This window comes from Nostoc sp. FACHB-280 (genome assembly GCF_014697615.1).
GTDB lineage: Bacteria > Cyanobacteriota > Cyanobacteriia > Cyanobacteriales > Nostocaceae > Nostoc_B.
On record NZ_JACJSD010000014.1, the window covers coordinates 57,672 to 115,342 of the forward strand.

The following is a 57,671-nucleotide window of genomic DNA, read 5'->3' on the forward strand; positions in this document are numbered from 1 at the left end:
TTGCTGCTGAAGCTGGCGCTCGTCAAACTTACGAAGAGTTAATTAAGTTAGCACCAGATCAAGGTACGAAAAATACTTTGGTGCATCTATTAACTAGAGAAATTTCGCATACCCAGATGTTTATGAAAGCATTAGATTCTCTGGGTAAATTGACAGATCCATTCTTCGGTAATATTCAGCCTGATGAAACAGTGAATATTTACTACAATCTGTCTACTAATGGTAATGGTCACGATGAGCGCGGCCCTTGGAATTCTGAACCTGCTTTCAAATACGTTGCTAATCCTTTAGAAAGCAAAACTAACTAAAGTTTTTGTCTTCCTAATTCTGTGTCAACCCTCAATAATCATGACTTAAGTCAGTGGGAGTTTCTTCCCTGACTTATTTTGTTGCCTTTTTTTAATTCAAAACTCAGCACTGTTCTAGGGAGATTTATCAGTGATTGTTAAACCCACACAAAATGGTTGGGAAGTAATTTATCATCGCGCCCATGCTTTACTTGCAGCACAGTTAGCAGGACAGTGGCGGCGGAAAAATGCACCCCCCAGATTATACGAAACATTAGCTGCAATTTCTCATCACGATGACTTAGAAAAAGAGTGGGAAGAAGATAACCTGACGGAAGCTGGCGCACCAAGGGATTTCATGTTGAATACAGACATTGATGTGGAGAAGTTAGCCAATCTAGTGAAGAATGCTCACTATCGTGGACGTTGGGTCACTCTTTTAATTTCTAAGCACATGTGTCGAATCAATGAGTCTCAACGAGGTAAGTCGCCAGAATTAGACAAGTTTTTAGACGAACAAGTACAAAACCAAAAACATTGGTGTAAAGAGTTAGGGATTGCCAAAGATGAGGCGGATGCAGCTTACGCATTTATGCAGTGGTGCGATCGCCTATCTCTAATTCTCTGTCAGCAAGAACTACCTGCGGATGAACGCTTCTTAGAAATTAGCAAAGGGCCTGATGGTCAACGTTATGACATTATGCAACGCAGTGACTCTTTAGTCACAGTCGAACCTTGGCCGTTTGAAGACGAAAAATTTACTGTCAATGTCGAAGCTTGTGAATTATCCCAAGTCAAGTTTGCTACTCCCGCTAAACTGATTCAAGCCCTCCAACAAGCTCCCATTAAAGTACTAGAGTGGACTTTTGTAGCTAGTACAACAGGGCAAAAGTAAAAAGTGAGCCAGTGCGGTGGACGGGTTCCCCGGCATAAAGCAACTGGCGAACTCGCAAGAGGAAAAAGAAAGAATAGTGATACCACAAGCCTTTTAGCAATTCCAGATTTTCACTAAGTTTCGTCTTCGCTCAACTACCGCATAATCATCGAAAAATACAAATGAAAAAGCGTCCGGGAGTGTTGCCGTGTTTCCACCCCAGACGCTCTTTCTTTTCAACTTGCTCCTCACACACAAATATAAAATAGCATTTGTTTTTTGAATTAGTAAATCTGTTGTGTGACAGTTTTACCAATTGCACAAAGTATGCTAAAATATACAGCCCAAATAAAAAGCACCTGATGGTGTTGCCGTGTTTCCACCCCAGGCGCTTTTTATTTTCAACTTGCTCCTCACACACAACTAGAAGTTATCACTTGTTTTTGGAAATGACAAGTATATTATGTAACACTTTATTAAGTCTTTAAATCACCCGTGATTTACGGCAGTGATACACATACAACTTAAATATTTAGATAAGATATAACTCAGGATGGTTGCCTACCAGCAATAAAAATTTTATGTCTTAGACACAGGTGACTTCCAAGGATTAATCGCAGTATGTCAAAAATCCAGCGCTTCTATTTGCAGCGTTACTTTGTTTCTGTGTTTTCCGTGTTAATGGCGCTGCTACTAGGCTTAACGCTGGATAACTTTTTAAAATTGGAAGTCTCGCCAATTTTTTTTGTTGCTGTAGTCTTTAGTAGTTGGTATGGGGGATTAGTTTCTGGCTTATGGGCAACTTTGTTGGCGGTTGTAGTCAATAACTACTTTTTCATTTCGCCCATCTATTCTCTACTACCCAAAACCGGGGCTGATGTAATACAGCTAGTTGTTTTTGGGTTCACAGCACTATTCATTAGTTCTTTAAATTCAGAGTTATATATTGCCAAGCAGAAATCTGAGTCTAAGTTGGCCAAGTTGAAAGTGAACTATCGCCGTCTGTTGGAAACAGCTTATGAAGGGATTTGGATATTTGATCAAGATGGAAAAACAGAATCTGTCAATTCCCAACTAGCTGCAATGCTTGGTTATCGTGTAGAGCAGATGAGCGATCGCGCCATTTTTGATTTTTTAGCACATGATGCTCAAAGCGAAATTCGGCAATGGCTAGAACAAAATCAGCAACAGCACCAGGAAACAAAACGACAATTTGAACTCTGCTTACGCCGCCAAGACGCATCGGAACTTTGGGTAATTGCTTCTCTTAGCTCAATTTTAGATGAGCAAGGCAAATTCTCTGGTATGGTTGCAATGCTCACTGATATTACCGAGCGCAAGCATTCCGAGGCGATTTTAGCGCAAGAACAGGCCAAGCGCGATCGCGAAGGTCAACTGTTGCGTGCCATGCTCGATATTTTACCTGTAGGAGTAGTGATTGCTGATGCTCAAGGCAAATTTATCGAAGTTAATCCAGCTATCAAAATGATTTGGGGAGAAAATGCCCCTTTTTTAGATGACCCCAGTCAATATCATGAATATAAAGGATGGTGGGCAGATACCGGTAAACCAATTGCTGCCCACGAATGGACACTAGCTAGAGTTTTAACTACAGGTGAAACAGTCATTGGCGAAGAAATTGATATTGAAAGTTTTGATGGTAAACGCAAAACCATCCTTAATTCTGCTATTCCTATCCGCGATGAAACTGGAGCAATTATTCATGCTGTTGCTGTGAATGTTGATATTACCGAACGCAAGCATTCCGAAGCGAAATTGCGCCAAAGTGAAGCATTTGCCAAAGCCAGGGCTGAAGAACTAGAAACCATTATGGAAACTGTACCAGCCGCAGTTTGGATTGCTCAAGATCCCCAATGTCATCACATGACAGTTAACCGCAGTGCGTATAAATTAATGCGCCTAGAACCAGGCTCTATTATGACAGCAACTCCGGTTAGTGGAGAATACCCTTTTCCCTTTAAAATTCAACAAAATGGGCAAGATGTCCCCCTTAAAGAACTACCAATGCAGCAAGCTGCTTTAACAGGTGAGGAGACAGAGGGAGAATTTGAGTTTGTTTTTAGTGAAGATGATGTGCAATTTATTTATGGCAAAGCAGCACCATTGCGTGATTCTGCGGGTAAGATTAGGGGTGTCGTCGGAGCCTTTTTAGATATAACTGAGCGCAAGCTTCAAGAAGAAGCATTAAGGCAAAAGCAAGAATGGTTAGATTTAGCCCAAACAGTTGGTAAAATTGGCAGCTTTGAATGGCATATCCCCACTAACGTTAATATTTGGTCAAAAGAATTAGAAGTAATTTACGGTTTACAGCCTGGTGAATTTGGTGGAACCTATGAAGATTGGAAAAAATGGGTTCATCCTGACGATTTAGCCACAACCCATGCAGATATAGTTAATTCTTTAAAAACAGGCCAGTTTTTCACCGACTTTCGGGTAGTGTGGCGGGATGGCAGTATTCATTGGCTTCATGCTAGAGCCAAAGTTTATTACGATCGCGAAGGTAAACCCTTACGGATGGTAGGAGTTAATGTTGATATTAGCGATCGCAAACAAGCCGAAGAAGCACTCAAACAAAGTGAATCTCGCTTACGGCAGCTATTAGAATCAAGCATTATCGGGATTATTGAAGCCGAACCAGATAAAATTACCTTTGCCAACGATGCCTTTTTACAAATGCTTGGTTATACCCAAGAAGATTTATTAGCGGGGAAACTGCGTTGGCAAAACATGACACCGCCAGAATATAGAGAACTAGATAAAGCCAAAGTAGAAGAAGTCTTTGTTTCTGGTGTTTGTACTCCGTTTGAGAAAGAATATATCCGTAAAGATGGCACGCGTGTGCCGATTTTATTGGGTGCGACTTTATTAACACGCAGTCCATTTAGATGGGTTTGCTTTGTACTTGACCTAAGCAAACGTAAACAAGCCGAAGCAGCCTTGCAACAAAGCGAATTGATGTTTGGCACACTGGCGGACACAATGGCGCAAATGTTTTGGATTACCCAACCAGATGGCTACCATGAGTATTTTAATCAACGTTGGTATGACTACACAGGCACAACCTTAGAACAAACCCAAGGTGAAGGCTGGTTAAATATTTTACATCCTGATGATGTGCAGAGTACTATCAATTGCTGGCTAGATTGCTTGCAGACTGGGAAAAAGTATGAGATTGAATATCGTATGCGTCGCGCTGCGGATGGCGAATATCGCTGGCATTTAGGATTAGCATTTCCATTGAGAAATCAAGACGGACAGATTATCAAATGGTTTGGTTCATGTACTGATATTCATGAACAAAAAATAATGGTGGAAGAACGGGCGCAAGCATTAGAACGAGAACGTGCAGCCAGAATAGAACTAGAAACAGCCAACCGGATGAAAGATGACTTTTTAGCAATTGTCTCCCATGAATTGCGATCGCCACTGAATCCGATTCTCGGTTGGGCAAAACTGCTCAAAAGTCGCAGATTAGATGCAGCTAAGACAAACCAAGCCTTAGACACCATCGAGCGCAATGCTAAATTACAAGCAAGATTAATTGATGATTTACTAGATGTTTCGCGGATTCTGCGCGGGAAGCTAAGTTTGAATATCTGCACAGTTGACTTAGTAAGCTGCTTAGAAGCCGCACTAGATACTGTGCGTTTAGCCGCCGAAAGCAAATTAATTCAGCTACAAACAGATTTTGCCGTGAGTGCGCTACAAGTAGCAGGTGATCCCAACCGCCTACAACAAATTATTTGGAACCTACTCACCAATGCCGTGAAGTTTACACCAGAAGGCGGCAGAGTGGAAGTCCGACTAGAAATAGTGGGTAATTCTGCCCAAATTCAAGTTACAGATACAGGTAAAGGTATTAGTGCAGAGTTTCTCCCATTCGTGTTTGACCGCTTCCGCCAAGCCGATGAGGTTACAACGCGGAAATTTGGTGGACTAGGATTAGGATTAGCCATTGTGCGCCATCTTGTCGAACTCCACGGTGGTACTGTGCAAGTCACAAGTCCCGGAGAAAACCTAGGCGCAACCTTTACCGTGCAGTTACCGTTAATTGTGACCACCACTGAAACATTGCCCAACTATCCTTTAATTGAAAATGCCCCAAATCTTCAAGGTGTGCAGATAGTTATTGTAGATGATGATGTTGATACTTTGAATTTACTCACTTTTATTTTGGAACAGTATGGTGCGACAGTCCAAGCGGTAAACTCAGCCCTAGCAGCAATACAAGCGATCGCTCAAACACAACCAGATTTACTGTTGAGTGATATTGGTATGCCAACAATGGATGGCTACATGCTAATTGAACAGGTAAGAAAGACTACTCCTGCCAGTATATTACCTGCGATCGCTTTAACTGCTTTTGCCGGCGAAGTAAATTCCCAAAAAATCATCTCCGCAGGCTTTCAGCGACATCTCACCAAACCCATCGAACCAGCAGAATTAGCAGCAGTCATAGCCAGCTTGATTTATAGTAGGTGATAGGTTGTAGGTTACAGGTTACAGAAAGGTAGGTTGGGTTGCGCTATCGCTCCACCCAACATTTGCCAGTTTTAATTTTAGCTTTGCTATACTCAGCACTTGATTCAATCTTCGTTGAGCCAACGTAAAATATTAGCTTTACTATCTACTAAACCTTTGTAAACAAGTGACTCTGGTGACATAGATTCAATTGCAGCACTTAACTTACCCCGTAACAGCGAATCTTGTGTCAGCACAGCGCAATCTCTAAAATAAGTACGAATAGTAAACAATGCTGCTTGATACTGTGGTAGTCCCCAAATAACTTGTCGTTCAATTCGCAAATAAAGCTGGGGATGCTGAGGATCAAAGTTTCTACCTTGCCACTGATTAACTAATACACTAGGTGGTGGTTCAGGATGATGATTTAGGCGCATATCGGTACTCAAACCCCAAGCAAAGCGCACCGTTGGTTGACGGTTAATCATAGTATGAACGATCGCATCTGCACGGTGATTAATTTTTTCCATATCCGCCACAGGTATATGTATGGTGGCAAAATCTTGACCAATTTTTTCTGCGGCTGACCAATGGTTGGGGTAACACAAGTGAACTGCACTTAGCCAATTACCACCATCTTTAGCACTGCAAATAACTGTAAAATCTTCTTGTACTTGGGCGGCTAAAGCATCCAGGCTAGAAGCGTAAGCTGGAACCTGTGACCTACCTTCAACTTTTTGTAACTGCCAGTCTGCATCTAAATAAAGTATTTCTTGGGTGAGTTGGCTATAAAATCTCCAGCTATTGGCGCTTAATCGTTCATAGCTAAAGTATTGGGGATGTTCTTGAGTGAGGCGCTCAATAATTAAACGAGCGATCGCACCTGCCACAGCCTTAGAATAATTGTAAGTCTGGTAATATTTACTTAACCGTTCTGCACGAGCTAAAAGTTTAGCCTGACGGTAATCACTAAAATTATTATCAATTTGAAATACTTGCTTATCAGCTTGACCATTACCAAAACAGGAACCAAGCAACATCATTCCTGGCTTGACTTCATAGCGTCCATTCATCAGAGGGAAGTAGCAAGCCGGACTATTTACAGCTACGACTTTCTGCATTTCCACAAGCCACTGATTTCAAAAAGTGCTGTTTATTCTTGATGGTTACATAAAATCAGGGTAAATACTAAAAAGCGTCCGGGAGTGTTGCCGTGTTTCCACCCCAGACGCTCTTTAATTTCAACTTGCTCCTCACACAACTAGAGAATAACACTACCCTTAAATAAGAGCAAGTGTTATGAGTGACACTTTTATAACTGCACTATCTGGATTGAGTTAGCACCCAAGATTTTTGGTTGTATCTGGGTGTAACATTACACCCTTGCACCCTTAAACCCTTACACCCATTCTCAACAATATTTATGCGTCAGTCCCAATTAATGTAAAAAGTGCCGTACTCCTGTCAAAACCATTACTAAACCCAGTTCATTAGCAGCTTTGATGGAATCTTGGTCGCGTAAACTACCTCCTGGTTGGACAATGGCAGTAATGCCTGCGGCGGCGGCGGCTCTGATAGTATCATCAAAGGGGAAAAATCCGTCACTGGCGAGAGTTGCGCCTTTAGCTTTTTCACCAGCTTGTTCGAGAGCGATTTTAGCAGAACCAACGCGATTCATTTGCCCTGCACCAACACCAAGGGTAGTGCGATCGCTTGTGAGTACAATGGCATTAGATTTAACATGTTTGCAGACTTTCCATGCAAACAGCAATTCGGCTAACTGGTCAGGTGTGGGTTGCAGTTCCGTCACCACTTGCCATTTACTTGTGTCAGCCACAATATCATCGGCTGCTTGTACTAAGAAACCGCCAGCAATTTGTTTAACTAAAGTTTTCGGGCCACTACTCAAATCTGCTAATGTCAAAACCCGCACATTGGTTTTCTTCGAGAGTATTTTTTGTGCTTCTGCGTCACAGTCAGGCGCAACCACACATTCTAAGAAAGTTTTAGTTAACTCGCTGGCTGTTGCTGCATCAATGGGACGGTTTAAAGCCACAATTCCCCCAAAGGCGGAAGTCGAATCAGCATTAAAAGCTTTTTGATAAGCTTCAACAATAGTATCGCCCAAAGCCGTACCGCAAGGATTGGTATGTTTAATAATGGTTGCGGCTGGTGTGTCGGTAAACTCAGCAATAATTCGCCGCGCTGCTTCTAAATCAACTAAGTTATTGTAGCTGAGTTCCTTACCTTGGAGTTTTTTAGCAGATGCCCATCCTGTGGGTGTAGTTCCAGTTTGATACCAAGCCGCACTTTGATGGGGGTTCTCGCCGTAACGCAGAGATTGTAATTCTGTACCACTGAGGGTGTGTTGTGGTGTACCTGCAAGATAAGATGCGATCGCCTGATCATAACTCGCCGTATGTAAAAATCCTTTCAAAGCTGCTTTTTGGCGAAATTCTAAGGAAGCTTCCCCGTTATTTTGCCGTAATTCTTGCAGATATTCATCATACTGCGGCGGCTCACATAATACAGTCAAATTAGCAAAATTCTTGGATGAAGCCCGCAACATCGCCGGGCCACCAATATCAATTTGTTCCACAGCTTCGGCTAATGTCACCCCTGGTTTAGCAATAGTCTCCTCAAAGGGATAAAGATTGACTACCACCAAATCAATTGGGCGAATTTGGTTATTTTCTAAATCTGTAATATCTTGGGGAACGTCCCGCCGTGCCAAAATTCCGCCATGAATGCGCGGATGCAGCGTTTTTACCCGTCCACCCAAAATTTCTGGCGAACCAGTGTAATCAGAAACCTTTGTTACTGGTATTCCTGCATCCTTGAGGGCTTTAGCTGTTCCCCCACTGCTGATAATATCAAATGCAAATTCTTCTACCAAGCTACGGGCTAGGTCAATTAAACCAGTTTTGTTAGATACACTCAGCAGTGCTAGACGCGCCATGTCTCAATTCCTCAGATGCGAAAGACCCCAATTTTTGCATAACCCTTGGTTCACTTCAAGATCATAAAAAAATAAGTCCATCTCTATTGACTGTGAAAATTCTTGGTTTTGAGCCTACGTAGCTAGGCTTCGTTTGTTTAGCCGCGATTTTAATCTTCTACTGCAAGCTAGATAAATCCTATCGAAATGAGGAGGTCATAATCAAGTTTAATCGGTCATTCTAGAAATAAATCTAAAAACAACATCAGATGTAAAAAGCTATGACTATCTCCTTGAACCACACTATAGTTCCTGCTCATGATAAACAAGCCTCTGCCCAGTTCTTTGCTGATATTTTTGGTTTAAAAGTTGAACCTGCTGGTCATTTTGCGGCGGTGCGAGTTAATGACACATTAACATTTGATTTTGATGACAGAAACTCTTTTGAATCTCATCATTATGCTTTTCATGTTAGTGATGAGGAATTTGACACTATCTTTGCGAGAGTCAAACAAGCTGGTCTGGAGTATACCAGTGACCCAATGCACCAGCACAAAGGCGAAATTAATCATCGCCAAGGTGGGCGTGGTTTTTATTTCTACGACCCCAATGGTCATAACCTAGAACTATTAACTCGTAATTGAAGAAGGCAGGAGTTGAAAGGCAGGAGGCAGAAGGGAAAAGTAATAAACAAGCATATAATTAGTCTGCAAAAGTAGCCTTTGTTTACATAGCACTAGACTTCCATTCTGAGGGGTTTACAACACTTTTGAAGTAAGTGAAGTACACCATGAGTAATAAGTAAATTTTTAACTCATTACCCATTACTCATTATTCATTACTTACTGGGCTTTTTTCCCTAAAGCGATCGCCATCGAACCAGCTACTACTAACACTGCACCAATAATACCAGTGAGGGTGATATTTTCTGCGGGAATTAAGCCAGGTGTGAATATTACTACTAATTCAACAGTAATTAAAGTCACAATTGGCGCTAAAGTCAACACAGCACTAACACGGGATGCTTCCCAATGTTCTAATGATTCGGCAAAGGCACCATAAGCAATTAAAGTATTTAAAGCACAAAAAATTAACATTCCCAACTGTAAATTATTGAGTTTTAAAAGATGGTCTGGTTTAGCCAATGGTGTAAATAATAAAGCCGCACCACCATAAATCATCATCATAATATTGGGTGAAGATAATGATTGTAATAACTGCTTTTGTGCTAAAGCGTAAATAGCCCAAACTGCTGCACCTAAAATGACCAAACCACTACCAAAAATATATGTGCTGTGTGCGGTAATTAAATTAGTGATTTGGTCGCGGAAAAATATTATATAACCACAAATTAATACACTCACCCCTAGCCATTGGCTGAGTGTATAACGTTCGTGAAAAATCACTAACCCACCCAAGCCTAATAACAAAGTCGCTAATTGAATTAATACTTCTGCGTTGGCTGGAGATGTTAACGCCAAACCCTGCATAAAAAAGAAGTAATTAGCCCCTAACATAATTGTAGCGATCGCTAACAACTTCCAACTAGCAGCAGGTAATTGACGTAACTTTGGTAACTCGCCACGCATTGCCAAATATATATTTAGTAATATAAACGACACTAAAAACCGAAACCAAATCACCGTATAGACATCAAGTGCTTGCAATGTTACCGCCAGGGCAATTGGTAAAATTCCCCATAGAAAAACAGTCAGTAGAGATAATGCCAGGCCTAAACGCCAGCGTCCAGAGTTTTGATGTAATGACATGCAGTTATGGTATCAAATCTTCACCCGTTCATGCAGATTAAGTGATGACATACCAGCAGAAGTATTTTTATACACCAGTCCAGTAAATCCTATTAATTTTCTGTAATATTTTTAGCTTGGAAAAGTTAGTAAAATCCTATACATTTAAAATCAAGCTAGTAGCTTTTGTGGAAAATATGATGTTTTGTAGTAACAAAAAACATGGAAATTATTCCTTTGCTCATATCGGTAATATTCATTACCAGCTTAATTGTGTACTTTCTACGTACTTCTCAGAGTAGATGGCAAAACCAAAAGAAAATTGAACTTTTGCCATCTCCACGAGTGAGATCGAGGTTTTATAAAGGGATGATCATTGCGGCGATCGCTATGTTTGCCATTATCGCCGGAAACACAGTCTCAGCACAAGTTGCACGACCCCTAGCTTCCCTCAAAACAGTCCAAGTTCCAGAACCTGATAACCTCACAGACTTTGTGAAAAATAAAGTCGCCGCCATCAAGTTAGGTAAAGCACTGTTTTGGGATATGCAAGTAGGTAGTGACGGCGTGACTGCATGTGCAAGTTGTCACTTCCATGCAGGTGCTGACAATAGATCCAAAAATCAGATTGCGCCTGGACTATTAAGACTTAACACCGATCAAACAGAAAATCCAGATCCAGTATTTGATGTTGGTGGCGCACCCAACTATCAACTCCAGCCAGAAGATTTTCCTTTCCAGACGAATGATATCGTTTCTTCTCAAGGTGTCTTCAATAGCGAGTTTGTCGATGTGATACCTGGTAATGCCCAAGATCAAGTAAACCTCATACCAGATCCCATATTTAACGTCGAAGGTACAAATGTGCGTCGCGTTGAACCGCGTAACACGCCCACTGTAATTGATTCCGTGTTTAACTTCCGCAACTTCTGGGACGGTAGAGCGCAGGAAATTTTCAACGGAGTTAACCAGTTTGGCTTGAGAGACCCCAACGCTTATGTAGTGAAAGCCACTACTCCCAGTCATCTAGAATTTGTGAAAGTTAGCCTTAACCATGCTTCTTTAGCTTCCCAAGCCGTCGGCCCACCAATCAGTTCTTTTGAAATGTCAGCTAATGGCCGCACCTTTGAAGAAATTGGTGATAAGTTTGGGTCAGTTAATCAAAAAACTCACCGTTTTCGCAGAGGTAAGAAACTACCCAGAAAACTAGGGAAAAAGTTGCTTCCCTTAAGACCGTTAGGTAAACAGCTAGTCCATCCCCAAGATAGTGTCTTAGGACAAGATAGTCGATCGCCCCGAACTGGACTGCAAGCTTTTAGCTATCAACAACTAATTGCTCAAGCATTTAAACCTGAATGGTGGGCATCTAATCGGATGATCCAAGTCAATTCTGACGGTAGCCGAACTTTTGTCAATAAGCCAGACCGTTCCTTACAAACCAATGAGTACACGCTCATGGAGTACAACTTCCCATTATTTTTTGGACTGGCGATCCAACTGTACGAATCTACACTCATTGCTGACGATACACCACTTGACCGCTTTTTAGAAGGAAATACCAGTGCGTTAAGCGCCCAGCAGCAAAGCGGAAAACTCCTGTTTGAAGGTAAAGCTCAATGCACTATTTGTCATAATGGGGCAGAACTTACCAGAGCTTCCGTTAGTGCTGTAGAGCAACAACGTATTGGCATACTCACCATCCCCAACTTTCCCCGAATTATCTTTGACAATGGTTTCTTCAACATTGGTGTAAGACCGACACTCGAAGATGTGGGTGTTGGTAGTAAAGATCCCTTTGGTAATCCACTGTCAGAATCACGATTATCTTTGTTAGGGACTTTTACACAAGTGTTGGGTTCGGAAGCGAATACTACTGTGACTACCAGTGATTTAGTACTAGCAGATGGTAGTTTCAAGACACCAGGACTCCGCAACATTGAACTTACCGCGCCTTACTTCCACAATGGTGGTTACTTGACTCTGCAACAACTTGTGGAATTTTACAATCGTGGCGGAGACTTTCGTCGGCAAAGCGCCCTCGCTCAGTTAAATCTCACAGAAGCAGAAAAAGCCGACTTAGTGGCCTTTCTCCAAGCCCTCACTGATGAGCGAGTTCGCTATGATCAAGCTCCCTTCGACCACCCACAATTGTTCGTTCCCAATGGTCATCCGGGTGATTCTATCGCTGTCACCAACGATGGTACAGGTAAAGCTACAGATAGCTTCCTAGAAATTCCAGCTGTTGGTAAGTTTGGTGGTAATGGTACACCCAACTTCTTAGCAAATCAGTAGATTAGCTAAGTAACGTTAACAGTTCATCTTTCTGCTACCCCTGTTTTTTTACAGGGGTTTTTTTGAAAAAGCACAACAATTTGCATAGGTTTTTAATATTTACCAATCTACATCTTAAAAAATGGATTAATTTTTTATTATTGAGTTTAATTTCCAGAGTCCCAAGATACAAGTATAAAGTAGTATGTATAGCTTATTGACGAAAGTACTGAGTTGAGGCTAAATTTCAGGCAGTAATAATTTATTTTTAGGTTTAACAGTTATTATTTATCAGGAAATTTATATTTTTGAAAATTATTCGCAAAAATTGTGTAATTTCTACCAGTATCTTGAATTTGCTGATGACACAATCATACTTACTATTGATTCGCTAAGGAATTTTTAGGAAAAATCCTCTACAACTAGATAATACTCCAAAAAACTGAAGCCAAAAGTCTGTCTGTAAATCTCAGATAACTCTAGGTCTTTTTAGGTTGCTTTTACTGATGGCAGCCAAAAATTTCATTTGTCAAAATTAAAAATTAACTCGTAAATCTTATCAGGGCCGTAACTAAATGAATAAAGTAACTTTTTATGTAATTTTGCTGCACGGATTCTTGTTCGGGATAGCAACTGCCAGTGCTGAGTCGCCACGTAGTCACAAAGACACAAAAGCTGTAAGTGTTAACCAGATTGCAGAAGTTACGCCTACCAAAAATAGCACAAATCCCACCTGGAAAAAACTACCGTCACCGCAAGTTTGGATAATTAATCAAGATAAAAAAGTTGAAAGTCAGCCATTTACTTGGGTAGTTAACAATCTCAAACAAGCAGATAAACAACCATTTTTAGAAGTTGGGAAATCAAGCAATCAGCCAGAAAAAAAGCCGACTTCTCCAGCAAAACCCGCAACTAAAGACGATTTAGAAGACTTTGATGAAGTAGTTAAAGATACAGAAAAAAAGGAAGGATTATTCACACTCTATCGCAGTACTAAAAAGAATAAAATTTATCTGGAAATTAAACCAGAACAGTTAAATAATAATTTCTTAGCCACCGCCACACTTGAGTCGGGAATTGGGGAACGTGGTATTTACAGTGGTATACCTTTGCAAGATTTTTTATTTTATTGGCAGAGAGTAGATGACAAATTACACTTTGTGGTGCGTAATGTTAATTTTCGCACACGAGAAGGAGATCCCCAAGCGCGATCGCTTGCCCGTTCGTTTAGCGATTCGACTCTTTACATGCTACCCATCAAAAGCATTCATCCCCAACGCAAAACTATCCTTGTTGACCTCAGTGATTTGCTACTTTCCGACTTAGCGGGATTATCTGCCAGTTTGGGTATAACCGTCACCACAGACCAATCTTACTTCGGTAATGCCAAAGCCTTTCCCAACAACATCGAAATTGAGTCGGTATTAAATTTTTCTAGTGGTGCGACTAGCAGTCGAGATAATCAAAAGCTGAGTTTTGCTTCCCTCGCTGATGACCGTGGCTTTACCTTGCGTGTCCACTACAGCCTCTCACAATTACCTAATAATAATTACCGCCCCCGTTTAGCAGATGAACGAGTTGGTTATTTCATCACCGCTTACCAAGATTTAACTAAAGATAGTGGTGATCCCTTTGTACGTTATATTAATCGCTGGAATTTAGAAAAAGCCGACCCCACAGCCGCGATTTCCCGTCCTAAAAAACCGATTGTTTTCTGGATTGATAATGCCGTTCCTTTAGAATACCGTGATGCCATTAAAGAAGGCATCTTAATGTGGAATAAAGCCTTCCTCAAAGCCGGATTTAAAGATGCGATTGAAGCCAAACAAATGCCAGATAACGCCACTTGGGATCCGGCAGATATTCGCTACAACACAATTCGCTGGATAAACACCGTTGATGGTTATTTTGCAATGGGGCCATCCCGTGTTAACCCCCTAACCGGAGAAATTTTAGATGCAGACATTTTAGTTGATGCGAGTTTTGTCCGGGCATTGAAAAGTGAATATCGCAAAATTGTCCAACCGAACCAAAACCAAAATCGCACATCTTTATCAACTTGGATGCAAAATCGCTTTCTTTGCGGTGGCGACAATTCCCAGCCCCAAGAAAATGGCTTACTCCGCAATTTATCGAAACTCGCTGGGGAATATGATTTGTGTTATGGCATGGAAGCTGCGAATCAATTTGCCTTTGGTTCTTTGGCAATGACGCTGTTAAAAGATGGGACACCTAGCCAAGAGCAACAAAAAGAATATATCAATCAATATCTACGGTTAATTATTGCCCACGAAGTTGGTCATACACTGGGTTTGCGCCATAACTTTCGCGGTAGTACCCTGCTACCACCCCAGGAGATGAACAATAAAGATGTCACCCACCGTAAAGGTTTGACATCTTCGGTAATGGATTACATTCCCCCCAATATTGCACCCCAAGGCACAAAACAGGGGGATTATTTTCCCAGCGCGGTGGGTGCTTATGATGAATGGGCAATTCAATATGGTTATATCTCCACTAGGGCTAGTACTCCCATTGCCGAAAAACCATTGTTGCAGGAAATTGCCAACCAATCCTCTAAACCAGAGTTGAGTTATTCCACAGACGAGGATGTTTATGACCTCGACCCCACTGCCGATGCTTGGGACAATAGTAACAATGTGCTTGTTTATGCCCAATGGCAGTTAGATAACTCGCGGGTGATGTGGGAACGTCTCAACCGGGGTTATCCGACGGCTGGGGAAAGCTACAGCGATGTCAGCGAACGCTTTAGTACAGTGTTGGGCAATTATTTTCAGCAAATTTATTATGTGAGTAAATATATTGGCGGACAATCTTTTTACCGCATCAAAGGTGCTGATGTGGATTCCAGTAAACTGAGTGGACAAAATCGTTTACCATTTCAACCAGTCCCCGTAGAAGAACAACGGCAAGCTTTAAAAACCCTACAAAAGTATGTGTTTGCCGAAGATGCCTTAAAATTTTCCCCAGATTTATTGAATAAATTAGCACCTTCCCGGTGGCGGCATTGGGGCAGCTATCCCCGCGTCGGACGTTTAGATTATCCGATTCATGAGTTGGTTTTATTCTTGCAGAGTGCGGTTTTGCGCGATTTACTTTCAAGCGATCGCCTCTACCGTCTCAAGGATTTGGAACTCAAAGCCCAATCAGGGCAAGCACTGACATTACCAGAGTTATTTGATACGCTCCAGTCAGGAATTTGGACAGAAGTCATCAACCCCCAAAAATCTGCTTTGCAAATCTCCAGTATGCGACGAGGTTTGCAGAGAGAATACTTGGATATTTTAATTGCTATGGTGTTGCGGAAAGATAATGTCCCCGAAGATGCGCGGACTTTAGCTTGGTACAAACTCAAGCAATTAGATGAAAAACTCGCTCAAGTAAGTTCCCAAGATGAATATAGCAAAGCTCATATTCTTGAAACACGCGATCGCATTACTAAAGCCTTGAATGCACCATTGCAAGGAAATTAAACAAAGACTTGGTTACAAAGGTTATTTGTTGAGACTGGGTGTAGGGGTTTAGGGTACAGGGGTGTAAGGATTTTAAAGCACCTACCTACACCCCTGCACCCTTATACCCTTACACCCTTAATCAAGGAACATTCTTTCACCAGAAACGATATGATATGTCATTTCTCCATGAAATAGTACAGACTGGAAGATAAATTCCAGTACAGACAACAATCTATGACAATTGCGGTCTCAACCAAGTACAACTTCCTGCCTCGCTTTTACAAACTGGCAAGCATTGGTATGCTATCCAACATGATGGTTCCCCTAGCCGGTTTGGTGGATATTGCCTTTTTGGGACACTTGGCAGATATCCGTCACTTGGCGGGAGTGATTTTAGCAACAATTATTTTTGACTACCTTTACCGGGTGTTGAAATTCCTGCGTTCTAGTGTCAATGCGTTGACTGCACAAGCTGTTGGACTCGATGACCACAAAGCCGTACTCTTGGCAGGGATACGTAGTGGCTTAATTGCTTTGGGAATTGGCTTATTAATTCTGTTGTTACAATACCCCTTACAAAAAATTGGCTTTACGATTCTCAGTGGTTCCCCAGAAATTGAAATTGCTGGGGCTGATTATTTCCAAGCCAGAATTTGGGGAGCGCCAGCCGTATTGCTGAATTTTGTCTTAATTGGCTGGTTTATGGGACAAGAAAAGAATAGCGTCGTCCTAGTTATGTCTGTAATTGGTAATGGCTCGAATGTGGTGCTGGACTATTTGATGATTTCCCTTTGGGGTTGGGAAAGTATGGGGGCTGGACTAGCCACAGCCATTAGTCAATATCTAGCATTATTAACTGGTTTGATATATGCCTGCTTTACTATTCCCTGGCAAACCTTACCCGCAGCTTTCCAAGAAGTGTTTGATTGGGTGGCTCTCAAAGATACGGTGGCGCTGAAGAGTAATATTCTCATCCGCTTTATTGTGCTGATTTCCACTTATGCCATCTTCACCAACTTGAGTGCAGCGATGGGAACGGAAATCTTAGCCGAGAATGGTTTGCTCTTACAAATTGCTTTATTAAGTCAGTTCACAGTCCAAGGTGTGGGAATGACAACTCAAACCCTGACTGGTAACTTTTATAGCAAAGGTGCCAAAGAACAAATGACTGCATTGCTGACTGTCTCTGTATTGACCAGTTTAGTGATTGCTTTGGGTTTTGCTGTTGTTTCAGTGCTGTTTCCCGATACAGTCTTTGGGCTATTAACTAATCACGCCGAAGTCAACAAACATATCAGTAATTATACAATTTGGTTACTGCCATTGTTGGGATTAACCGCCATTGCCTTTATGTTAGAAGGTTATTTTATTGGTTTAAAAGAAGGTGCAACCTTACGCAATGCAGTCTTAATTGCTTTTAGTTGTGGCTTTGTGCCTGTAGCGATCGCAGCTTGGTATATTCACAATAACTCCTTACTGTGGATGTCGCTAGTAGCTTATATGGCAATTAATCTGACAGTCTTAGCAGTCCAAATACCCCGGACACTCGGTAGCCCAACTCTCGAAAATCAACAACCCCTACCATCTAGTTAATTGCAACTCACCTCATATTGAAAGCAAAAATCCCCAAACCTCTATTGTTATAATCATTGCGTCGGCAGTGAATTACTGACATGACTTTACCTCTGATTACCCAAGATATGATTGCACTCGCTCCCGGAGATGAGTTAATTTTGCGATATCGCACTTGGGATGATTACGAAAATCTCCTGAGCCGTCGTCAAAATAAAGCTGGGCTAAAAATCAGATATAGCAGTGCTACTCAAGAAATTAGAATTATGTCGCCTTTACCTGGGCATGGTAAGAATGTTGATATTTTGGCAGACTTGGTAAAGGCTTTACTCCGTTATCAAGGTCAAGACTGGGAAGCATTTACACCAATCACTCTGAAGTTGACAAATCAACAAGGAGTAGAACCAGACTATTGTTTTTATCTTCAAAATCGTCAGCGAATATTGGGTAAAGAGCGTCTCGACTTGGAAATTGACCCTCCTCCCGATTTACTCATTGAAGTTGATTTGACTTCAACCACAACACCAGAAGCCTATCAAGCAATTGCCCCTAGTGAACTTTGGATTTATCGTCGCAGTAATTTGCTAATTTATCACTTTGATAAACAGCAGTATCAGGAAAGTCAAACAAGTTATCACTTTCCTGATTTTGATGTGAAAAAGCTGATACCGAAGTATGTTGAGCGAGGTTGGCAAGTTGGTTCCAGTGTGGCGGTGCGAGAGTTTGAGGCATTTTTGCAAAGTTAGTTGGTAAATTCACGCATCTGCCATCACCAATCCCACTAATATTAAAAACAATTCTTACTTTTGCCTTTTGCCTTTGGACTTTTGCCATAAATCATGACTCCAGTAGATATTCTCATTCTTTCTAATGGCCCTGGAGAAGTCACAACCTGGGTGCGTCCAGTTGTCAAAGCATTACGCCAACAACTAGGAAATGACCGTTCTTTAGTCAGAATTTCTGTAGTCTTATCACCTTGTCCTAATGCTAGTGGAAAAGAAGCAGCGATCGCACTATCCTACCCAGAAGTTGATCGAGTTCAAGCAGTAGAACATTTTTGGCAATTTTTACTCTGGGGAAAAACCTCTGAAAATTGGGACTGGAGAAGTCGCGGCGTTGTAGTTTTTCTGGGTGGAGATCAAATCTTCCCTATTATCATCGGCAAAAAACTCGGATATCGCACCGTAGTTTACGCCGAATGGGAAGCCCGTTGGCATAATTTAATCGACCGCTTCGGTGTGATGAAACCCCAAGTCGCCCAAAAAGTCTCCCCTAAATACGCCCATAAATTCACTGTTGTCGGCGACTTAATGCTAGAAGCCCAAAACTCCCCACTCCCTACTCCCCACTCCCCACTCCCCACTCATCACTCAGCACTTATAGGTATTCTCCCTGGTTCAAAAGCAGCAAAACTTACCCAAGGAATCCCATTAACTTTAGCCATTGCTGAGTACATCAACGCCAAACAGCCTCAAACCAAGTTTATTATTCCGGTCGCACCAACTTTAGATTTACAAACTTTAGCCAGCTTTGCCGATCCCCAAAAAAATCATTTTGTCGAAACTTTTAAATTTTCTGGTGGTTCCTTAGTGAGTTCAGAACAAAACAATGAGTACCCACTACTAAAAACCAACCAAGGATTAAACGTCGAACTACACCAAGAAAACCCCGCATATAACATCTTGTCGCAATGTAGTATTTGCTTAACTACTATTGGCGCAAACACAGCCGAACTTGGTTCTCTAGGCGTACCAATGATTGTATTATTGCCGACTCAACAGCTTGATGCTATGCGTTCTTGGGATGGTTTACCAGGATTATTAGCGAATTTGCCAGGACTAGGTACAACATTTGCCAAATTAATTAACTGGCTATTTCTGCGACACAAGGGTTTATTAGCCTGGCCAAATATCTGGGCGCAGTCGGAAATAGTTCCAGAATTAGTGGGTCAACTCCAGGCGCAAGAAGTTGGCGAAATGGTCTTAGACTTGTTAACCCATCCCGAAAAGTTAGAGGAGATGCGTACAAAGCTGAGACAGGTTCGCGGCGAAAGTGGCGCAGCCGAAAAAATCGCTCAAATTGTCTGCGAGGAAATTCGGTAAAAATTAAAGACCAACAGATACTAAATCATCTGGTAAAGTTGGGTCATTAAGAGCATCGCGGAAGTATTTTCCAGATAGTCCAACTGCTGCAAAAATCGGTGTACCAGCCTTCAGGTCAAAAATATACGCAGTGTACTTTGTTGAACGACGAGGATGTGAAGGAAAGGTAGAACCACTAAGGTCAAAGTTTCCTTTGACTACTACTAACATCATTGGTGGTTCTTCTTCCTTAAAGTCAAAATCTCCGAAACCAGTAGCAGGAATTTCAGCAGCTTTGATTGGACGGTTAAAGATTGCTTCAGGGGTGCCACTTATAATCTTGAATTGACAAGAATGAGCAAGGGTATAGTTAACGGCAGCTTGTCTAATCTCCTGATCTGAAGCTGAAATTAGCGGACGTTTTTGAAATATATTCAACCGATTATTTTCTTCAGAAAAGAATTTTTTGAGTATTTCTGGGGGAATATTACTACGTTGATTTTGAATTAAACAACGATCTGATAAAGCAGCTACAGATGGTATGGCACAAAAACTCACTAACAATAATGTCAAGCTCAATAAAGTTTTTTTCATAATTTTATTTTTAAGAAATTGCTTGCCTCCATATTTTAATCAAGTAACGCAATATCTGGCATTAACCAGGTCTTAATGTACATACATAATTCTTACTCAGCCGAGAAGCTCACAGAGAAAAGAATTTCTCTGTGAGCTTCCTTAATCTGAAGACTGACCATCTCGTCGCCCTAGTTCATAAATCCCAGAACCAATACAAGCCAGTATCCCGATACTAATTGCCCAACTGCGACCTAAACTGATTTCTACGCCCCAGTTACATAAAGTGCCTATACCTAAAAACGGCACAATGCTAAATAGTGAGGCGTAAAAAGCGTTTTGGGATTCTCTGGCTTTGCGAGTTTTTTCAAATTCTGTCTGACTAGTGTACAGCGATCGCTCGGCAAAATTAAACCAACGATTTAACTGCTCAATTACCCATTCACTACAGGGGAAAAAACCTAAGTACAACGCTAAAGACCACAGACTAGCGCCAGCGATCGCAACGGTATCAATTTCAAACGAGAAAGGCAATATATCAGTCAACATGGCTTGGGTGCGTCCTGCAAATGGTCATCTTGGCCTTTTTTCAAGCTCCATCGACCTATTCAGCAATTTTAAGCATAAATGCTTGCACGATTTCAACTATCTAGAGCAGAAACTCCCCCTTCACCGCACAAGGAAAACTCACAACCTTTATCTACCGTGTCTCCCTTGTCTACCTTGTCTCTCTGAAATTCCTGATTCTTTAGTATTACTTACGTATATACATAAGTATGGCTATAGTTGCCATAACTGCAAACTCTGATTGTTGATGATACTGCAACTAAGCACATAGTGTGAAAATTATATTTATCAATTAAAAAATCTGCAAAATAATGACTTATGGTTAATCTTTAATTGCAAAATCTGATAACATAAACGGGGAAATAAAAATGCTGACATCCTTAATACATAAGCAATGTTAGGAAATCAATTATATAAAATCATGTTTTTAGATAAACAAACAAAATCAAAAAAATCTGATTTCATCGTCATAATTAAGAGCTAAAAAATAACTAATTCCCCAATAAATCATAGATGATACTGTGCAAATAAGGAATCCAATAATGGGTCAAAGACCAAAAAAAGTATTGCTTTCGGGAGCGACATTATTAGTATTGGGATTGAGTTTTGTTGGTGTTAGCACTTTCGGGTCAAATGTCGAAACAGTTACAGCCAGAGAAGTGCAACCAAGAACAGCCGCCAGAAACAATGGGTGGTTAGCTGCGTCTTTCCCTGTAGAAAACTTTCAAGCATATACATCGCCCTTTGGTTATCGCCGTTCTGCAACTGGTGGGGCGAATTGGGAATTTCACGGAGGCTTAGATATAGCCGCGCCACAGGGCAGTTATATCCGGAATTGGTGGGTAGGTACAGTAGTTAAAGTAGGCGATCGCACCGCTTGCGGCACTCACATAGTTATAAAATCTGGTGAGTGGCAACATACCTACTGTCATCTAGAAGGCCATGTCGAAACTGCTGATGGTCGCCGCTATTTAATAGATAGGGCTGGCGGAATTCAAATTTGGGAAGGTCAAGTCATTCCCACCGGAGTCAGAATTGGTCGTGTAGGGATGACAGGACGCACCACCGGGCCGCACCTCCACTGGGGCTTGAAATATGCAAATAACTATGTAGACCCGGCATTAGTGCTAAGAGAAATGTTTACTCAGCAACAAATTGCCAGCAGAGAATCAAAAATTGTCATTCAAGAGTCCAAAAATCAGCGCGACTCTGGTTATTGAAATACTTTTCAGGATTGGTGATGCGATGGCGTAACCGCCCAGCGTAGCTAATCGCTCCTATCAGTGTAAGGGAAAAAGTGGGCGCGATCGCATAATTACATATTTTGCATTATGGCATCATTCATATCTTCTAAAGATTTGGGTGTACCTTGATATTTTAAGCAGCCTGCAACATCTTTCAATGTAGTTTCTGCAAAAGGTTTCTTAGGTTTAATAAGAATCCTATCACCCATATTAATTGCTATTAATTCCTGTCCAATTTCCCAACCAGATGCTTTTAGTAATTCTTCAGGAATAATCACTTTTCCTTCATTTGTTACTTTATATTGCCACAATAAATTTAATGATTATCAATGGAAAATTTGTTGGCATATTAATTTTATTTTTACATTTTTCATACCTCAGTTTTTCCTATCTTGCACCTGAAGATTAAAATCGCGGTTCATCTTGCAAACAAGCAAAGTCTACGAAAGCAGACTTCAAAACCATTAGTTTTACGTTCGTTTGAATAGGTGGTTTTCACTTCTTTAGCTTAAGCGCCTCTGATTCCTATCTACTTTTACTGTAATCAACCAAAAAACGCTGTACACATTTTATTTTATATTTTTACAGTACTACTGGCTCATACAGTGAAGGATTAATCAGCAGGGAGATTTTTAATAATTTATTTATCTCTCTTTGGCTTTTCTTAAACATTACAAGTGGCTAGTAAACAAAAATTAATAATACGGAAACTATTGTAAATAAAAGTGATGCAAATTGATGGGCAGAAGTTATTAAATACAGAGATAATACAAAAAACGTAAGCGCAGAAGAATCATTAATTTTGACAGAGCATTGATGGCAAAAGCTGCTTCATCTTCAGGGGAGAATTCACAAAATGAAGACTCCGGCGGAATCAACCTGAAGGTAATTTTGTGGCAGCAAATGATAGATAAAAATCGCAAAAAATTAACAGAGAGTTTGGACTTGTATGGCTAACAGCAGTGTAATGACCGCATCGCTACATTTAAGCGAAAAAATGCCTTTTCCCCTCAAACGTTTAGCAGATTTAGCTTATAACTATTGGTGGAGTTGGAGTAGCGATCGCATATCCTTATTTCAAACCATTGATCCCCAAGAATGGGAACTTTGTGGGCATAACCCAGTGGCAATTTTAGAGTCAGCCAGTTACGAACGTCTGACTCAGTTAGCAGAAGATCCCCTTTACCTGAAGCAGATTTCTGCCTTAGTGCGAGAATTTGACCAGTATATGGCACAGCAAGATACTTGGGTGAGTCGAGTTGCACCGCAAGTTTCGGCAGAACATCCCATTGCTTATTTTTGCGCCGAATTTGGTATCCATGAATCCCTACCTGTTTACTCTGGCGGCTTGGGTATTTTAGCCGGGGATCATCTGAAATCATCATCAGATTTGGGTGTACCGATGGTAGGTGTGGGTTTACTGTATCGCCAAGGTTACTTTCGTCAACGCTTAAACCGCCACGGTTGGCAAGAAGATTATTATTTGGATAACCCCTTCCACAAAATGCCCCTAGAGTTAATTAAAAACGAGCAAGGGGAACCACTCACCATCCAGATAGAAGTTCGCCAACGCCAAGTGCAAGTACAAATTTGGCGAGTACAAGTCGGGCGTGTAACTCTATATTTACTAGATAGCGATCGCCCAGACAACGATCCCGTTGACCGTTGGCTAACAGGCCACTTGTATGGCGGTAACTTAGAAACCCGCATCGCCCAAGAAGTCGTCTTAGGTATTGGTGGAGTCAGGGCTTTAACCGCCTTGGGAATCAAACCCTCCGTACATCACCTCAATGAAGGACACGCCGCCTTTTGTACCCTAGAAATTGCCCGCCAAGAAATTGAACGCACTGGCAAATCCTTCTACGACATAGAAGCCAGCGTTAAGAAAAGCTGTGTCTTTACCACCCACACACCTGTTCCCGCTGGTCATGATGTTTTCTCTCCCGACTTAATTGACTCTTATTTTGCTCAGTACTGGCCGCAATTAGGACTATCCCGCGAACAATTTTTAGCCTTGGGTGCTAGACGACTGGGTGATCCTTGGGAACCATTTGGGATGACAGTTTTAGCATTGCGGATGTGTCGTGCTTGCAACGGTGTAAGTGAATTGCACGGCAAAGTCTCCCGCAAAATGTGGACTGTTCTCTACCCACAATATACAGAAGATACAGTCCCCATTGGTTACATTACCAACGGTGTTCATGCACCCACCTGGACTGCACCTTTACTCGCAGACTTATATGACCAATATTTAGGTAAAGATTGGAAAACTCGCGCCATCGATCCCCAAATGTGGGCGAAAGTTGACGACATTCCCAATGATGAACTCTGGGCGAGACATCAAATTCTCAAAGAAAGACTGATTGCCTACACTCGTTATAAAGTCAAAAAGTCACGGGAACAGCGCGGTGAAGATTATCAAAATATTCAAGCCGTTAATAGTTTACTTGACCCAAATATATTAACCATTGGCTTTGCGCGGCGCTTTAGCCCTTATAAACGTGGTGATTTGATTTTACGCGATGCCGAACGGGCTGTGAAGATTTTTGGTAATGCCCAACATCCAGTCCAGATTATCTTTGCAGGCAAAGCACACCCAGCCGATGAAGAAGGTAAACGCATCATTCAACGTTTGATGGAGTGGTGTCGTAATTCCGGTATTATTCACCGTGTTGCCTTTATTGAAGACTACGACATTTACACCGGACAAAAACTCGTTCAAGGCGTTGATGTATGGTTAAATAACCCCCGCCGTCCTCTAGAAGCATCCGGGACAAGTGGACAGAAAGTATGCTTTAATGGCGGGTTGAATTGCAGCGTCTTGGATGGTTGGTGGTGTGAAGGCTACCAAGCTGACGCAAATGGCAAAGGAATTAACGGTTGGGCTATTGGTGAAGATGCTCACACAAGCGATCAAGAATTGCAAGACCGCATCGATTCGCAGTCACTGTATCAGCTTTTAGAATCTGAGATTGTTCCCCTATACTACGACCAAGATGCTCAAGGTATTCCTCATCGTTGGATACAAATGATGAAAGCATCCATTAAGACCAATGCACCACTGTTTAATACAGATCGAATGATTGCTGACTACGTTTCTCAGGTGTATGTCCCAGAAATTGCTGCCCGTGTTGAACCAATTTTGGCCAAGGTTCTGTTTTAAAGTCTGAAAAGAATTGTAATTTTCCTGGTTCAATAGAGGGGTGGGCTATCCACCCCTTTTTTTTTAGAGGCACAACATCACAATCGCAACTACATTACATCCTAACTATGTCTGCCGATCGCCTAACACCAGAACAACGTGCATTAATTTCCCAATATCGAGAAAAATGGCAACACCTTGGTTTATCCAGAGAACCCATCAACCAACACCAGGCTATGAACGCAGTTCAAGCAATCTATACTGCACTTGGACTCAACCACCCCGAAATCATCATTGTTGATAGTCCTAATGCCGTATTTGAGTACATCTGGAATTTACGGCAAGCTGATTCTTATTCAACCCTGGGTAATCCTATCAGTAGTTCCGAATGGAGAAAAATATACAATAATTTACAATTAAAACTCTTCACACAGCTACCTATTGATCTACAAAGAGATTTACAGTCAGCTTTTGAAAACCATCTAGCACAAGAGTATGCTAATTTACTGCAACGCCAGTTAGAAAACAAGTGGATAAATATTTTCTCCCAACAGGTTGTTAATAGCTATCACAGACCGATTAAAGAGATATTTGCCTCATGTTATAAACCTGAAAGTTTAATTGCTGGTAGCAGTTATTTTGACTTTTGTGTTCACACTTTCAATTACCATCAACTGCAAGAGCAAATAGCAGTTTTAGAAGAATTTGTCATAAATTGTGGTTGGACTTTCTTATTTCAGAATGTCGCTATTATCTCCAATCGCCCTACTCAAATATTGATTGATCAAGACAATCATATTCATGCTGAAAATACTCCTGCTATAACATTTAAAGATGGTTATAGATTGTATGCAAACCACGGTCAAATTGATTTAGAACCCAAGCGCCAGCGAATCAATAATTTTGACTGGCGACCTTTATTAGACAAAATGAATGCAGTTGAAATTGACTCTTGGGAAGAATACCAATTACTCAGGGTTGTTAATAAAATTAACGTACAACCTATGCAGTTCCTGAAAGCAACTAATCCCAGTACAGGGGAAGTGTATGTTTCTAAAGTGTCTATGCGTTTTACCTCTGCGATTGAAGCTGTGCAGTGGGTAAATAGAAATCGCAAATCAAAATAAAACTAGTTATGAAAATTTGGCAAGCTGATTTTTATCGGAGTTCACAACAAGATATATCTGGACAAATTTTATGGGAATTTTTGATTTGCGAGCCAAATCGCAGTTTTGAGTATACAGCTACTTGTTTGCAGTCAGAAGCTAATTCCAATTGGCTGACTAGTCAAATTCAACAAGCCGCAGGTGCAGAATTACCAGATGTGATTCAAGTTTTTCGTCCCCAGTCGTTGAGTTTAATCGAAACAGCCGGACGCAATTTAGGTGTTGCAGTAGAAGCAACTCGCCGGACTTTAGCATTAAAACAGTGGTTAAAAGAAAGACATTCTGATTTTAGTTTAGAAAAACCCGCACCCTTACCATTACCGGAAAATCTCTGGGGTGAACAGTGGCGCTTTGCAACTTTAGCGGCTGGGGATTTAGAAATAGAATTTGGCGATCGCCCCATTCCGATTTTATCTATGCCAGAATTTCTTAAACCGATAAATCTGGGTTTAGCTTCCACAATACCCGTTCCGGGTGTAGTCATTTATGGTGGCAGACAATCTATGCGTTTAGCACGTTGGTTAGCCACAATACATCCTGTAGCCTTGAACTACATCCCAGGTGCGCCCGATGGCTTAATTTTAGAAGCCGGTTTAGTAGATAGATGGGTATTAGCCACCTTTGAAGATGCAGAAGTAGCCGCCGCCGCTAAAATTTATGAACAACGTAAACAACAAAGCCAAGGATTGCACTTTTTATTAATTCAACCCGATGATTCTGGCATGACTTACAGTGGTTTTTGGTTATTACAAACCGAGTAGGAAATTATCTTGATGGTTCAAAAAATCCAAGCTAATTCCTCTCCCTTGTCCACCTTGTCTCCCTTCTCTCCTTTCTAAATAACTGAAAACTCTAACCCCTCATCCCCTCACCCGCGCCTGCTTAACCATCGCAATTAAAGTTTGGTGGGCATCTTCCGCATCAGCTAGAATATGGTCAAATTGGATACGCACTGGAATGGATTCTTCATTGAATTGGGCGCTTAAATCCATCCCTTGTGAATCAATTGCTAACATTTTGGCTGATATTGCCTCAGTGATATTACCAAATACTTTGGCATACAAAAGCACAGCATCACCATGATCTTCGTTCATGTGATTACAGATGCGTGTGCTAATTTCAGGAGAAAATTGTTCAGACATTGGGCAAACTAAAATTAAAGTTACAGCCTAAATTTTAGGTTAGGGTGTGTAAGTAAATTGATGATTTTTGGTGCAGATAAAACTTTAAATAAAATTTAAATTTACTCAAGTAATATTTATCTTTATTTACGGAATAACCTGCGGTTATAGTGTAGCAAAAATATTAAACTAATTTCATTTCAGCTAAATTCAGATGAGTAGAACTAGGAAACGTCGCATAGTTATTGGGGATGTGCATGGTCATTATGAAGGTTTAATGACTTTGTTAGAAGCGATCGCACCCACATCAGATGATCAAGTTTATTTTCTCGGCGACTTAATTGATCGTGGCCCCCACAGTTACCATGTCGTGAATTTTGTCCGACAAAACAATTATCCCTGTCTGCTAGGTAATCACGAGCAGATGTTATTGAATATTCTTACTCAGAAAAATATTCCCGCCCCAGCCATGCAAGCTTGGTTGTATAGCGGTGGACAAGCAACTCTCAGCAGTTACCAAGCATCCACTATTCCCCAAGACCATTTAGAGTGGTTTCAATCCCTACCCACCTATTTAGATTTGGGTGATATTTGGTTAACTCATGCCGGATTAGACCCGAATCTGCCTCTAGCCGAACAAACTGCCGAGCAGTTCTGCTGGATTAGAGATGAATTTCACAGTATGGAAAAGCCTTATTTTCCTGATAAGCTCATTATTGTTGGACATACTATAACTTTTACTTTACCTAACGTCACACCTGGTAAACTAGCCGAAGGTAGAGGATGGCTAGATATCGATACCGGAGCTTATCATCCTCGTAGTGGTTGGTTAACTGGATTTGATGTTACCAATCATTTAATTTATCAAGTAAATGTATTTCAAAATACCCAGCGTACCTTGCCGCTAGAAGATGGGGTGATGACAGTGGAACCTTCCCAAATCAAAGCTCGCCGCCAGCCGCAGCGAGCATAGGTTTTGGTTGTAGATTTGGCACAGTGAAATCAAACTAAAGTAATGGTCGAATTCTAGCTCGATAAGCAGCATTATCTAAACCGTCACGCCCACTACTGGGTTGAGCATTAATTGCGCGTTTAAGATTAGTGATGCGATCGCTAGTAGCCGGGTGCGTACTCAAGAAAGTTGGCCCAGAACCACTTTTGAGTAGCTTTTGCATAAAGGAAACCATACCAGATTGAGCATAACCAGCTCTTGTTAAAGTTCTTAAACCTCTTCTATCTGCGTCAAACTCATCTTGACGACTGCGAGGACGGTTGAGGGCTAAGTCCACACCAATAGCCACAGCTTGATTACGGTCTAAACCTGCTACTGTAGCTAAACCACTCGCCACAGCCCTTTGCTGCATTTGTTTAACTAAGTGTTTCCCACCAATGTGACCAATTTCATGAGCCATCACACTAGCTAGTTCGGCTTCATTGTCGGCTGTTTTTAATAAACCCGTGTTGATATAAACAAAACCCCCAGTAGTGGCAAAAGCATTCACAGCATTATCTTCTACCACCTGAAAGGTAAAAGGAAGATTGGGGCGATCGCTATAAGCTACTAATCTTTGACCAATTTCCTGCACATAACGATTCACCGCTTCATTTTTGTACAAACGAATTTCCCCATTCTTGAGTTCATCATTCATCTGTTTGCCAAGTTCTACTTCTTGGTTAGCGGATATATTAGAAAGCTGTAGTATTTGCGCTCCTTGGAACAACAGTGGTAATAAATCTACAGCCCGTCCAGGTGAGGGTGTACTCAGACACAAACTGAGGGCGACTACCACCGAAATTATGGGATATAACCAACTACGCCGCCAGCGACGGTAATTTGCTGCAAAACCTTTCCAAGCCATCATAAGCATTTCTGATAATAATTTCGGGACAAGCAAAAATCACAGGACAAAATACAAGACGGAGTTACTGCGATTGAAGTTGCATTTTGATCTTATGACTACGGATGCGATCGCCCAAATTATCTCTAGAAGGATTTATCTACACCCTTACACCCCTATACCCCTTCCTTCACCCTCACCCAAACCTTGATTTTTGTAAGTCCTAATGTAAAGGATGTGCCGACTTCACACCGATTTTTTCAACTCGTGATACACTGTCGCCAGACTCAAAGACCTAGCCATCTTTCAGTCATACCTCTGTCGGGAAATTGTCATGTTCCTGATTAACTTTGTTGCTACAATCAAATACTTTGTTTGTATTTAGGAAAAGTTTTTATGGCTATTTTTGATTCCAAAGGTCGCTTGTTCGGTAAAGTTAATATTCTCGATGTAGGCGCTGCACTTGTAATTCTGCTAGTTATAGTTGGTATCTTCTTTTTTCCGGGAACCTCCGGTTCTGTTGCTCAAGTTGGTTCAAAAACCGTACCCATTGAGGTAGATTTAGCCGTGCGGGGTTTGAATGTCCGCGACCCAGAACGCTTATTTGAAAGTGGATTTAAGAAAGGTGGTAAAACAAACGTCATTATCCGTAATCAGCCTTACGGTCAAATTGGGATTAAATCTATTGAAGTACTAGAGAGAACAATCACTGCTACCCAACCAGATGGTTCAGTTAAGGAAGTCAAAGATCCTAGAAAGAACAATTACAGCACAGATATGCTGTTAACCCTGGAAGGTAAAGCGCAAGTCACGGAAAATGGCCCAGTTTTAGGTAACAGCAAAGTCAAAATCGGTATGCCTTTTGAATTAGAAGGTTATAACTACAACTTCAATGCCACTGTAATTGATGTCCGCGTAGAGAATAAATAATTGAAGTGTGAAATTATTTCCAGTGCTGAGTACTGAGTAGTTAAAAGCATCTCTACTTATAGCGTTAGGTCAGATATGTTAGGACAGTTTGAAAGCTTGAATGCAAGGTATAGTAAGACTTTTCCTGCTACCTTCTGCCTTCTGCTATATTAGCGCCACAGGCGCTATCCTAACTCAGCACTCAGCACTTTCAACTCAGCACTCTTCATTGACCATTGACTAAAGGCAAAAACTGGCGAATTAATCCAATAGTGACGGCTGGTAGTTCCAACTGGGGTGTTAATCCCACATCTTCTAATTGTTGAAACACACGAATTGCTTGGGGGTTTTTCTCTGCTAAACGACGACCAATTTCGGGGCCAGTAAATTGGGATTTTTCACCCCAAATAATCGCAGTCGGAGTGGTCAGCTTTTCAATGTCCAGGGATAAATCAAAACACAAATCACCACGCACAAAAGAAAGTGCAGCATATTCCGCATTGGGCTGCTGGGCAGATTGAAGATAAGCTTCAACAATTTCTTGATAGACTCGATTAGCCTGGGCAAATTGTCTCTGCTCTAAAAAACTGCGGATTCCTGCTTCTGTCGCAATACCAGTACTGTAAAGCAAGCGGTCAATGATCGGTACACTGACTAACTGAGCAAAAAAACTGCGGGAGTAGTCTTCGCCAAAATCAGATAGTCCGGCGGGTGTGGTGAGAATTAAAGACTTGAATAATTCAGGATGAGCGATCGCAACTCGAATTGTCAATGCGGCGGTCAAAGAAGAAGCAATCACTGTGACTGCTTCTGTACAAGTTTGCTGCAAAAATTCCCGAATCGTCGTTAAATAATCTTCAATTTGGTAATTTCGTGCTGGATGTTCTGATTTACCCCATCCAATTAAATCTGGTGCCAAAATCCGATATTCACTAGCAAAAGCTGGGTAAACCTTCGACCACTCATAAGCCGAAGATCCACCACCAAAACCATGTAGAAATACTAAAGTTTCCTTGGCTTCTTGGGCGATCGCACTTCCTTGCCAAAGTGACCCTGCGGTAGTGTAATATACTATTCTCCCTAGAGAAGTTGTAATTGACCGTTGTTCAAAACCCTGTGGTTGAAACATATATATATGCCGTTCATTTGGTATGTGTTAAAAACCCTTACACCCATTCTTAACAGACAATGTTTGTGTTTTAGCTAAGTAATTGCTGTTAGAAATGTTTTCACCCCAAACACGCCGTACTTTTAGGAGATTTACAGAAAATTATCCATTGCTACTTTTAGCAAACCCGCAATTTTTCCACCTCTAGCCTCCGCCAGATTAAGTAGATGTAAAATTACTGGCTTACGTGTGAAGATTCAGTAATTTTTTTGTCTTTGACTTGCAGGGTATTTGCCTGTAAATACTGTTGCACAAGGCTTTTGTGAAGTAGCCTGTATTACTTTGGTGATATAAAAGACATTAGTTTTTTATGGTAATCTATCAGAAAACTCACGTAAAGTTTTGAGCGTCCAGAATAGTTGAAATACCTAAGATTAGCAACGATTCTGGATTTAGAAAAAACAGCTTTAGATATAATTACTTATCTAAATCGTTCTCTAGGTAATGGTAAGGCGGGGCGTTGTGGTAAAGCAGGCTACTCTTCAATCGAATAAAGCACCAGCGTTGGCAGATTTTAAAGACGTATTAGAAAACTGTGACGTGCATATAGCTTCTGCTTGGCGGGGACAGTTAGCAGAAACTCTAGAAACCTCCAAAGTAGATGTTCCTATTTGTGTTTGTTTAAACTTAGAAGATTTAAAGTGTTTTGAATCGGTGGAAACACAATATGAACGCTGGGGTGTAATTTTCCGTAATTCAATCGCCATACAACCTTCTAACCCTGCATTTCCTACCCATTCCGGTCTCATAGTATTAATGGGTTCACCAAAAGGTGGGTTTCTGGAAGCTAATTTTGTACATCCAGTTAATTATGTTAGTGCCTATGTGACTAGTTCCCAACGGCTGGTAATGTCTGCTTATGATAGCGATCGCCAACTGCTCAGTCAAACCGTACTTCCTGGCGCTAATCTCGCTAATTCCGATTCAGCAGTACCCCCCAACATCTTATTATCTGTGACAGCCAACAATATTCACTCTGTTACCTTCTGTGCCTTTGACGGTCAATTCACCATTGACGACTTTCGTTTTTGTATTTAAGGCCAGTCACCAAGACTATCAAGAATGAGTAATATTAACTTCATCATGCACCTAATCCCTGGTAAAAGATATATTAGAAAATCTCGTTAACAAAATTAGGTAAATACTGTGGCAAAGGCTTCGTTTTCTTTGCAGCAACTAATTAACCAGATACCCAACTGGTCGCTTCCAGCGTTGTCGCCAGGAAGTCCCAAGCAGCAAAATTTCAAGCCTTTTTCCAGTTCTGGCAGTGTTCTCGGCTTCCTCACAATAGTCGTTGCAATGCTTTTATGGAACTGGAAACTGCTATTAGCTTTGATAGTTGGTGTGGGAGTAATGTTAATTACCTACTCAACCCAACAATGGAACTGGCAACAACGTTGGGGAGAAATTCAAAAATTCCTCAATGGGTCAAATCATCGGTTAGTTTTAGCTGTTGCTATTGGTGGTCTGGCAACTATTAGCACTTATATGGCCGCTGCTATCTGGGTTGACTCTCATAGCCCTTGGATAGCCACTGGCGCAATTTTGCAAGGTTTGGGAACTTTATTAACTTTAGTTTTGCTACTTTGGCAAAGTCTCAGCCGTTATCGCAATCAAGAACAAGATGTCTTTGAGCAATTGTTACTCAATTTAACAGAAGCAGACCCCTTAAAGCGGTTGCTGGCTGTACGTCGAATTACCAAATTTATTACACGCCAACCAGTGAATGCAGCATTACAGCAAGAAGTTATCCAATGTTTGCAACTTCTTTTGACTAAAGAGGAAGAAGTTATCATTCGAGAGGCAGCTTTTGAGAGTTTACAAATCCTAGACAAACTCCCAAATCTCCCATCCAGCAAAGCCACTCCTTTGAAACCAGTCAAGTTAAAGGTCAAAACTCAAAAATCTCAAGATAAAGTGCTGAGTGCTGAGTACTGAGTGCTGAGTGCTGAGTAACTTCTAAGAAAAAATATCCCTTCTTTTGATGACAAGGAGGATAAGGGAGATAGAGTCCTTGTTGAGTAAACAAATTGGATAATTTCTTTTTGGAATCTTCTGTGACTTTTGATTGTTAATTATTTCCGAGATAATCTACCGTTACGGACTTGGACTACAGGATGATTGCACCGCCGCACAAGTTGTTCGTCGTGGGTGGTCACAATTACTGTAGCCCCAAAAGAATTTAACTTTTGCAAAATTTGGATGACTTGCCAAGAATTATCGGGGTCGAGGTTTCCTGTGGGTTCATCAGCCAAAATTAATGGCGGTGTTCCCACAATGGCGCGTGCAACACTCACCCGTTGTTGTTCTCCCCCCGAAAGTTGATCGGGAAAACAGTTGGCTTTGGAAAGTAAACCCACTAATTTTAACGTCGGTTCTAAACGTCTTTGAATTTCTTTGCGAGTGAAACCTTGTGCTTGCAGTACAAATGTCACATTCTCAGCTACTGTTCTTTGGGGAATCAGTTTGTAATCTTGAAATACAATACCAATGCGTCGCCGCAACAGTGATAAGCGATCGCCCCGCAAATCTGTTACATTGCAATCATTGACAATTACCTCTCCCTGACTAGCCGATTCTTCACCATACAAAAGCTTCAACAGTGTTGATTTACCCGAACCGCTAGGGCCTGTAATAAACAAAAATTCTTTCTGTTTCACCTCTAAACTCACATCCAACAACCCGTGACAGCCATTGTTGTATGTTTTTGTTACAGAGCGTAACTGCACAATGGCAGCATTACTACTACTTTGTGGGGAAGATGTACTATCCTTTGCAGGAATATGCTGATCAGTTTTAACAACGGTTCTCATTGGCAGAATATATACACTTGCTTAGAACTAAACACCCGAAAAACTTCAATTTAAGATTCTCTTAAAAATAATGATTCCCAGGACAGCCCCAGGAATCTCAAGTTCAAAAGCAAAAATTAAATTTTTTGGAAGTTTTCAGTACTATCCGCAAGTCATGAATTAGGGAGTGTGGGGAGTGTGGAGGGAAAGACTTCTTCACCATCCTCCCATACCTCCCACACCCCTGTATTTCTCACAAGAGAGAAATACAGGTTTCCGACTCCCCATTCCCTACTCTCTACTATTCCCTAGACCGCACTTTTGGCTGTCAAGCGGTAAACAAATGCTTTCACGGCAAATTCTGGCAAAGCTAACATCCGTCGCCAACGCCAAGGTTCTTTATATAAGCGATACAGCCATTCCAAATTATTATTACCTAACCAAGCCGGAGCGCGGGTTTTGCTTCCTGACCAAATATCAAAACTACCACCAACACCAATCCAAATTGCTTGGGGACATAAATGACGATTTTGAGCAATCCATAATTCTTGACGTGGTACTCCCAAACCAACCAAAATAACTTGAGGCTGTAATTGAGTTAGTGTTTGGTGTAATATCTCTTCTTCTTCAGGAGAATGATAGCCAGAATGAGTACCGACTATATTTAAATCTGGGGCTTGCTGCTGCCAATAATCTGCTGCTTTTGTCGCTATTCCTGGTGCGCCGCCATAAAAAAAGACTTTTGTACCTTTTTGCTTTTGTCCCAGTTCTCGCAGTAATGTTTCTGCTAGTTCAATTCCTGGACAACGTTGAACCTTTTGCCAAAACAGCCACTGCAAATACAAAACCACACCAGCACCATCAGGTATCACTAACTCAGCATCGTGAATTACCTTGGCTAGTGCGCTGTCTCGTTCTGCTTGCATGGTCATTTCTGCATTCAGCGTCACTACATGAGTCCCTCTGCTGTGTTGCAGGCATTCTAGCAACCAGCCTGGATAATTACTCATAACATGAACTGGTATTCCCAGCACCGAAAATACTGTAGGCGGTTTAGACATAGCCTATTCTAATTAGCCTCACATCACACCAGATTGTCTCGAACGATAGTTTATCAAATATTTTAATCAATCGCCTGGGCAATATTGGGCAAATAGGAGTTAGCAGATTACATCGTTAAACGTTCTTCAGGGCTTTATCTGGGCGGATATTACGCAACCAAGTTGTAATGTATACCAAAATTTTTTATGATTAAAATTTCTAATGAGTATCAGTTTATCAATTTGTCATGTTTCATGACGAACCATCATAGAAATGCAATTATTACTAGCGATCGCATTTGGTCATCGTAATTAAGTAGTTGAGAAATATGAATCTGTCGTAAATCAGCCAGTATACTCATAAAAAAGGAGGTTAGCTTTTCTCTAACCCAAAATTTAAGTTTGCTTACCAGTGAAAATATCTAAGAAAATCCTACTAATAATTTACTAAGCAAAACTTCTATATTGAATTTTTATCAGTGTATTTCCATCACTATCCACTCAAATTTGTGCATCAACTCGGTTTGACAGTTCAGTTAGTTTAACGGGCAGAAGTTGACAATGAGTAAAATCCGTATTGTTTTGATCGAAGATCATGACCTCACTCGTGTTGGGATTCGGACAGCATTACAGCAAAGAGATGAAATTGAAGTGCTAGGCGAAGCTGGCAATGCTGCGGAAGGCTTAAAACTTTTAAAAATATTACAGCCAGATATTGCGATCGTCGATATCGGTTTACCAGATAAAGATGGAATTGCGCTGACCAGAGAAATTAAAGCAATTGCCACAAGCGAAGATTCCACAAAGGTGTTAATTTTAACACTTCGTGATAATAAAGAAGCCGTTCTGGCTGCTTTTGCTGCTGGGGCTGACTCTTACTGTATGAAAGATATCAAATTTGATAATTTGCTAGAAGCAGTCAGAGTTACGTACAATGGCAACGCCTGGATTGATCCAGCGATCGCCAGAATTGTGTTACAACAGGCACAAGAGAATTCTCCTAAACAGGAGACTGTCCCAAAAGAAAGTAAAAATATCCCCCAAAATCAAGACTTTGGGGAAAGTGAGGAAATAATTGACCCTTATACCCTGACAGAACGCGAGTTAGAAGTGTTACAGTTAATTGTCGAAGGTTGTAGCAATGCTGTTATAGCTGAACGACTTTATATTACAGTTGGGACTGTAAAAACACATGTCCGTAATATTCTGAATAAGCTATGCGCTGATGACCGTACCCAAGCAGCAGTTAGAGCTTTACGCTCTGGGTTGGTTGGATAAGGTAATTCCAGGATTGAAAAACCTTGGAACAAATTGAGGAAGAAGCTAACTTTGAGTAAATTTCTCACTTCAAAGCAGGTAACTTCTATGATGGGGCGATAGCTTTTTGATTAGTTTGTAGGTGGTCACTGGGTGGGATAAAAATTTTATTGTCTCGCCACACAAGTATCGGAAATGAAAGTCAAATATGACTGAGACAGAGGTAGAAAAACTCAAGCTCATGATTGTCGATGATGAGCTAGATAATTTGGATTTACTCTACCGCACTTTTAGGCGAGATTTTCAAGTATTTAAAGCCAATCATGCCCTAAGTGCGCTGGACATATTGGAAAAAGAAGGTGAGATGGCCGTGATCATCTCAGATCAAAGAATGCCAGAAATGAATGGCACTGAATTTCTCAGTCGCACAGTAGAAAGGTTTCCCGATACGATTAGGATTCTTTTAACTGGCTTTACTGATGTTGAAGATTTGGTCGATGCTATCAACTCCGGTCAAGTGTTCAAATACATCACCAAGCCTTGGAATCCTGAACGGCTCAAGTTACTAGTTGAACAAGCTACAGAGACATATCGTTTAGTTAAACAACGCACCCAAGAGTTGCGTCGGGCGCTACGACGAGAATCTTTGTTTAATGAGGTGACAACAGCAATTCGAGAATCTCTTGATTATGGCAATATGTTGCAGAAAATTGTTGCCACCATCGGACAAACCTTTGATGCTACTTGTTGCTTGCTGATCCCGGTAGAAGGCGATCGCTTAACAAATGATAAATTCTCTTATCAAGATGCCAATTCTTCTATTTTAAATTTTGCTTTTGACCATAGTCTGTTCGAGAAAGTTGTCGAAACTCGTGATTACCAACTCAATCAAGACACCTTTGATGGCAACTTTTGTAACTATTTGGTAGTGCCGCTTACCTATCAGCAGCAACTATTAGCAGTACTTGCACTGTATCAGGTAGGACGTGATGATCTTTGGCCAGATGAAGATATTAAATTGATTACCGGTGTAGCTGACCAAGCAGCTTTAGCTCTTTTCCAAGCAAAACTTTATCAACGCTTGCAAGAAAAACAAGAGCAAATTCACGCCGAATTAGAAGTAGCACGCCAAATTCAACATAACCTGCTTCGCCAAAGCTTACCTGATATCAAAGAGGCAAAGTTACAAGCCTGCTGCTATCCAGCGCGAGAAGTGGGAGGCGATTTTTTTGAAGTATTTGTCCACCCCAAAGGCGATTTATGGTTAGCAGTAGGTGATGTTTCCGGAAAAGGTGTACCTGCGGCTTTATTCATGGCTAGTGCAATTTCCGTACTGCGACGCGAGTTATCTCAAGAAACACCAGCCGAACCCCATGTAATCGTCCAAAATCTCAATCATGCTTTGTGCAATGACTTAATTAGTAACAATTGTTTTATTACTCTCGTATTAGCTTGTTATACACCTAGTACTAAAGAACTAGTTTACGCTAATGCTGGACATATCTACCCTCTGCTATGGTCTCGCCAAACTGACTCAACCCAGCAACCCAACTATCTCAAAGTACGTGGCATTCCTTTAGGTATCTTACCCACTTGGAAAGCACAGTCAGGAAGATTGCATCTTTCGACTGGAGATACTTTATTGTTAGCTAGTGATGGGATTACTGAAGCATCAGTATCTAGTGAGTTACTAAAATGCGAAAAAACAGATGCTAATCTTTCGCCAGGTAGCCACTCTATGCTCAACCAAGAAGGTCTTTGGCAACTTCTCCAAACAGAGCCACAACCACTTTCTCTGAACCATTTACTAGCTCGTATCCAAGCAAATAATCAAGTTCAAGAAGACGATCAAACTATACTTTCACTAGAGGTTTTATAAGTAATGAAAAGTGAGCTTCATGTACCAAGTGATTTGAATTATTTAAATATCGTCGAAAGCTGGTTGCTGGGATGCTTGAAAGTCAAGCTAGGAGATTCTGTAGATTGGTCTCGGCAATCCAGTCGTTTACGATTGGCTTTGGTAGAAGCCTACTCTAATGTAGTGCGTCACGCCCACAAAGAGCAGCCGAATCTACCAGTATTACTACGTTTAGAGCTTAAAGACCGAGACATTTCCCTAGAAATCTGGGACTATGGCGAAGGCTACGATATGTCTACTTACCTAGCGCCTAATCCCGTAGATAAACAAGAAGGGGGTTATGGATGGCTAATTATGAATCGGTTAATGGATAAGGTAGAGTACCAATTACAAGTTAATGGTGCTAATTGCTTGAAATTAGAAGCTACAATTCCTGAATTGGTGAAATAACCTACAATTCTTAGATGAATTTGGTTGGACAAACAGACAGACTTGTGTAGAAGTCAATAGCAAAGAAGGCGAATACTCTGCACATTAATTTGCGCTGACGTAGCCCGTTATGTTGTTGATCTGTATGTTAATCAAGCATACATAAGAATTAGCTTTGATTTCTGAATTTATTTATGTAGTCAGCTAATAGGGAGTAGGGAATGGTGGTTCGGCTCCGCTCACCAACCAGGAATGGGGAGTAAGAAAGAAACTGTACTTGGATGTAGTGATTTTTTCCCAAATCAAATGTGAGTTCTATAGGCGGTGTAAGGATATTAAGAAAAGTTAAGTTAAATGCTAACTTTTACTAAATTTATTTGATTTATAGGGGCTACTTATCAAATACTGTAAAAGATAGAGTTACCAATGCTTACTTTGGTAACAATCGGTATGAAAAATTTACCTTGAATTACAGCCAAAGTCATGGTTCCGCCTATGGAAGCTTTATTTTGTTTGTCTCCCCGTTACCGTCTTGATGATGAGTTTCCTTGGCTAGAAGGGATTGATCCCAGTCGCCATTACTGGATTGCAGTAAACGGAGACAAAAACTTAACCATAGCTATTCCTGGGTTAGTGGTTGATGCTATTAGTGACTTTAAGCAGGCTATCCGCCAATTTCGCTCTTTAGAACCAGGAGAGGAAATGACTTTGGTCAGAATGGCTAACTCTTGTAAAATTCACTGTGTTAGTCTGAATTGCTATGCGGTAGAAACGGAAGTTAACAATGCCCCTGTTTGGCATTTGTTTGATCAAGAAACTTTAGATAGCTTGTTAATGACTGCACATCCCGATTGGGTATGCGCTCCGACAGATGTCGAATTGGGACGAAGATTGTTAATGCGCTCTTTACATTTAGCAGTGGCGACTAAGAGTTAGGGACTAGAGGCGAGAATGTAGTATTGTTGACTTTGTATGGCTCACTTTTGAATAGAGCTAGTGATGAAATATTGGATCACCAAATAAGAAAAATTTCTTTTCTCGCCCCTAGCCTCTAAACTCTAATCTCTATTTTGTGGCTGTAATGCTAACAATTCTTGGGGAGAAGCTAAGAGTTTGATTTTCGTGTAAGTAATTTGCCGTTGTTGGTTCAAGATAAATAGCCAGATGACATTCACACCACACCAAGAAGTTTGGGCTTTACCTGTTACCTGAACTTGAATTTGGTGATTTTCTATGTTCTCAATAATTCCTTCGCGGGGATAGGTTTGTATATCTTGGGCTTCTTTTTGTAAATAAGCTGCGATCGCCTCTTTCCCCACAATACCAGATTCAAAAGGTGGATACATTACACCATCTGCGGTAAACAGTGCGGCTGTTTGTTCAAATTGACCTGCATTGAGACGGGCAAAATAATCTAAGATGCAAGGTTCTGTAATTCCTGCAATTTCAATTCCACTCAGAGATTTAGCAGTTTTCATAAAATTAGTAGTATTAAGCTGACTAAAAAGTAAGTATTCAGAACACAGAATGTAGAGGTCAGAAGTGATTACACTTGGATAACTCGCAGTTGGAGACTATGAAAATCTCTATCTAGTAAAGCCCCGATTTGTTCATCATTCTAAATTCTGATTCCTGAATTCTTCCACTCAAAATTAATTTGAATATAAAAGTAAAAATAAAAAAAGCTGCTTTTGAAGTAGATTGTTAACTTGCACTATTCCTCAAGAAAGAATTTGTTCCCAGATAAAAATCTAGGAACAATTTTTGACAAATCATTGAGGTTGGGAGGATATTACAGATTAGTCAGCTAAAGGATCAACACCCATTTCAGCAACTACTTTGCGAAGAACAGTAATTTGTTGACCAAAATCTAATTCTTTAATTGCTTCTAGTACTTGTCCACCGTCACGAGAAAGCTTGTAGTTGCTTGGTAATGGTACAACAAAACCCTTGACCATTAATTCTGACAATTCATACCAAAACGCTAACTTGGTGTTATTACTCAAAATACCGTAGGAGCGGGTAAAGGCAGTATTTTTCTTGGCAACCAAATCACGCATAACGTTTAGTTGCTCGGCGTGGGACATCTGCTTGATTTGATTCAGTAAACCTTCAGCTAACTGTAAACGAGCTACACCTGTAGCGGCTGGTGTAATGGAGCGTCCCATTTCTGTGTAAGCATACCACAGCACTGCTAGTTGGTCATCCACACTTAGGTTTTGAAATACGGTGATGGTGGAAGTCACGGCATCAACAGCCTGGATACTGTAGTTAACAGGGTTGGAGAAGCGGGTTGAAGCTGAATCAGAAGTGAATGTCATGATGGCACCACAGTTGATTAGTTAAGTGTGCTGAGAATCTAGTCAGAGGTTTGCAGTATTTTTTGTTGCTTTGCCTCTGACATTTCCATGTTGCATCATTTATTTACAAACCGCAAATAAAATTTACAAATAGGTGGGTTGGCAAATTTTCTATGACAGATTTGACAGTAGGGGGTATAATTAAACAGCTAAAATTTGAGCAGAGTTTAGCTCAAACACATGAATCAAGATTCTGTAACTAGCCAAGCAGTTAAAGAAAAAGCCTTAGAGTTAGGCTTTCACAAAGTGGGAATTGCTGCTGTAGAAGGGGTAGATTATACAGAAGTTCAAAGACTGCAAGCATGGATAGCACTGGGTTATCACGCTGATATGGAGTGGATGGATAACCCAAAGCGGCAAGATATTCGTTTAGTAATGCCAGAAACGCGATCGCTTGTATGTGTGGCGCTGAATTATTACACCCCGCATCAGCGCCCAGAAGGAGAAGAATACGCCAAAATTTCCCGCTATGGCTGGGGACGAGACTATCACAAGGTAATGCACAAGAAACTCAAGCAGCTAAATAGCTGGTTAGAGTCTCTGGCTGAAGGTGTAAAAGCTAGGTACTATGCAGATACTGGCCCTGTGCAGGATAAAGTCTGGGCGCAAAAAGCTGGAATTGGCTGGATTGCTAAAAATGGGAATGTGATTACCAGAGAGTATGGCTCTTGGGTCTTTTTGGGGGAAGTTGTGACCAACTTAGAACTAGAATGCGATCGCCCCCATACACAACATTGTGGTAGCTGTACTCGTTGTTTAACAGCTTGTCCCACTGGTGCAATTACGCAACCCTTTGTAGTAGATGCTAATCGCTGCATTGCGTATCATACAATAGAAAATCGAGGGGAAAAATTACCAGAGGCGATCGCACCACACTTGCAAGGCTGGGTTGCGGGTTGTGATATTTGCCAAGATGTTTGTCCTTGGAATCAGCGATTTGCCCAGACAACCGACGTGGCAGATTTTCAACCTTATCCTGGGAATATCGCGCCCAAGCTGATAGAATTAGCAAAAATCTCAGATGAGGAGTGGGATCAACAATTTCCGGCATCAGCTTTGCGGCGGATTAAGCCCGAAATGTTAAGACGGAATGCCCGTGCTAATCTTGACGCATCTAGGCAAAATAATGACTCAGAAAGTAATCGTTTTTGATTTTGATGGCACAATTGCAGATACAGTAGATGCTCTTGTTGGTATTGCCAATCGTTTAGCGACAGAATTTGGCTATAAACAAATCACTCCTGAACAACTCGCTCATTTGAGAAATTTAACTTCTAGAGAAATTATCAAATACTCAGGTGTATCTCTCTTAAAGATTCCGTTTCTCCTCAGAAAAGTTAAATCAGAACTCAAGAATAAAATTCACGAATTTCATCCAATTCCTGGAATTAAAGAAGCACTCACAGAACTGAAAAATCATGGTTATCAGTTAGGAATTATCACATCTAACTCAAAAGAGAACGTTACGGCTTTTCTCAATAACCACGAATTAGATAACTTGTTTGATTTTATTTATTCCGGAGTCACAATCTTTGGCAAAACAACCATCATCAATAATTTATTAAAGCAAAAACAACTCTCAACTCAAGCTGTAATTTACGTTGGTGATGAAACCAGAGATATCGAAGCATCCAAAAAAGCCAATATTAAGGTAGTCGCTGTCACTTGGGGGTTTAACTCTCCAGAAGTCTTATTAAAGCAAAAACCTGACTTTTTAATCAATCATCCTAGTGAACTGCTAGATGTTATTCAAAATTGTTGTTAATTTTGCTTGTGTGATCTAGCAGATTGCTAAGTAGAAGTCTAAGAATTTCAAGGCTTTCAGCAATCAATACTGTCTTCATCTATGAGACTAAGACCATAAATTAAAAATGAAGTATGAAAGATAAAGTAGAACAATTCATACTTCACACTTCATACTTCATACTTTAGATGACTATTTTTTAGGTTGACCTTTTTCTATAGCTTGTTTGACTAAATCATCACTAACATTAGATACGCCTTCATTATCAGAACGGCCAACTTCTTTAGCTAACTCTAAATAATCATCAGGGTTCCCTGTAGGCTGTGCTTCCGTGCTTCTATCTTCAGCTTCGGGGACTTCTAATTTAGGTGCAGTTGCAGCTTGGGCGGCGGCTTCTCCTTCGGGAGTGCGATCTATTTCACTAACGCTAAATTGTTGTGCAGCTGCGTAATCAGCATCAAAATCAACTTTTTGTAATTTCTCTTCACCACTAGCCATATTTTCTGCTGCCAATTGTGCATCATGGGTAGTAGCTTCATTGGGATTGGGTTTTATTGTATCAGCCATAATTTAACACCTTGTGTAATTTTATTAAATGCTGGGGCGATTATATCAAGGTGAATTTATAAATTACTGCCATCTAGGGAGAGATTATTACCTCTATTAAAAGATAGAGATAAATTTTAATTCTTCATTAAAATAAGTCTTTCTCTAGGAGGGAGATTGCAATTATCAAACTTTGTTAACTCTTAGTTTGATATGTTAATTCGCACGGTGATCAAGCATGACTGCAAGTTACGGAAACAACGCTCCTCAAGCATTAAGTAATGAAACTCAAAGTGTCGTAAAAGCTTTTAATAAGTTAGATACTGATGCTAAATTAGCCTGGTTTTATCTGGTTTATGAAAACATGGGCGATTCTATTACTCCTGCGGCTCCGGCTGCTGCTGAACCTGAATTAGCACCACTTTTATTAAATGATTATTTACAACTTTCTGATGAAGCACAATTAAATGTGATGCGGGATATAGTTAACCGCAAAGACACAGAATATTCCCGTGCCTATGGTGCATTAAAAGAAAATAATCAATTATTAGTTTGGTATGTTTGGGCAGTAGCAATGGGTGATACAGTAGTTGATTTTCCTGATGACTATGAAACTGGTAATGCGATTAATGATTTGCTATCTCAAATTGAAGGATTAGATTTTGAAGCACAAATGTCAGTTTTTAGAACTATAGCGGGTGAAATGGGCTACAGTGATGTTCAACCAATTGAAACACAAGCAGAAACTGGTAAAACTTCCAGTCTGTAAAGAGGTTAGGGGCTAGGGACTAGAGGTTAGTGTTTTGTGTAACTTAATATACTAAAACTTCTGAAGTCTTTCGTGAAGAAGAAGATCCCCGACTTCTCAAAGAAGTCAGGGATCTGGAAAAAAGGGAATCTGAAAAAACAATTTCTCAGTTCTTTTCAAACAGCCAAGTGAGTCAAATCATTGGGTGTGAGATGAGAGTGTATGACTTCACCATCGCGGAACCAAACAATGCGCTGAGTTTGTCGGGCGACATCTGGTTCGTGAGTTACCATGACTACAGTGATTCCACTGGCGTTTAATTCGGTGAAAATGTCTAACACTTCTTGGGTAGTGCGAGAGTCAAGTGCGCCTGTGGGTTCATCGGCGAGAAGAACGACGGGACGGTTGACAATGGCACGAGCGATCGCTACTCTTTGTTGTTGTCCCCCTGAGAGTTGATTTGGTTTGTTGTTTAGGCGCTTTTCTAAACCAACTCTGGTTAAGGCGACAACGGCGCGATCGCGTCTTTCTGTGGGGTTAACATTAGCATAAGCCATTGGCAACATCACATTTTCTAAGGCTGTAAGTTGGGGTAGTAGGTGAAATTGTTGAAAGACAAACCCCAATTTTTTGTTGCGGATATGTGCCAAAGCTTTATCATCCATTTGGGCAACATCAACGTTATCTAAATAGTAATGTCCGTCTGTGGGACGGTCTAAACAGCCAATAATATTCATGGCTGTGGATTTACCTGAACCAGAAGGCCCCATAATTGAACAATACTCGCCCTCGTTGATGGTCAAATTGACATTATTCAGTGCTTTAACCTCGGTTTCGCCACTACCGTAGACTTTAAAGATATTTTCTAAACGAATGATTGCCGATTTTGGTACAGGGTTAGGAACTAAGGAATCGCTAATTGAAGCAGTTGTCATAAATATAGTAATCAAGTTTGATTTTTGAAATTATCTGTACAGTTAGTAAGTAGGAAAGAGAATTGTTTGGACTTTTGCATTTACTGTATGTTTCCCCAATTACATCTGAGTCTTGTATTTATTTATGTGAAACGGGGCAAGCTGGAAAAGAAAAGGTAAGGAAAAATAAAACCTCAGCAGCTTTCAAACTTAACTAGGGACTGTCACAATGAAGCGGAGAGAGGCTTTCAATCTTGCTCCTCTTCCCTACGAGAGAAGGGAGTGGGAGCTAGTTTGAGATAAAGTTGCACACAGCATTATTCATTGGTATTTTCCTTTACTTCCTTTGCTCTCTGCCACCTGCCTGCATAGCGGTTATTTTTTAATTGGAAGTCCCTTACCTGGAATATCACCCTACAGAGAGAATAGGTTTTATCTAATCATAATGATAAACTTTTTCAATAAATTGCATAGTTTTGTGACTGACTGATCTAGCTATACTACCCAAGAGTGCTGGTTTGACAGGCTTTTATTCCTGAATTAACTAGCCTGGTTTGAAGCTTGACTATTCTAGAAGGTTAAGAGAGACTAACTAATGACAGATGTAATGACTTATTAAAATAATAACTTTTGTAAATTTTCTGAGATATTTATATTGAGAGATGGAACATTAGTTAAAAAATGGCAAGTTTGTGTCTAAGTAACAATGTTCCCCGGACAGGATTCTTAGCATTGTGCTAAGGGGTACAGTCCAAGCTTACTATCGTGGTTGGCCAAAAGCATGGAGACATTAGAATTCATAATTTATCCAGACGGTCGGGTACAAGAGAAAGTCACTGGCATTGTGGGTGCTTCTTGTGCTGAAGTAACAGCGGCAATAGAAGCACAGCTGGGGCAAGTACTTAATCAAGAGCCAACCTCAGAATATTTCGCCAATCAGTTACACCAATCTAATCAGGCGAATACACAAGCTACTTACAGCGAATGGTAAGTTTTCTAACAGTTTATTGTCGTTGATTTACAACCACCATGTCACACTTTAGCCAAATTAAGACTCAAATTCGTAACCTTGATTCTTTAAAAGATGCGCTAACCGATTTGGGCATCGACTGGAAACCCGGCCCCCGCGAGGTACGTGGCTATCGCGGTCAAACCCATCCTGCGGAAGTCACCATTGAGCAGGAAAATGGCTATGACATCGGCTTTAGATGGAATGGCAAAGAATACGAATTAGTAGCTGACTTGCAATACTGGCAACAAAATCTGTCTGTAGATGGTTTCTTGCGCCAAGTCACCCAACGTTATGCTTACCAAACAGTTGTTAAGGAAACTGCATTGGCTGGTTTTCAAGTTGCTGAACAACAAAAAAATGCAGACGGATCTATTCGCTTAGTAGTACAACGCTGGAGTGCGTAATGGCTGATTTTCTGCCTTCGCCGGAGGAACAGGAAGATAATCGTTCCGGTTTGGAACCAGAATTAGGGGGTTTTTTGCGGGATAACCCAGAACGTTCTGGTTTAGAACCGGAGTTGGGTGGAGTGTTACGCCAAAAGGGTGTTTATGTTGACGAAATCACCTGTATTGGCTGTAAACACTGCGCTCATGTTGCGCGAAATACTTTTTACATTGAACCAGATTACGGGCGATCGCGCGTAATTCGTCAAGATGGGGACGCGGAAGAAGTCATCCAAGAAGCAATTGACACTTGTCCGGTTGATTGTATCCATTGGGTAGATTACACAGAACTGAGAAACTTAGAAGATGAGCGCAAATATCAAGTAATTCCTGTTGTTGGTTATCCGGTAGATATGGCAGTTGCCACTACTGAAAAACGGCGTAAAAAACAAAAACTCAAAAACAAAAAATCCCGTTATTAAAATAAACAAATTAAATAATTACAAAAAAGGGCTGGTTCATCCAGTCCTTTTTTAGTAGAGGGAGTGGGGAGTAGGAAACCTGGATTTCTCTCTTGTGAGAAATCCAGGGGTGTGGGAGGTGTGGGAGGATAGTGAAGAAATCTTTCCCCCCTCTCTTCCCACACTCCCCCCTCTCCCCACACTCTCTGTACCTCTAGAATGTGTCACGCTGGTAGTACATATTCTTATGCCTTGTTTCCAGTCCCAGCAAGAATGTCTAATCAAGTTTGGTTATCACAGTTGCGAAAAAACAGAGCGATCGCAGTTATCCGTGCGCCCAAAATCGAATTAGGAGAAAAAATGGCGATGGCGGTAGCATCTGGAGGAATGCAGCTAATTGAGATTACCTGGACTAGCGATCGCGCCGCAGAATTGATCGCTAAATTACGGATGAAATTACCAGATTGTCTAATTGGCACAGGTACACTGTTCAACGTGCAGCAGTTAGAAGATGCGATCGCGGCTGGGGCGCAATTCTTATTTTCACCCCATATTGATATCGACATGATTCACGCCGCAGTCGCTAAAGATGTGCCAATCATTCCAGGGGCGCTGACTCCTACAGAAATTGTCACAGCTTGGCATCAAGGTGCTAGTTGTGTGAAAGTTTTTCCTGTGCAAGCAGTAGGCGGAGCCAGTTATATCAAAAGTTTACAGGCTCCCTTGGGTCATATTCCTTTAATTCCTACAGGTGGAGTCAGCCTAGAAAATGCTTCCGAATTTATCCAAGCTGGGGCTGTTGCTGTGGGCTTAAGTAGTGAATTGTTTCCAAAACAGTTGGTAGCATCTGAAAATTGGCAAGCGATCGCTCAATCTGCCAGCAACCTGATGCAGCATTTAGCGTAACAAAATACACATCTACTGGTTTTTTAGGCTAAAAAGTAAAAAGGAAGAAATTCTTAAGACTACCTTGTAAAAGTGCATACATCATGAAAAGTCTGATTGATTCTCACCCAATGCACCACTTCAAAAAAATAGTGATTAGTGCAGCAGTATGTTTGAGTGTGATTGGTGTTTGCACAAATACAGTCACAGCCAGTTCCAAAAACGAGACTATTAAACAAAATATCCAAACCTTACAAAAATCCGATCAACGTTGGATACAAGTGAATCTTGCAACACAAAGATTAACCGCCTGGGAAGGGGGAAAAGCTGTTTATGCAGTGACTATTTCCACAGGCAAACAGTCTACTCCCACACGTACTGGTAGCTTTAAAATCCAATCTAAACATAAATCAACCCGAATGCGTGGCAGAGATTATGACGTTCCCAACGTCCCTTATGCAATGTTTTACCAAGGTAATTACGGAATTCACGGGGCTTACTGGCATAAAAAATTTGGTACACCTGTAAGTCATGGTTGCATTAACGTCGCACCTAACCATGCGAAATGGTTATTTAATTGGGCATCCGTCGGCACACCTGTTGTCATTCACAAATAACCTGGACTAAGACATAAAGCTAGGGTGTAGGGTTATAGGGGTGTATGTATCTAAAACCATTTCATCCCTATACCCAACCTCCGCAAACAATCTTGGTGCGTCAGTCCTGTCCTAATCAAATCAAACCTTTACCTGTTTGATTTCTGCATTTGTTACTTGGTCTATTTCGATAAACTTTGGCCCAACAATCAGAACTATCACCATCATTAATAAACTCGTCACCATAATAATGCTTACTACGTTAGGGTCTTCAAAATTACTCGTACCCACTAATAATGCTGCGGCAAAATTACGTTGGGCTGTGCCAACTCCCAGAACTCGTTGGGTATCAATACCAGGCCCACCTAAAAGATAACCGACGCTAAAGGAGAAAATAATAAATACAGCACAAACAAAAATTGCACCTGTTTTTAATAAACTAATAATATCGTTGGTATGAATAAAAAGTCTGACTACTAGACCTAAAAGTAATCCAGCACTAGATAATTTGAAAAAAATTGGCTGGATAATGGGAGCGATCGCACTAAATTTAGCTTTGATAAATAATCCAATTACTAATGGGCTAACCATCAGCAGTAATAAGGGTTTACCAATATCCCAAGAGTTAATTTCTACACCTTGCACCACTAATGGCAGTACTATCGGCATATAGAAAATAGTGCCAAGCATGAGCAACATCATTAATCCTACAGAAAAGGCGATATTGCCCTTAACTATTTGAGCCAGTTTCGGCAAAGCTGGCGGCCCTGATGCCACAGCCATAACCAGTAAACCATCTTTTATCGGTTCACTTAGAGGTACTACTTGTACTAGCAAATAGATAAAAAGTGGCACCAAGATAAAATTTGTCAGTAGAGATGAAACCACGAGCCGAGGACTGCGAAGAGGTTCCCAAATCTGTTGTATGGTTAAACTCAAACCCGCACCCAACATAGTGCAAACAATAAATGTGAAAAGTGCAATTTTGTCAGTTAATACTAATAGTTCATTCATGACTTATGAGGATTATGGAGTATTAGGCATTAGGAATAAGGTATGAAGCAGAGATAGGTATGGGGTGCTGTTCTGGCAAAGGTTTTTACTTCCTACTCCCTACTCCCCATTCCCTACTCCCACTTTCTATTACTTCAACTCCAAACTGACTTGTTGTAAGTTACCAGTAAAAGCAAAGGGTATTTGGTAACTATCCACAACTGGAGTACCTGTATCTCTGCCAATATCAAAGGTTTCGTCTAGGGCTAAACGGTAAGCGATAGTTTTCTCTATGCGTCCTTCGGCTACCTGTTGGTCATTGATGAAGAGTTTGCCGATGCCACCTGCACCTACACCACCGTCATAATCAAAGTTGAATCGGAGTGTAGATTTACCAGGGGGCAACTTTTCTGGGGCTTGGATGATGTAACGGGCAGTATTGGCGTAGTTGTAAATATATGTGGGCTTACCATCTTCTAGGAAGAAACTCCAACCAGCAAAGCGTCCACCTTGGGTTAAAAGGACACCTTCAGCACCATTTTCAGGAATTTCTACGTTAGCTGTGATGTTGAAAGAGCGATTTTTAAGATTGGGGGCGCTACCTTCGGGAATGCCCACTGTACCAGGATAGTAGGTGAAAGTGGTGCGTCCTTTGGTGAGGCTGGGGCGAATTTTCACATCAAATCTTTCGGCGATGCGATCGTCTAATGGTAAGACTTGATGTTTGCGCGCTTCTTTTAAAAACAACTTTTGCAGTTTTTCTAGCTTTTCTGGCTTTTGCTCGGCTAGATTATTTGCTTCGCTGAAATCTTCTGCAATGTTGTACAGTTCCCATTCATCTGTCTCAAAGCTGCCTTTTACCGTCCGTTCCCAAGGTAAGCGACCGTGACGCGCTGCTGCTACCCAACCTTCGTGGTAAATGGCTCGGTTGCCCAACATCTCGAAATACTGAGTTTCCCGATGAGAAGGCGCATCAGCTTGGTTAAAGGTGTAGGCAAGACTAGTACCTTCGATCACTTGTTGTTTGACACCATTAACTTCTTTGGGGACAGCAATTCCGGCTACTTCTAAAATGGTGGGGGTAATATCAATTACATGATGGAATTGACTGCGAATACTACCTTGGTCTTTGATGTTGTCGCCCCAAGAAATTACCAAGGGGTTACGAGTACCGCCAAAGTGAGAGGCTATTTGCTTTGTCCATTGGAAGGGCGTGTTGACTGCCCAAGCCCAAGCCGCCGGAAAATGGTTGAAGGTTTTAGGGCTACCCAAGTCATTATATGCAGCTAAGAGTTGTTGGAGATTTTCGGGTACGCCGTTGAAAACTTGCAGTTCGTTGACGCTACCTGTCAAACCACCTTCGGCACTCGCACCGTTATCTCCAACGACATAAATAACTAAGGTGTTATCTAGTTCACCAAGTTGGTCAACAGCATTAATTAACCTGCCGACTTCATAATCTGTGTGGGCTAAAAATCCAGCAAATACTTCAGCCATGTGTGCATAGAGTTTTTGCTGTTCGGCGGAGAGGGAATCCCACGCGGGCAGTTCTTGGGGGCGGGTTGTAAGTTGGGCGTTGGCTGGAATTACACCCTGTTGTTTTTGACGGGCAAAGGTTTCTTGGCGTAATTTATCCCAGCCTTGGTCAAATTTGCCTTTGTATTTATCAATCCATTCTTTGGGGGCGTGGTGGGGTGCGTGGGTGGCTCCGGTGGCGAGATAGGCGAAAAAGGGTTTTTCTGGGGCGATCGCTTGTTGGTTGTGAATCCAGGCGATCGCATGGTCTACTAAGTCAGGTGTCAGGTGATAATCTGGCTTATTAGGCTTATCTACACGTTTAGTATTTTCCACCAAAGCCGGACTCCATTGGTTAGTATCACCACCAAGAAAGCCGTAAAAATACTCAAACCCTAACCCTGTAGGCCAGCGATCAAAAGGCCCGGCGGCACTAGTTTCAAAGTCTGGTGTATTGTGCCATTTACCAAAAGCTGCTGTGTTGTAGCCATTTTGTCGCAGGATTTCGGCAACGGTGGCGGCACTTTTAGGCAGAATTGTGGTGTAGCCAGGATAACCTGTTGCTAATTCTTCTACTACCCCTGTATTGACTGAATGGTGATTGCGTCCAGTTAACAAAGCTGCCCTGGTAGGCGAACACAAAGCTGTGGTGTGAAATTGGTTGTAGCGTAATCCTCTTTCAGCGAGACGAGTTAGGTTAGGAGTCTCCACCGGGCCGCCAAAGGTGCTGGCTTGTCCAAAGCCCACATCATCTAGAATCACTAGCAAAACGTTGGGGGCTTTAGCTGGGGCGGTGATGGGTTGGGGAAAGTCGGGTTGTGATTCTTTATAGGTGATGCCAATTTTACCTTTGAACTCTGGGAAGGGAACAGGTAAAACTTCGGATGTAGCTGCTAAGGCTGGGCTATTGACCATCAACAAAGTGATGAGCAAAGATAAAGCGATCGCCTTTGCTATTTCTCTTAACAATTCCCAATGCTTGGATTTAAACTTCATTCTGCATCCTTTCTGTAGTCAAATTCATTACTAAGCGAAACCCAATATGAGTTGTTCCCGTATCGGGTGCTTGAGATTCTCGCGCCGCCGGACGGAAGCGGCTGCAATAGTTAGGCGCACACAAATAAGACCCACCTTTGATGACGTGTAGAGCAATTTCTGTGGGTTTATTCGGGTCAAAGCTTGCTTCTGGGCCTGTGGGATTGAGACTGTGGGTTTTGTGGTTGTGTCCCGGTTGAAACCAATCACTCGTCCATTCCCAAACATTACCTGTCATGTCATACAGACCATAACCGTTAGGCGAAAAGGAACCAACGGGTGCAATACCGACATAACCATCTTTTTTAGTATTAAAAAAGGGAAAAACGCCTTGCCAGGTGTTAGCTTTTTTCGCGGAATACTGGTCGCCCCAAGTATAAGTTGCATTATCTAAACCACCACGAGCCGCATATTCCCATTGCGCTTCTGTCGGGAGTGATTTACCTGCCCATTGGGCATAGGCTAAGGCATCTGCGTAGGCAATATGCACGACTGGATAGTTATCTTGATTTGCAATCGCACTTTCCGCGCCAAAGGGATGTTGCCAATTCGCCCCAGTCTGCCAATGCCACCAACTTAAATACTTTGCGCCTGGTTGGGCTATTTCAAACACCAGAGAACCTGGTAATCTCTGTTCATCTGGCAAGTCAGGAAACTGTTCTTTGGGTAAAGGACGCTCGGCAATAGTGACATATCCTGTTGCTTTGACGAAAGCAGCAAATTGGGCGTTAGTTACTTCATATTTATCAATGCAAAAGGAACTAACTTTGACTTCTTGTGCCGAGAGTTCTTCTAGATAGCCTGAATTATCAGATCCCATCGTGAATGTGCCACCGGGAATCATCACCATTTCTGCTGGACAGGGATTGGTACTAGCGGCAAAGGCTGGAGGCGTGAGCAGTGAGAGTGCGATCGCTACTACCGTAATTAACCACAACCCTAAAAAACTTTTCCTTGACTTAAACATTCTGAAAACTATGGCTTCGGCTCGGCAGTAATCACTAAATTGTACTTTTCATTAAAAACATCCAAAGTAATTCAAAATAGTATTTACTGCTCAAAAACAAATCAAAATTAAAAGCAAGTTTTATACAAACTTATACTGCATAAAGCTTATGCAGATTAATAACAATATTAATAATTGCTAAAAACCGAACTTTTAATAAAAAGCTAAGTAGGTCGGTTCTAAATAAAATTAACTAGTTAAATTCGTCATTTGCTCTAACCTGTGAATTCGCCTTTAGGCATTTTCATTTGACTAGCCGCTAACACGTCCATATCATTTGTCAGGATTTAAGACATATTGACGCTGTGTTACCTAGTTCTGTTTATTTTTACCGACTTACTTAAATTTAAATATTGGTCTCATCTGCTTAAACTACTGCATACCTATCGGTATGTCGTATTTAAGTACAATAATGAAACTACAGCTTAAACAAAAATAAGTCAATAACCTTGTTAATTCTCAATTGAGAGGGACTTATACCAATTCACGAAATTACTGATACAAATCACTTTCTCTGCAACTCGTCTTCCGGTCGCCGAGCGTTCGCGCAGCGTCTCCGTCAGGAGAAGTCGAGGCGATGCTTTCATATCTGTATCATTTTTAAAGTGAAATGGTATTACGCAGTGAAATCAAAAACCAAGGGTTTTGAGAAGGCGGTAGGAGTTTCGTCGTGAGCGTCAGCCGAACAGTGTACTTATTCACAACCCTCATACCCAATCTTCATAGACCAACTTTGTGGGTAAATCCTGAATTGTGTAGAGAAGGAAATACAGCATAATTTTAACTATTGACCCTTGACCATTGACCAATGAGCAAAAAGCAAAAATTTCCCTACTTGGTAGGCTCTAAGTGGACAGCACAGAAAAAAGTAGACGGTTGGAGACACTTTCAAGTCGCTAACCGCAAAAATCAAGGTAAGTGGGTTTATGCCGAAATGGTTGCATCCTGTGACCCCAATGTTCGTTTCTGGATTAACGCCAAACTGTTACAAGACCGTTCTCAGTGGCTGGCTGGCTGGCAATCATTACAAGAAATGGAAGCAATTTATAGCGGGTCTAATTTTATTGAGGGGTAAGGGGCTAGGGCTTAGATCAATGACCACCTGCGCGGGTTCTCAATCATTGATTTTGTGTTAGTCCGCCTATGCGGACTTAGTTTTTATAGCTGCGAATTCCATTCGTTAATACTGAGTATAAATACTCAAATTGCCAAAATTTTTAGTCAAAAGCCTTAATTTTATAATTTTTCACAAATGCAGTATCGAGCATTAAAAAGTAGCCTTGAGATAGTCTACTGATTAGCTAAACAAGGCTAATTTGCGCTCTAAAAAACTGGTATTGCTACTCATCCTATGGAGTTGGGAATTTTTCTCTTCACTGCCAACCCTGCACCCATCTTGATTAGGCATTAAAAGGATCAGATTCAATAAAAACCTTATAGCAAGGGAGTTTGAATATTTTTGTCTATTGTAACTATTTTTATATAAATAAATAAACAAAATATATAAAAAACAATTTTTTAGAATTAATAAAGATTTTTTAGATATTTTTAAATCAAAATTAAATTATTATTATCCAATAAACTTTTTTACTTCATTTTTTAGATTTATGCCCCCTTTATTTTCTATGTAATTTCGTCAATAATGACACTCAACTACCTCACACATTGCCATCGGCGGCTAGGTGAAGGCCAATGTTTGAGCCAAAAGTTTGACAAAAAACTATAAGAGGCAAATAACAGTGAAACTAGCAGTCTACGGAAAAGGCGGTATTGGCAAGTCAACAACTAGCTGTAACATATCTGTCGCTTTAGCCAAACGGGGCAAAAAAGTGCTGCAAATTGGTTGCGACCCGAAACACGACAGCACCTTTACCCTGACTGGATTTTTGATTCCGACAATTATCGATACTCTCCAGTCCAAAGATTATCACTACGAAGATGTTTGGCCAGAAGATGTCATTTATAAAGGCTATGGCGGTGTTGACTGCGTAGAAGCTGGCGGCCCTCCTGCGGGTGCAGGGTGTGGTGGCTATGTAGTTGGCGAGACCGTAAAATTACTGAAAGAACTCAACGCCTTTGATGAATACGATGTAATTTTATTTGATGTACTGGGTGACGTAGTTTGTGGTGGCTTTGCGGCTCCTTTAAACTATGCAGATTATTGCATGATCGTTACTGATAATGGCTTTGATGCTTTATTTGCAGCAAATCGAATTGCCGCTTCCGTCAGAGAAAAAGCCCGGACTCACCCATTGCGTTTAGCTGGTCTCATTGGCAATCGCACATCCAAGCGTGACTTGATCAATAAATATGTAGAATCAGTCCCCATGCCAGTTTTAGAGGTTTTACCCTTAATTGAAGATATTCGCGTTTCTCGCGTCAAAGGTAAGACATTATTTGAAATGGCAGAGTCAGATCCTTCCCTGAACTACGTTTGCGACTATTACCTCAACATTGCTGACCAAATTTTGGCCAGACCAGAGGGAGTAGTGCCGAACGACGCTCCCGATCGCGAATTGTTCTCTTTGTTGTCTGATTTTTATCTAAATCCGCGTAAACCACAGGTTCCTAATTCAGAAGAGGAATTAGACTTGATGATTGTATAAATCACCAAGTTCTCAGGATGAGGGACAAATATGGCTTTCTTTAGTAGCTTTACAGATTCAATTAGACAAAAGTGGTTGCAGTTCTTCCAGGTTAACCGTGACTGGATTACCTTGCACATGGAAGTCGAGTCAGTGTATACCCCCGATGGCGGCAAGCGACCACCTTCTTACCTCATCCTGGGAGTTGTGAACGCGCTAGAACCAAAACTAGCGCAGTTGATGATGCCCTTTTCCAAACTGAATGCTGATGCTGACACCTTAATTGAAGTGTTGGAATTGCATTTTGACCCAGATATTGTCCTTGGTAATCGCTTGAGTAATCCTTTAGTCGAACCAGAGACAACCCAAGAAGAGTCAACAATTGTGCTGCCAGATGACAATGTTGATGATGAAACCTTAGCAATTTCTCACCTCAACGGTTTTGGTTTAGATGCTAGTGAAGTAAACGACAAGGAAACCAACCAAGAATTAAATGATGTTTCCTTGTCTAATGAACAGAACGGTAAACATGAGCCTCAAGCTGCGATACCTTTGGCAACGTCTTCGGCGATCGCACCTGAGACTGATGATTTTGGCGATGTGTCCTTTCAGAGTGACACCACATCAGGAACCAAACTAGATGAAGAAATTCTCGGTGACTTAAACACACCAGATGAAAACGCTTTTAATGATGTTTTGTCTGATGTTTGGGGTGATGAAACCGGATTGCAAAAGGGTGAAGAAAATAATGATTTTCTAGGGGAAGAATTACCAACTGGTGTTTTTGATGACTCAGAAATTGCCCGTCTCTTCCCCAACAGTTAATAGTTACTGTTTCAGTTGAATTTAGGGATTGCTCACTGTGCTGTACAGAGTAGGGAGTAGGGAGTAAGCAGTAGAGAGTAGGGTATGATCATCCTCTCACTACTTATTCACTCCCCAACTCTTCCTATTGCTGACCCTACATTCATCTGCCTTTAAATTACAAGGGGAGAAAACCAAAATGACTGTCGCTCAACAACCAGAAGCTTTAAACTTTGAGTGCGAAACTGGGAATTACCACACCTTCTGTCCGATTAGCTGCGTGGCGTGGTTGTACCAAAAGATTGAAGATAGCTTCTTCTTGGTGATTGGGACAAAAACCTGTGGCTATTTTCTCCAAAATGCAATGGGGGTGATGATTTTTGCTGAACCCCGTTATGCAATGGCAGAGTTAGAAGAAGGTGATATTTCAGCACAGTTAAATGACTATGCAGAATTAAAGCGGTTGTGTGAGCAAATAAAACGCGATCGCAACCCCAGTGTAATTGTCTGGATTGGCACTTGCACCACAGAAATTATCAAAATGGACTTGGAAGGTTTAGCACCCAAGTTAGAAAGCGAAATAGGCATTCCTATTGTTGTTGCCCGTGCCAACGGTTTAGATTACGCTTTTACCCAAGGTGAAGACACTGTTTTAGCCGCAATGGCACATCGCTGTCCTAGCCAAGCGCCCGTAACCGAAAATGAAAAAAACGAGCGCAACGCCATTCAAAAACTACTCCACTTTGGTAAGAAAAAAGAAGATGTAGTTCAAGAAGAATCAGAATATGTAGATCATCCACCTCTAGTTCTTTTCGGCTCCCTCCCTGATCCTGTAGTCACACAGCTAACCCTAGAATTAAAGAAACAAGGCATCAAAGTTTCTGGCTGGCTACCAGCTAAACGCTTCACAGAACTACCCGTGCTAGAAGAAGGATATTACGTTGCAGGTGTTAACCCCTTCCTCAGCCGCACAGCTACCACCTTAATGCGTCGCCGCAAATGCAAATTAATTGGCGCACCCTTCCCCATCGGCCCTGATGGAACTCGCGCCTGGATAGAGAAAATTTGCTCGGTTTTTAACATCACACCCAAAGGTTTAGAAGAACGAGAAGCACAAATCTGGGCAGGCTTAGAAGACTACGTAAAACTAATTCGTGGCAAATCTGTATTCTTCATGGGTGATAACCTGCTAGAAGTCTCCTTAGCGCGGTTCCTGGTACGTTGTGGAATGACAGTCCATGAAGTTGGCAT

Annotated in this window: 52 protein-coding genes (2 of these 52 cut by a window edge); 34 read left to right on the forward strand and 18 right to left on the reverse strand. The window is 41.2% G+C overall.

From position 1 onward, the window contains the following. From H6G75_RS12600 to H6G75_RS12610, 3 genes are all read left to right on the forward strand, one after another. A protein-coding gene (locus tag H6G75_RS12600) for a manganese catalase family protein (protein ID WP_190980346.1) crosses the window boundary here: on the forward strand, positions 1-308 show its end. Its footprint begins 388 nt before the window's first position; only the last 308 of its 696 coding nucleotides appear in the window; the start codon falls outside the window, past its left edge; its stop codon occupies positions 306-308. Positions 309-438: 130 nt separating this feature from the next. After that, complete coding sequence (locus H6G75_RS12605) at positions 439-1,182, forward strand: DUF3891 family protein (protein WP_190980348.1); 744 nt, start codon at positions 439-441, stop codon at positions 1,180-1,182. 600 nt (positions 1,183-1,782) lie between these two features. After that, positions 1,783-5,664, forward strand: a complete 3,882-nt coding sequence (locus tag H6G75_RS12610; RefSeq protein ID WP_190980350.1) for a PAS domain S-box protein — start codon at positions 1,783-1,785, stop codon at positions 5,662-5,664. Between the two features lie 104 nt (positions 5,665-5,768). Here H6G75_RS12610 and H6G75_RS12615 read toward each other — a convergent pair whose 3' ends face one another. Both H6G75_RS12615 and purH read right to left on the reverse strand, forming a co-directional pair. Continuing rightward, positions 5,769-6,764, reverse strand: coding sequence for a DUF3445 domain-containing protein (locus H6G75_RS12615; RefSeq protein WP_190980352.1), 996 nt, complete (start codon positions 6,762-6,764; stop codon positions 5,769-5,771). A gap of 317 nt (positions 6,765-7,081) precedes the next feature. Then, positions 7,082-8,602 (reverse strand): bifunctional phosphoribosylaminoimidazolecarboxamide formyltransferase/IMP cyclohydrolase, encoded by a 1,521-nt coding sequence (purH, locus tag H6G75_RS12620; RefSeq protein ID WP_190980354.1) that lies wholly within the window; start codon positions 8,600-8,602, stop codon positions 7,082-7,084. 260 nt (positions 8,603-8,862) lie between these two features. On the opposite strand from purH, the gene H6G75_RS12625 reads away from it, so the two are divergent. Next, positions 8,863-9,225 (forward strand): VOC family protein, encoded by a 363-nt coding sequence (locus tag H6G75_RS12625; protein ID WP_190980356.1) that lies wholly within the window; start codon positions 8,863-8,865, stop codon positions 9,223-9,225. Between the two features lie 198 nt (positions 9,226-9,423). Here the strand turns inward: H6G75_RS12625 and H6G75_RS12630 are convergent, their stop codons facing one another. Further along, positions 9,424-10,350 (reverse strand): DMT family transporter, encoded by a 927-nt coding sequence (locus tag H6G75_RS12630; RefSeq protein WP_190980358.1) that lies wholly within the window; start codon positions 10,348-10,350, stop codon positions 9,424-9,426. 201 nt (positions 10,351-10,551) lie between these two features. On the opposite strand from H6G75_RS12630, the gene H6G75_RS12635 reads away from it, so the two are divergent. From H6G75_RS12635 to H6G75_RS12655, 5 genes are all read left to right on the forward strand, one after another. Next, positions 10,552-12,621 (forward strand): cytochrome-c peroxidase, encoded by a 2,070-nt coding sequence (locus H6G75_RS12635; RefSeq protein WP_190980360.1) that lies wholly within the window; start codon positions 10,552-10,554, stop codon positions 12,619-12,621. Positions 12,622-13,175: 554 nt separating this feature from the next. After that, the gene (locus tag H6G75_RS12640) at positions 13,176-16,094 is read left to right on the forward strand and encodes a zinc-dependent metalloprotease (RefSeq protein WP_190980362.1); all 2,919 of its coding nucleotides are present in this window, start codon (positions 13,176-13,178) and stop codon (positions 16,092-16,094) included. A 216-nt stretch (positions 16,095-16,310) separates the two neighbouring features. Continuing rightward, complete coding sequence (gene gntT, locus H6G75_RS12645) at positions 16,311-17,669, forward strand: guanitoxin biosynthesis MATE family efflux transporter GntT (RefSeq protein ID WP_190980364.1); 1,359 nt, start codon at positions 16,311-16,313, stop codon at positions 17,667-17,669. Between the two features lie 80 nt (positions 17,670-17,749). Then, positions 17,750-18,394 carry a Uma2 family endonuclease gene (locus tag H6G75_RS12650; protein WP_190980367.1) on the forward strand — a complete coding sequence of 215 codons (645 nt, stop codon included), beginning with the start codon at positions 17,750-17,752 and terminating at the stop codon, positions 18,392-18,394. Between the two features lie 93 nt (positions 18,395-18,487). Continuing rightward, a complete protein-coding gene (locus H6G75_RS12655) occupies positions 18,488-19,750 on the forward strand; it encodes a lipid-A-disaccharide synthase (protein ID WP_190980369.1) in 1,263 nt (420 codons plus the stop codon). Between the two features lie 3 nt (positions 19,751-19,753). Here H6G75_RS12655 and H6G75_RS12660 read toward each other — a convergent pair whose 3' ends face one another. After that, positions 19,754-20,323, reverse strand: a complete 570-nt coding sequence (locus H6G75_RS12660) for a hypothetical protein (RefSeq protein WP_190980371.1) — start codon at positions 20,321-20,323, stop codon at positions 19,754-19,756. A gap of 141 nt (positions 20,324-20,464) precedes the next feature. Next, the gene (locus tag H6G75_RS12665) at positions 20,465-20,851 is read right to left on the reverse strand and encodes a hypothetical protein (RefSeq protein WP_190980373.1); all 387 of its coding nucleotides are present in this window, start codon (positions 20,849-20,851) and stop codon (positions 20,465-20,467) included. 560 nt (positions 20,852-21,411) lie between these two features. Between H6G75_RS12665 and H6G75_RS12670 the strand changes: the two genes are divergently transcribed. Continuing rightward, entirely contained in the window at positions 21,412-22,089 is a 678-nt protein-coding gene (locus tag H6G75_RS12670) for a M23 family metallopeptidase (RefSeq protein ID WP_190980375.1), read from the forward strand. Positions 22,090-22,184: 95 nt separating this feature from the next. On the opposite strand, the gene H6G75_RS12675 is transcribed toward H6G75_RS12670, so the two are convergent. Further along, positions 22,185-22,424 (reverse strand): AbrB/MazE/SpoVT family DNA-binding domain-containing protein, encoded by a 240-nt coding sequence (locus H6G75_RS12675; protein ID WP_190980377.1) that lies wholly within the window; start codon positions 22,422-22,424, stop codon positions 22,185-22,187. Positions 22,425-22,929: 505 nt separating this feature from the next. On the opposite strand from H6G75_RS12675, the gene H6G75_RS12680 reads away from it, so the two are divergent. The 4 genes from H6G75_RS12680 to H6G75_RS12695 all read left to right on the forward strand — a co-directional run bounded on the left by H6G75_RS12680 (position 22,930) and on the right by H6G75_RS12695 (position 27,182). Further along, a complete protein-coding gene (locus tag H6G75_RS12680; protein WP_190980379.1) occupies positions 22,930-23,070 on the forward strand; it encodes a hypothetical protein in 141 nt (46 codons plus the stop codon). Then, entirely contained in the window at positions 23,063-25,276 is a 2,214-nt protein-coding gene (gene glgP / locus H6G75_RS12685) for an alpha-glucan family phosphorylase (protein ID WP_190980381.1), read from the forward strand. Before H6G75_RS12680 ends, glgP begins: the two co-directional genes overlap by 8 nt. A gap of 107 nt (positions 25,277-25,383) precedes the next feature. Beyond that, positions 25,384-26,382, forward strand: coding sequence for a DUF6745 domain-containing protein (locus H6G75_RS12690; RefSeq protein ID WP_190980383.1), 999 nt, complete (start codon positions 25,384-25,386; stop codon positions 26,380-26,382). A gap of 8 nt (positions 26,383-26,390) precedes the next feature. Beyond that, positions 26,391-27,182 (forward strand): Tab2/Atab2 family RNA-binding protein, encoded by a 792-nt coding sequence (locus H6G75_RS12695; RefSeq protein WP_190980385.1) that lies wholly within the window; start codon positions 26,391-26,393, stop codon positions 27,180-27,182. A gap of 99 nt (positions 27,183-27,281) precedes the next feature. On the opposite strand, the gene H6G75_RS12700 is transcribed toward H6G75_RS12695, so the two are convergent. Beyond that, positions 27,282-27,563, reverse strand: coding sequence for a DUF2470 domain-containing protein (locus H6G75_RS12700; RefSeq protein ID WP_190980387.1), 282 nt, complete (start codon positions 27,561-27,563; stop codon positions 27,282-27,284). A 193-nt stretch (positions 27,564-27,756) separates the two neighbouring features. Between H6G75_RS12700 and H6G75_RS12705 the strand changes: the two genes are divergently transcribed. After that, positions 27,757-28,515, forward strand: coding sequence for a metallophosphoesterase family protein (locus H6G75_RS12705; RefSeq protein ID WP_190980389.1), 759 nt, complete (start codon positions 27,757-27,759; stop codon positions 28,513-28,515). Positions 28,516-28,549: 34 nt separating this feature from the next. Here H6G75_RS12705 and H6G75_RS12710 read toward each other — a convergent pair whose 3' ends face one another. Continuing rightward, positions 28,550-29,404 (reverse strand): M48 family metallopeptidase, encoded by an 855-nt coding sequence (locus H6G75_RS12710; RefSeq protein WP_190980391.1) that lies wholly within the window; start codon positions 29,402-29,404, stop codon positions 28,550-28,552. A 372-nt stretch (positions 29,405-29,776) separates the two neighbouring features. Between H6G75_RS12710 and H6G75_RS12715 the strand changes: the two genes are divergently transcribed. After that, on the forward strand, positions 29,777-30,310 hold the full coding sequence (locus H6G75_RS12715) for a DUF4330 domain-containing protein (RefSeq protein ID WP_190594538.1): 534 nt from the start codon (positions 29,777-29,779) through the stop codon (positions 30,308-30,310). A 205-nt stretch (positions 30,311-30,515) separates the two neighbouring features. On the opposite strand, the gene H6G75_RS12720 is transcribed toward H6G75_RS12715, so the two are convergent. Further along, positions 30,516-31,418, reverse strand: a complete 903-nt coding sequence (locus H6G75_RS12720) for an alpha/beta fold hydrolase (protein WP_190980393.1) — start codon at positions 31,416-31,418, stop codon at positions 30,516-30,518. Positions 31,419-31,901: 483 nt separating this feature from the next. On the opposite strand from H6G75_RS12720, the gene H6G75_RS12725 reads away from it, so the two are divergent. Both H6G75_RS12725 and H6G75_RS12730 read left to right on the forward strand, forming a co-directional pair. Further along, positions 31,902-32,495 carry a hypothetical protein gene (locus H6G75_RS12725; RefSeq protein WP_190980395.1) on the forward strand — a complete coding sequence of 198 codons (594 nt, stop codon included), beginning with the start codon at positions 31,902-31,904 and terminating at the stop codon, positions 32,493-32,495. 108 nt (positions 32,496-32,603) lie between these two features. Beyond that, positions 32,604-33,395 carry a hypothetical protein gene (locus tag H6G75_RS12730; protein WP_190980397.1) on the forward strand — a complete coding sequence of 264 codons (792 nt, stop codon included), beginning with the start codon at positions 32,604-32,606 and terminating at the stop codon, positions 33,393-33,395. 137 nt (positions 33,396-33,532) lie between these two features. Here H6G75_RS12730 and ftsE read toward each other — a convergent pair whose 3' ends face one another. Both ftsE and H6G75_RS12740 read right to left on the reverse strand, forming a co-directional pair. Then, entirely contained in the window at positions 33,533-34,270 is a 738-nt protein-coding gene (gene ftsE, locus H6G75_RS12735; protein ID WP_190980399.1) for a cell division ATP-binding protein FtsE, read from the reverse strand. Positions 34,271-34,557: 287 nt separating this feature from the next. Beyond that, the gene (locus H6G75_RS12740; RefSeq protein WP_190980401.1) at positions 34,558-35,310 is read right to left on the reverse strand and encodes a WecB/TagA/CpsF family glycosyltransferase; all 753 of its coding nucleotides are present in this window, start codon (positions 35,308-35,310) and stop codon (positions 34,558-34,560) included. A 540-nt stretch (positions 35,311-35,850) separates the two neighbouring features. Between H6G75_RS12740 and H6G75_RS12745 the strand changes: the two genes are divergently transcribed. The 4 genes from H6G75_RS12745 (at position 35,851) to H6G75_RS12760 (ending at position 39,769) form a co-directional block, all read left to right on the forward strand. Next, entirely contained in the window at positions 35,851-36,567 is a 717-nt protein-coding gene (locus H6G75_RS12745) for a response regulator transcription factor (protein ID WP_190980403.1), read from the forward strand. Positions 36,568-36,754: 187 nt separating this feature from the next. Next, positions 36,755-38,425 (forward strand): SpoIIE family protein phosphatase, encoded by a 1,671-nt coding sequence (locus tag H6G75_RS12750; protein WP_190980405.1) that lies wholly within the window; start codon positions 36,755-36,757, stop codon positions 38,423-38,425. A 3-nt stretch (positions 38,426-38,428) separates the two neighbouring features. Further along, positions 38,429-38,854 (forward strand): anti-sigma regulatory factor, encoded by a 426-nt coding sequence (locus tag H6G75_RS12755; RefSeq protein WP_062295158.1) that lies wholly within the window; start codon positions 38,429-38,431, stop codon positions 38,852-38,854. Positions 38,855-39,328: 474 nt separating this feature from the next. Next, on the forward strand, positions 39,329-39,769 hold the full coding sequence (locus tag H6G75_RS12760; RefSeq protein WP_190980407.1) for a hypothetical protein: 441 nt from the start codon (positions 39,329-39,331) through the stop codon (positions 39,767-39,769). A 122-nt stretch (positions 39,770-39,891) separates the two neighbouring features. On the opposite strand, the gene H6G75_RS12765 is transcribed toward H6G75_RS12760, so the two are convergent. Then, positions 39,892-40,311 carry a ketosteroid isomerase family protein gene (locus tag H6G75_RS12765; RefSeq protein ID WP_190980409.1) on the reverse strand — a complete coding sequence of 140 codons (420 nt, stop codon included), beginning with the start codon at positions 40,309-40,311 and terminating at the stop codon, positions 39,892-39,894. A 321-nt stretch (positions 40,312-40,632) separates the two neighbouring features. Continuing rightward, positions 40,633-41,154 carry an orange carotenoid protein N-terminal domain-containing protein gene (locus tag H6G75_RS12770; RefSeq protein WP_190980411.1) on the reverse strand — a complete coding sequence of 174 codons (522 nt, stop codon included), beginning with the start codon at positions 41,152-41,154 and terminating at the stop codon, positions 40,633-40,635. A gap of 219 nt (positions 41,155-41,373) precedes the next feature. Between H6G75_RS12770 and queG the strand changes: the two genes are divergently transcribed. After that, positions 41,374-42,345, forward strand: coding sequence for a tRNA epoxyqueuosine(34) reductase QueG (queG, locus tag H6G75_RS12775; protein ID WP_190980413.1), 972 nt, complete (start codon positions 41,374-41,376; stop codon positions 42,343-42,345). Continuing rightward, positions 42,320-42,958, forward strand: coding sequence for an HAD-IA family hydrolase (locus H6G75_RS12780; protein ID WP_190980415.1), 639 nt, complete (start codon positions 42,320-42,322; stop codon positions 42,956-42,958). Before queG ends, H6G75_RS12780 begins: the two co-directional genes overlap by 26 nt. Positions 42,959-43,129: 171 nt before the next feature. Here the strand turns inward: H6G75_RS12780 and H6G75_RS12785 are convergent, their stop codons facing one another. Next, the gene (locus tag H6G75_RS12785) at positions 43,130-43,504 is read right to left on the reverse strand and encodes a hypothetical protein (RefSeq protein WP_190980417.1); all 375 of its coding nucleotides are present in this window, start codon (positions 43,502-43,504) and stop codon (positions 43,130-43,132) included. Positions 43,505-43,721: 217 nt separating this feature from the next. Between H6G75_RS12785 and H6G75_RS12790 the strand changes: the two genes are divergently transcribed. Next, on the forward strand, positions 43,722-44,252 hold the full coding sequence (locus H6G75_RS12790) for an orange carotenoid protein N-terminal domain-containing protein (protein WP_190980419.1): 531 nt from the start codon (positions 43,722-43,724) through the stop codon (positions 44,250-44,252). A gap of 155 nt (positions 44,253-44,407) precedes the next feature. On the opposite strand, the gene H6G75_RS12795 is transcribed toward H6G75_RS12790, so the two are convergent. Beyond that, positions 44,408-45,166: an ABC transporter ATP-binding protein gene (locus H6G75_RS12795; protein ID WP_199337855.1), complete on the reverse strand. Its 759-nt coding sequence runs from the start codon at positions 45,164-45,166 to the stop codon at positions 44,408-44,410. Between the two features lie 760 nt (positions 45,167-45,926). On the opposite strand from H6G75_RS12795, the gene H6G75_RS12800 reads away from it, so the two are divergent. The 5 genes from H6G75_RS12800 to H6G75_RS12820 all read left to right on the forward strand — a co-directional run bounded on the left by H6G75_RS12800 (position 45,927) and on the right by H6G75_RS12820 (position 48,503). Continuing rightward, positions 45,927-46,136: a DUF2997 domain-containing protein gene (locus H6G75_RS12800; protein WP_062295151.1), complete on the forward strand. Its 210-nt coding sequence runs from the start codon at positions 45,927-45,929 to the stop codon at positions 46,134-46,136. 38 nt (positions 46,137-46,174) lie between these two features. Then, positions 46,175-46,561 (forward strand): DUF1257 domain-containing protein, encoded by a 387-nt coding sequence (locus H6G75_RS12805; RefSeq protein ID WP_190591532.1) that lies wholly within the window; start codon positions 46,175-46,177, stop codon positions 46,559-46,561. Next, positions 46,561-47,022: a ferredoxin gene (locus H6G75_RS12810; RefSeq protein ID WP_190980421.1), complete on the forward strand. Its 462-nt coding sequence runs from the start codon at positions 46,561-46,563 to the stop codon at positions 47,020-47,022. The genes H6G75_RS12805 and H6G75_RS12810 overlap by 1 nt, the downstream gene beginning before the upstream one ends. 252 nt (positions 47,023-47,274) lie before the next feature. Continuing rightward, positions 47,275-47,907 carry a bifunctional 4-hydroxy-2-oxoglutarate aldolase/2-dehydro-3-deoxy-phosphogluconate aldolase gene (locus H6G75_RS12815; protein ID WP_190980423.1) on the forward strand — a complete coding sequence of 211 codons (633 nt, stop codon included), beginning with the start codon at positions 47,275-47,277 and terminating at the stop codon, positions 47,905-47,907. Positions 47,908-47,990: 83 nt separating this feature from the next. Further along, positions 47,991-48,503 (forward strand): L,D-transpeptidase, encoded by a 513-nt coding sequence (locus tag H6G75_RS12820; RefSeq protein WP_190980425.1) that lies wholly within the window; start codon positions 47,991-47,993, stop codon positions 48,501-48,503. A 120-nt stretch (positions 48,504-48,623) separates the two neighbouring features. On the opposite strand, the gene H6G75_RS12825 is transcribed toward H6G75_RS12820, so the two are convergent. From H6G75_RS12825 to H6G75_RS12835, 3 genes are all read right to left on the reverse strand, one after another. Continuing rightward, entirely contained in the window at positions 48,624-49,496 is an 873-nt protein-coding gene (locus tag H6G75_RS12825) for a bile acid:sodium symporter family protein (RefSeq protein WP_190980427.1), read from the reverse strand. 129 nt (positions 49,497-49,625) lie between these two features. After that, positions 49,626-51,986, reverse strand: a complete 2,361-nt coding sequence (locus H6G75_RS12830; protein WP_190980429.1) for an arylsulfatase — start codon at positions 51,984-51,986, stop codon at positions 49,626-49,628. Continuing rightward, on the reverse strand, positions 51,976-52,992 hold the full coding sequence (locus tag H6G75_RS12835) for a formylglycine-generating enzyme family protein (RefSeq protein WP_190980431.1): 1,017 nt from the start codon (positions 52,990-52,992) through the stop codon (positions 51,976-51,978). Before H6G75_RS12835 ends, H6G75_RS12830 begins: the two co-directional genes overlap by 11 nt. Before the next feature lie 847 nt (positions 52,993-53,839). Here H6G75_RS12835 and H6G75_RS12840 point away from each other — a divergent pair. The 4 genes from H6G75_RS12840 to H6G75_RS12855 form a co-directional block, all read left to right on the forward strand. Then, entirely contained in the window at positions 53,840-54,106 is a 267-nt protein-coding gene (locus H6G75_RS12840; RefSeq protein WP_190872816.1) for a TIGR02450 family Trp-rich protein, read from the forward strand. Positions 54,107-54,770: 664 nt separating this feature from the next. Next, the gene (gene bchL, locus H6G75_RS12845; RefSeq protein ID WP_062295146.1) at positions 54,771-55,637 is read left to right on the forward strand and encodes a ferredoxin:protochlorophyllide reductase (ATP-dependent) iron-sulfur ATP-binding protein; all 867 of its coding nucleotides are present in this window, start codon (positions 54,771-54,773) and stop codon (positions 55,635-55,637) included. A 30-nt stretch (positions 55,638-55,667) separates the two neighbouring features. After that, entirely contained in the window at positions 55,668-56,441 is a 774-nt protein-coding gene (locus H6G75_RS12850; protein ID WP_190980433.1) for a DUF5331 domain-containing protein, read from the forward strand. A gap of 178 nt (positions 56,442-56,619) precedes the next feature. Continuing rightward, positions 56,620-57,671, forward strand: partial view of a ferredoxin:protochlorophyllide reductase (ATP-dependent) subunit N gene (locus H6G75_RS12855; protein ID WP_190980435.1) — the 5' portion only. Its footprint extends 352 nt past the window's final position; only the first 1,052 of its 1,404 coding nucleotides appear in the window; it begins with the start codon at positions 56,620-56,622; the stop codon falls past the right edge of the window.

Bases quoted from the DNA above. Each gene is read 5' to 3' on its own strand.
- H6G75_RS12820 (WP_190980425.1), top strand. From the start codon at position 47,991: ATGAAAAGTCTGATTGATTCTCACCCAATGCACCACTTCAAAAAAATA.
- H6G75_RS12810 (WP_190980421.1), top strand. From the start codon at position 46,561: ATGGCTGATTTTCTGCCTTCGCCGGAGGAACAGGAAGATAATCGTTCC.
- H6G75_RS12725 (WP_190980395.1), top strand. From the start codon at position 31,902: ATGGTAAGGCGGGGCGTTGTGGTAAAGCAGGCTACTCTTCAATCGAAT.
- H6G75_RS12610 (WP_190980350.1), top strand. From the start codon at position 1,783: ATGTCAAAAATCCAGCGCTTCTATTTGCAGCGTTACTTTGTTTCTGTG.
- H6G75_RS12705 (WP_190980389.1), top strand. From the start codon at position 27,757: ATGAGTAGAACTAGGAAACGTCGCATAGTTATTGGGGATGTGCATGGT.
- H6G75_RS12720 (WP_190980393.1), bottom strand. From the start codon at position 31,418: ATGTTTCAACCACAGGGTTTTGAACAACGGTCAATTACAACTTCTCTA.
- H6G75_RS12815 (WP_190980423.1), top strand. From the start codon at position 47,275: ATGTCTAATCAAGTTTGGTTATCACAGTTGCGAAAAAACAGAGCGATC.
- H6G75_RS12750 (WP_190980405.1), top strand. From the start codon at position 36,755: ATGACTGAGACAGAGGTAGAAAAACTCAAGCTCATGATTGTCGATGAT.
- H6G75_RS12635 (WP_190980360.1), top strand. From the start codon at position 10,552: ATGGAAATTATTCCTTTGCTCATATCGGTAATATTCATTACCAGCTTA.
- H6G75_RS12840 (WP_190872816.1), top strand. From the start codon at position 53,840: ATGAGCAAAAAGCAAAAATTTCCCTACTTGGTAGGCTCTAAGTGGACA.
- queG (WP_190980413.1), top strand. From the start codon at position 41,374: ATGAATCAAGATTCTGTAACTAGCCAAGCAGTTAAAGAAAAAGCCTTA.
- purH (WP_190980354.1), bottom strand. From the start codon at position 8,602: ATGGCGCGTCTAGCACTGCTGAGTGTATCTAACAAAACTGGTTTAATT.
- H6G75_RS12655 (WP_190980369.1), top strand. From the start codon at position 18,488: ATGACTCCAGTAGATATTCTCATTCTTTCTAATGGCCCTGGAGAAGTC.
- H6G75_RS12805 (WP_190591532.1), top strand. From the start codon at position 46,175: ATGTCACACTTTAGCCAAATTAAGACTCAAATTCGTAACCTTGATTCT.
- H6G75_RS12625 (WP_190980356.1), top strand. From the start codon at position 8,863: ATGACTATCTCCTTGAACCACACTATAGTTCCTGCTCATGATAAACAA.
- H6G75_RS12665 (WP_190980373.1), bottom strand. From the start codon at position 20,851: ATGTTGACTGATATATTGCCTTTCTCGTTTGAAATTGATACCGTTGCG.
- H6G75_RS12850 (WP_190980433.1), top strand. From the start codon at position 55,668: ATGGCTTTCTTTAGTAGCTTTACAGATTCAATTAGACAAAAGTGGTTG.
- H6G75_RS12745 (WP_190980403.1), top strand. From the start codon at position 35,851: ATGAGTAAAATCCGTATTGTTTTGATCGAAGATCATGACCTCACTCGT.
- H6G75_RS12710 (WP_190980391.1), bottom strand. From the start codon at position 29,404: ATGATGGCTTGGAAAGGTTTTGCAGCAAATTACCGTCGCTGGCGGCGT.
- H6G75_RS12695 (WP_190980385.1), top strand. From the start codon at position 26,391: ATGAAAATTTGGCAAGCTGATTTTTATCGGAGTTCACAACAAGATATA.
- H6G75_RS12765 (WP_190980409.1), bottom strand. From the start codon at position 40,311: ATGAAAACTGCTAAATCTCTGAGTGGAATTGAAATTGCAGGAATTACA.
- H6G75_RS12715 (WP_190594538.1), top strand. From the start codon at position 29,777: ATGGCTATTTTTGATTCCAAAGGTCGCTTGTTCGGTAAAGTTAATATT.
- H6G75_RS12795 (WP_199337855.1), bottom strand. From the start codon at position 45,166: ATGACAACTGCTTCAATTAGCGATTCCTTAGTTCCTAACCCTGTACCA.
- glgP (WP_190980381.1), top strand. From the start codon at position 23,063: ATGGCTAACAGCAGTGTAATGACCGCATCGCTACATTTAAGCGAAAAA.
- H6G75_RS12755 (WP_062295158.1), top strand. From the start codon at position 38,429: ATGAAAAGTGAGCTTCATGTACCAAGTGATTTGAATTATTTAAATATC.
- H6G75_RS12650 (WP_190980367.1), top strand. From the start codon at position 17,750: ATGACTTTACCTCTGATTACCCAAGATATGATTGCACTCGCTCCCGGA.
- H6G75_RS12615 (WP_190980352.1), bottom strand. From the start codon at position 6,764: ATGCAGAAAGTCGTAGCTGTAAATAGTCCGGCTTGCTACTTCCCTCTG.
- H6G75_RS12825 (WP_190980427.1), bottom strand. From the start codon at position 49,496: ATGAATGAACTATTAGTATTAACTGACAAAATTGCACTTTTCACATTT.
- H6G75_RS12760 (WP_190980407.1), top strand. From the start codon at position 39,329: ATGGAAGCTTTATTTTGTTTGTCTCCCCGTTACCGTCTTGATGATGAG.
- H6G75_RS12780 (WP_190980415.1), top strand. From the start codon at position 42,320: ATGACTCAGAAAGTAATCGTTTTTGATTTTGATGGCACAATTGCAGAT.
- H6G75_RS12835 (WP_190980431.1), bottom strand. From the start codon at position 52,992: ATGTTTAAGTCAAGGAAAAGTTTTTTAGGGTTGTGGTTAATTACGGTA.
- H6G75_RS12700 (WP_190980387.1), bottom strand. From the start codon at position 27,563: ATGTCTGAACAATTTTCTCCTGAAATTAGCACACGCATCTGTAATCAC.
- H6G75_RS12690 (WP_190980383.1), top strand. From the start codon at position 25,384: ATGTCTGCCGATCGCCTAACACCAGAACAACGTGCATTAATTTCCCAA.
- H6G75_RS12660 (WP_190980371.1), bottom strand. From the start codon at position 20,323: ATGAAAAAAACTTTATTGAGCTTGACATTATTGTTAGTGAGTTTTTGT.
- H6G75_RS12670 (WP_190980375.1), top strand. From the start codon at position 21,412: ATGGGTCAAAGACCAAAAAAAGTATTGCTTTCGGGAGCGACATTATTA.
- H6G75_RS12790 (WP_190980419.1), top strand. From the start codon at position 43,722: ATGACTGCAAGTTACGGAAACAACGCTCCTCAAGCATTAAGTAATGAA.
- H6G75_RS12785 (WP_190980417.1), bottom strand. From the start codon at position 43,504: ATGGCTGATACAATAAAACCCAATCCCAATGAAGCTACTACCCATGAT.
- H6G75_RS12740 (WP_190980401.1), bottom strand. From the start codon at position 35,310: ATGTCTAAACCGCCTACAGTATTTTCGGTGCTGGGAATACCAGTTCAT.
- H6G75_RS12630 (WP_190980358.1), bottom strand. From the start codon at position 10,350: ATGTCATTACATCAAAACTCTGGACGCTGGCGTTTAGGCCTGGCATTA.
- ftsE (WP_190980399.1), bottom strand. From the start codon at position 34,270: ATGAGAACCGTTGTTAAAACTGATCAGCATATTCCTGCAAAGGATAGT.
- H6G75_RS12770 (WP_190980411.1), bottom strand. From the start codon at position 41,154: ATGACATTCACTTCTGATTCAGCTTCAACCCGCTTCTCCAACCCTGTT.
- H6G75_RS12680 (WP_190980379.1), top strand. From the start codon at position 22,930: ATGGCAAAAGCTGCTTCATCTTCAGGGGAGAATTCACAAAATGAAGAC.
- H6G75_RS12640 (WP_190980362.1), top strand. From the start codon at position 13,176: ATGAATAAAGTAACTTTTTATGTAATTTTGCTGCACGGATTCTTGTTC.
- H6G75_RS12800 (WP_062295151.1), top strand. From the start codon at position 45,927: ATGGAGACATTAGAATTCATAATTTATCCAGACGGTCGGGTACAAGAG.
- H6G75_RS12830 (WP_190980429.1), bottom strand. From the start codon at position 51,986: ATGAAGTTTAAATCCAAGCATTGGGAATTGTTAAGAGAAATAGCAAAG.
- gntT (WP_190980364.1), top strand. From the start codon at position 16,311: ATGACAATTGCGGTCTCAACCAAGTACAACTTCCTGCCTCGCTTTTAC.